Raw genomic sequence first — 57,671 nt, forward strand, 5'->3', positions numbered from 1 at the left:
GCCACCCACAAGCATCCGAAGGTACGCCAATGGCTGGCTCGGCATCCCGCTGGACGTTCCACTTCACCCGACCTCTGCATCCTGGCTCAATGCGGTCGAAGGCTTCTTCGCCAAGCTCACGCGCCGTCGCCTCAAGCGAGGCGTGTTCCGATCCGTCGTTGACCTGCAAGTCGCCATCAACCGCTTCGTCGCCGAGACAAACGCCGATCCCAAACCCTTCGTATGGACCGCCGATCCAAAGCGTGTCCTCGCCGCTGTCAAACGCGGGAAACAAGCGTTAGAGTCGCTCCACTAGGAGTTTCCCTGCCGCTGGCCAGTGAACGTGGCTACCACATCACCATGCCCGGGGCTTCCGGTACCATCAGCCGCCCAGTCACGGACGCGGCCTTGGCCTTCGTTGCCACGCCGCTCGACGACGAGCTGCGGGTCGTGGGCATTGCCGAATTTGACGCGCCCAATGCGCCGCGTGATGCGAAGCAAAAGAGAAAGCTGCAGGACTACGCCCGCACAATGCTGCCGGACTTATCCATCGGCCAAGTGATCGACTGGATGGGCGTAAGACCATCGACGCCAGACAGTCTCCCGATCATTGCCCGCCATCCGAGGCATGCCGCGATCTTGTTCGCTACTGGCCCTGGTCATCCAGGCATCAGTGGAGCGCCGATGACCGCCGGCATCATCTCCGATCTCGTCGCTGGCCGCACTCCCCGGATCTCGAGCGTGCCATATCGGCTGCGGTAGAGCTCAGACAAATTGTTCTTGCGCAATCCGCTACTGATGTTATGGTTCATTCAGAACTTGGTATAGGTCAATGGGGCGCGGAGGTAATCCGCGCCCAAATAATGCCACACAGCGGGAGACATGGGCGCAGCGCTCGGGAGACGTTTAAATCAATAAGGCAAATAGAGGAGGGACTGCGTTATGAAGTCATTTTTCGCGACACTGGCGGTATCGAGCTTGCTAGCTGTGGTGTCCTTGGGGCATGCGAGCGCGGACTCGACGCTCGACAGAGTCATTGCATCTAAGAAGCTTCGCTGTGGCGCGATGCTGGATAATCCGCCTTCCGGTTTCCGGAATCAGCAAGGCAAGCCTGATGGGTTTGACGTTGCCTACTGCAAGGATATGGCAAAGGTGTTGGGAGCCGAGGCTGAGATCGTGGAGACGCCTTCGCCCGACCGCATCCCAGCACTGGTTTCAAAGCGCATTGACGTTTTGATTGCTGGAACAACTGCTACTGCACAGCGCGGATTATCGGTTGCTTTCACCCAGCCTTATGTCAATTACACCACTATCGTCGTCACGCGCAAAGGCGCGAACATTAAATCCTATGCTGACCTGAAGAGAGCGAAGCTGGGTGGTGTCACTGGCACAACGACCGAGCAATTGCTCAATTCTGAGATCGACAAGGGATGGAAGAGCAGTGGCGCCGCATACTACAGCTTTGCCAACGACACTGACGCCTACATGGCGCTGCAGCAGGGCAAGGTAGACGCCATCCTTCAATCTGCAGTCGTATACAACGCCCTGCACCAAAGTGGGCAGTTTCCGGAATTCGAGTCGGCCGGCTTGGCGCCTCTTAACGACCTCGCCGCAATCGCGGTCCTGCGCGATGACCAATTATTCCTGAACTGGGCAAAGCTTTTTGTCTTCCAACAGGTTTCGAGCGGGCGCTTTGCCGAGCTTTACAAGCAGTACTTCGGAAATGGTGAGATCCCGCCGCTCACGGCCAGCGGTGTCAGCTACTAAAGCGTTTGTTTTAGGTGCCGTCCTGCGGCCTCGAGTGCGGGTGGCGACGCATCGAACTCGCCACCCATCCTCAAGATAAGCTCACATGCTAAACTATCAATTCTACTGGCCGCTCGTCTGGAGCGCACTTCCGGATCTCCTCGCGGGAGCGGGGGTGAGCCTTCAAATTGCGTTCCTCTCCCTTGTCTTGGGGACGTTGATCGCTTTGCCCATGGCCGTGGCACGACAGTTGGAGAATGGCTGGTGTTACATCGCGGCTACGACATGGGTCGAACTCTCGAGGAATACTCCGTGCGTCTTCCAAGTCTATCTGATGTACTTCGGACTTGGGGCACTTGGCATCAACATATCGAGCTACGTTTCGCTCCTTGCGGCGATTACATTCAACAACGCCGGATATTTGGCTGAAATATTTCGGGGTGGGCTTGGAGTGATACCTTTCCAGCAAATGTCAGGAGCGAGATCGCTCGGCTTAACAAGATTTCAAGGGTTTGCTCACGTCATTTTTCCGCAGGTCTTCAACGTCGTCTTCTTCGCTTATGTGACGCAGGGCATCTGGGGATTGTTAAATACATCCCTTGGAATGTTGATCGGGCTTCGCGAACTAGCCGGCGCCGCTAATTACGCCCAATCAGTCTCTTTTCGTACTTTCGAGTTCTTCATCGTGACCGCAGTAATCTACTACATAATGGCCAAGATCCTGCAGTTTTCAGCGCAACTGGTCTACCGCGCGATGTACAGGAGCTGAAAATGCAGTTTCAGCTGGCAAACCAGGGTCTGCAATGGTCAGACAGTTTCTTCCTGCTTAACGGTGCAATCAACACTGTGCAAATGGCGATCTGTGCGGCAACCATCGGAACTGTTCTCGGAACTGTCCTAGGTTGGATCCGCTCAGTCTCTTCCGCGGCAACGACTATCACATCGCCATTCGTTGACATGCTCCGCTCTGTGCCGATGGTGATCACGCTCATTCTCTCTAACAGCGTCCTGTCCATCTTGGGATTTCCGACATCGCCTTTCTGGTTCGGCATTGCGGCGCTCAGCGCCTGGATGGCAGCGGTGACAGCCGAGGTCGCGCGTTTTGCCTTTCGGTCCGTGCCGGCTAACTATCAGCGTGGCGCCAGATCGCTCGGTATGACCTACTTCCAGGAGCTACGGTACGTATCCATTCCCCTCGCATACAGGGCCGGATTGACATCTTGGATTGGCCTGCTCCTCGGTCTCATCAAGGATACTGCGCTTGCAAGCATCATTGGCTATGTCGAGTTCATGCGTAGTGCACAAATCCTGATAACAAGAACGCACGAGACATGGCTGTTGTTGCTCGGGACCGGTCTCTTCTATTTCGTGATATGCTATCCAATATCGCGATACGGCCGGTACCTTGAAAGAAAGGTTGCCGCATGATCGAAATCCGCGATGTACACAAGGCATTCGGGTCCTTGACTGTACTTAATGGCATAAGCCTCAATGTGAACCGGGGCGAGCTCTTATGTCTGATTGGAGCGAGTGGGTCTGGAAAATCGACTCTGCTACAGTGCATCAATGGGCTCGAGCCAATACAAGGCGGTGAAATCGTCGTCGACGGCGTGCGTGTCCATGACCCTAAGACAAACATAAACACATTGCGGCGAAAACTCGGGATTGTCTTCCAACAGTACAACGCATTTCCACATTTGACTGCATTGGAGAACGTGGCGCTAGCTCCTCGCGTTGTCGCGAAACGCAGTAGCCGAGAAGCTAAAGCGCTGGCGCAGAAGCATCTTGAACATGTGGGTCTTGGAGACAAAGCGGACAGTCTTCCATCCCGAATGTCAGGCGGCCAGCAGCAACGTCTTGCGATAGCTCGCGCTCTTGCCATGGAGCCCAGCTATATGCTGTTTGACGAAGTGACGAGCGCCTTGGATCCAGAGCTTGTCGGCGAAGTGCTTGAGACTATGCGTCTTCTCAAGAGTGAAGGGATGACGATGGTCGCCGTTACACACGACATTAGCTTTGTTCGCGACTCCGCCGACCGCGTCGCTTTCCTCCATAAGGGCGAAGTCTGTGAGATCGGGCCGCCTGCGGAGGTGATCGATAACCCTCAACTGGAACAAACCCAAAAATTTCTCCGCCGTGAGATGCGCAAGCCAGCCGAAAAGAGCGGAGCTCTGTCGCCGGATCCCAACCATTCATCGGCTGCGCATTAGGTCATGCATGATGGCGCTGGGCGGCCTAATGCGCCCCTGGTGATGAGGCCCTTGATGAAATTCAACAGCTCCCGCTCAATCGTTGATCTCAAGTCCGCGTTTTTATCGGACGCTGTCTCTCCGGCGCAGGCCGTCGAGGACGTTCTTGGAAGGATCGAGAAGTCTGACTTCAATGCCTTCATAGAAGTGGATCGTGCGGGTGCGACGCTTGCCGCAGCCTCGGCAACTTTGGTCGGCCAAAGTGGGGGGTCGCTCGGCGCCTTGCACGGCATTCCGATCGGCGTGAAGGATGTCATCGACGTCGCTGGAATGAAAACCACGGCAGGCTCAGGCTTTCTTGGAGCCGAAGCAGCGACTGCTGACGCTCTGGCGATCAGGCGACTTCGTGCGGAAGGCGCAATCATTGTTGGGAAAACCAATGTGCATCAATTTGCAACAGGAGCTACAGGAGACATCTCCCACTTCGGTCCAGTGCTGAATCCCTTAGATCGAACCCGCGTGCCAGGGGGGTCCAGCAGCGGCTCGGGTGCTGCCGTCGCAGCGCAACTTTGTCCGGCCGCGATCGGAACTGACACCGGCGGCTCCGTGCGCATGCCCGCGGCCCTTTGCGGGATTGTTGGCATGAAGCCGACCTATGGTCTTGTCCCGACTGAAGGCGTCTTTCCGCTGGCGAGGACGCTTGACCATGTCGGCCCTATGACCGCGACGGTTGAGGATAACGCCACGCTTCTTGAAGTCTTAGCAGATAGGGCGGGACATTACGTAAGTGAAATGCGGCGCTCGCCCGCGGGCATGCGAGTTGGGTTGCTTCGCGGATATTTCTCGAACTTCGTAGAGCCGGAAATAGAAGCGACCTTACAGCAGGCCTGTGAACTTCTCCGAAAGCTCGAAGTCGACGTTGTGGAGATCGCGGTCGACGAAGCCGAAGAGGCCTATCATTGGATGCAAACGGTGTTGAAGGCGGAATCAGCCGCTCTTCACCGGAAATGGCTCGATGGAGCAAAGCCCTACGCGGACGACGTAAGAAGCCGGTTGATCGGAAACCGTAATGTCAGCGCAGACGATTACTTGGAGGCGCTCTGGAGCCGTCCTCGCGCGCGGGCGATATACGATAAGGCGCTCGACGGACTTGATCTCCTACTGAGCCCAACCTGCGGAATCTTTGCGCCCCCACAAGGTGAGCGGAATACTGCACTGCAGGGAAACACTCATCCGACGTTCTGGCTTCTGGCGCGAATGACAGGGTCTTTCAATTTCTCAGGGCATCCTGCCTTGTCGTTGCCGGTGATGTCGACTTCCGGCCAGTCGGCCGGGCTGCAATTCATCGCCCGCCATTATGACGAGGCTTCGATCTACCGGGTTGCCGCGGCGCTTTCAGCTGAACTGCGCAATCCATCCTGAGATATTGACTGCAGATCGCATGATCGGGCGTGCAACCGCGGGCAGCAGGGTGGTGCTGCACCCAAGTGATCGGAGCCGACGGGAACGGGATCGCGCAGCGGGAAGGGCGTTGAGGGTAAGCGTCGCTCTGAGGCCCATTTGATTGGTGCTTGACGTCTATTTTGAACGCGTGGTGCGCCGGCGCGGCTTCCATATTTCCGACAATGCGTTGACGGCGGCCTCGAGCGCCTTCCGGTCGACGACGTTGGGATCAAACTGCTCAGGGCCCCAGAGGCGCATTTGTTCGTGCTCCGGATGGGTGGGGTCGCGGATGGCGTCGAGGTATTCGGTATAGCCTGACGCACCGCCGACATCTTCCGGAGGACAACGGCCGGCGGCCTCGAGCAAGAGGGGAAGTCCCTCCGTTGTCGTGTTGTCGAACCACTTTTCGAGCTTGATCACGTGATCCCAGCTGTCGCCGAAGTCGTAGAGATAATGGATCGTCTTCGCGCCGGTCTCGTGAACGATATTGGAGAGCCGCGTCTTGCGAGCATCGATGGGCTGAGGGCCAAAATCTCCATCGGGATCAGGGATACCCCAACGTCCTTCGCCAGCCAAAAACTCGAAGAGATGGCTATTCGTCCAGCCAAACGCCGCCTGAAGCGTCAGATGCAGCCGATCAAGGCGCAGCGTGAGCGGCACGACAAGGCATCGCATCACCTCCGGTTTCACGTCCTCGAGGGTCACCTTGATCCGGACCGCGGTCGTGCTGAGGCTCATGCCGCAAGCCTCGGATCTTGTGCATGCATCGTATAGGTGGATGCCCAGGGAAGCAGTTCGTCCAGCCGTGCCGCCGGCCAGCCATTGACGAGCTTTGCGAGAACGTCGGCAAGCCAATACTCGGCGCTGACGCCGTTGAGCTTACAGGTCTCAATGAGCGACGCCAGCAATGCCCAATTCTCAGCACCCTCGTCACACCCGGCGAACAGGGCGTTCTTGGCATTGAGCTTGATCGGCCGCATCGCACGCTCGACTGCGTTGGTGTCCATTTCGATGCGCCCGTCATCAAGGTAGAGCGTCAAGCCGTCCCAATGACGCAGTGCATAGCGTAAAGCTTTCGCCGTCTCACTCTTCTGCGCGAGGTGACCAAGCTTCGCCTCAAACCACTGCTTCAAGGCTGCAGCCAACGGCCGGGCATGCGCCTGCCGGCCCGCGCGGCGCTCGGCGTCAGATCGGCCACGGAGGACTTTCTCGACCGCGTAGAGCTGGGCGATGCGCTCGAGGGCCTCGCGGGCAACCGGCGCCGGCGCCGGCGAAGCCTCGCGCTCGATCTTCACAAACTGGCGCCGGAGATGCGACCAGCAGAATGCGAGCGTCCCGGACAAGGCGTCCGCACGCGTCTCTCGCATCATGGTCTTGTAAGCCTGATAGCCGTCGCAGTGGATGATGCCGCGATAGCCTTCGAGCAGTCGCAAGCCATGAACGGCGCCGCGGCCTGGTGCATAGGCATAGACCACGCCGGGCGGATCAGGCCCGGCCCAAGGCCTGTCATCGCGCGACAGCGCCCAGAAGTAGCCGGTTTTGGTCCTGCCGCGCCCGGGATCCAGCACCGGCGCCGGGGTCTCATCGACACAGAGCTTCGGAGAGGCGAGCAGAAGCTGGCGCAGACGATGCCACAAGGGCTTCAATTCCTGGGCCGCATAGCCGACCCAGAAGGCGAGCGTGGAACGGTCGATGGCAATACCGTGCGTCGCCAGCATCTGCGTCTGGCGGTAAAGCGGCAAATGCCAATGATACTTGGCATCGATCACATGCGCGACGAGCCGCTCGGTCGGCAGTCCTCCCCTGATCAATCGCTCGGGAGCAGCATGCTGGAGGACGACGCCGTGACAGGCGCGGCAGGCCAGTTTGGGGCGGCGGGTGACGATAACGCGATACTGCGCCGGTACGACGTCCAGCCTCTGGCTCTCATCGTGACCGATCTCAAAAAGGTCGCCTGCGCAGCATGGGCAGCAGGTTGCAGCGGGCATCAGGTCCTCGATGATGCGCGGCAAATGCTCCGGCAGCTTGCCACGATTGGCCCTGCGCTCGGCAGCTCTCTTCTCGCGTGTTTTGGGATTGGCGCGGTCCTCGGCTGCTTCGAGAGCCGCGACAGCCTGATCAATATCCTCCAGAATAAGCTGGAGCTGATCAGCGTCAAGCTTTTCCGACGATCGACCGAACTGCGCGTCTTTTGCAAGCTTGAGCAACCGCTCGAGCCTGGCGCAGCGATCCAGCAGAGCCGCGGCAAAGGCACGCAACTCGGCTGGATCGCTCGGCAGTTCATCAGGCAAATCACTCATTGGCCCGAGTCTGCCATGCTTCGCGCCCCGATGCAGCGAAGATTTTATGTCCTACGCAAGCGCTTTCGGCTGCGGGATTCGAGGCGCATGCATGCGTGTCCAATCCATGCCGGCCAGAAGCGCGGACAACTGCGCGGCGTTCATTCGCATGACGCCGTCAACGACCGGCGGCCACTTGAAGGCGCTGCCCTCAAGCCGCTTCCAATACAGCACGAGGCCACTACCATCCCAGACCACGATCTTCACCCGATCAGCGCGCTTCGCACGGAAGACCACCGCCACGCCCTTCATCGGATCGTGGCCCAGCGTCTCCTTCGCCAACAGCGCCAGACCATCCGCGCCCTTCCTGAAGTCTACAGGTCGGGTCGCAACGTAAATCATGAGGCCAGCGGGAGCCGTCAGCATGAACGTGCCCGGCGCAACGCAACAAACACATCACTCAGCACGGCAAGTCCAGGCGTCCCTCGCACCTCAACTCGTGCCCCCTGGAGCTCAACCGTCACAACGGCTGCTTCCGGCGATGAGGAGGGCGCGGCAGCCGCCGATGGCGACGATTCCGACACCAACGGCACAAACGACAGTGCACCCGCCGCAGCTGGCAGCACCAGTTGACCTAAACGCGCCCGGCGCCGCCAGTCATGCACCTGCTGTGGCCGGCAGCCATGCCGGCGTGCGATATCTGTTACAACCGCGCCCGGCTCAAGGCTTTCCGCGACAATCCGGGCCTTCAAATCATCCGGCCACTGCTTACGGCCTGCGCCGGCGTACACTTCGATACGCTGTGTCAATGGTCGTCTTATGTCGTCCGAATGGTCGTCCATTATGAGCACCCTTGCAGAAGATGACTCTTCTAACGGTGCTCCCAAGATCGCGCACAGACAATCTAAAGGGCCGCGGCGCTACGCTTACCGTTGAGGGAAGCACCTCACCGCTCAACAGGCGCGCGGGTCATCGCAGACATAGTTCTCCTCAAATCCCGATCTTCCGCGGGGCGCCCGTGGATGCGGACGGCACCTGGAAGTCACCATCGATCGCGCCCCTTACCGGGCGGGCGAGGGTGCAATTGACCAACGAAAGAGTAGCCCTGGTTCTGCCGTGCCTAGTCCTTTCGTGGAAGGGCCGCTCTGATGGGCACAGGGTCGCGATTGCCGACGCTCGTCGAGGCGATCGAACGCGCCAACCGCGAAGGCGACCAGACCATCCTGAGGAGCATCATCGAGCGCCCGGCCGATCCGCGCGACTTCTTGGACGACCCCGAGCGCCACCGGGCCGTCATCGACTATCTCAACGCGCGGCTCTCCTACGACGGGCTCGACCTGCAGCGGGTCGGGTCGGCCGTACGGCTCGGGGTGCCCGGCAGATCTTCGAGCGTGGTCGACGCATTGGCGAACGTCGTCGTCGTGATCGATTTCGACACCGTCACGCGGGATCTCGATCGCGCGCTGAAGAGCGTCGAAGACGATCCGAAGGACGCTGTAACGTGCGTGTTCGGTGGTCCGAACGGCCCGGTCCGTTTCTTGTTCGGTGGGATCGACTACGGAAGTCACAGATTCCAGTCTGGAGGCGTAGGGGCCATCTTCATCCACGCACCGGGGCGCGTATGGGTTGATCCCGAGATTCCGTGCGATCCGCGGCCGACCGTCCGGGCTTTCGCCGGCCCAACGGTGCACGCTCGCTGCTCAGTGCCAAATTCTCGTCTGAGACAAGTTCGGGCAACCAACGCCGCAAACCGAAGAAACGAGTATCAAACCGACGAAGCGGTGACGACATTCAGCCTGGGGCAAGTTAACCGCAAAACTGGCTGTCGCGCGCAAAAGATCAGGATCGCGCCGATCGACAACGCCGCGGACGCGGACGAGCAGGGTAGGATCGATGTTCCTAGTTATGGAATCTGTTATGCCCATCCCATTGAAAAAGCTGGCGTGTTTCAGTTCGCATAACATAGATTATGGAATACTTCGAACTTCTTGAAATATGAGCGAACATGACTTCGGATTACTTTGATATACTTTGGTTGGCATTTTGTCCAGATCGGCCGGCTCGCGGCGCGTTGCACGCCGGCTCCGCGCGCGAAAAGTGCCGCTGGACGTAACCACGACGGGTTTTGCGCCTGAGCCAGGACTCGAGGGCCTCGACGGCCTGCACCTGACCATCGAACAGATCGAGCCGCCGTCGGCCGCGCCCACCGAGACGGCCCCATTCGCGCACCAATGCGGTATCGCCAAACAGCGTCGGCTCGGTCGTGAGCACATAGAACCGCGCCATGTTGCGGGCCGGATCGCGCCGCTCGAGCACGAGATATTGCACGGTGAGTTCGGACATGCGCCAGAATCGCAATTCCCGAATCGACCGTCCAATTAAATAAATGATTCGATCAGGGCCAACGATTCAGAAATTTCATGCGGGCAGGCAACGAGACAGTCGCGCTCAGGCTCGCGATCTCCTGGGAAAGAAGTGGTGACGCCCGCCGGGAAGCGGAAAGCTGTCGCTCATCTGGTGGATGCCCATAGGATGAGCGAACGGCGGGCGTGTAAAGCCATCGGCTGCTGCCGCATGACCATGAGATATCGGACGACCCAGGCTGACGATGCCAGCCTTCGCCAGCGCATGCGGGCGATGGCCCAGGAACGCCGCCGCTTTGGCTACCGGCGACTGCATGTTCTGCTCAAGCGGGAGGGGTATCTGATCAACCACAAAAAGCTCTTCCGGCTCTATCGGGAAGAGAAGCTAACGGTGCGTCGCCGTGGTGGCCGCAAGCGGGCGATCGGGACGCGGGCGCCGATGCTGGTTCCGATGATGCCGAACGACCGGTGGTCGCTCGACTTTGTGTCGGACCAACTGACCTGCGGCCGCCGCTTCCGCATCCTGACCGTCGTCGATGATTGTACCCGCGAGTGCCTGGCGCTGGTGGCCGACACCTCGCTCTCCGGCACCCGCGTGGCGCGGGAACTGGACCGGCTGATGATCGAGCGTGGCAAGCCCAGCATGGTGGTCAGCGACAACGGCACCGAGCTCACCAGCAACGCCATTCTCGCATGGGCCGACCAGAGCCGTGTCGCGTGGCACTACATCGCGCCGGGCAAACCCATGCAGAACGCCTTCATCGAGAGCTTCAACGGTCGGCTGCGGGATGAGTTTTTGAACGAGACGCTGTTCACGTCATTGGCCCAAGCCCGCGTCGCGCTTGGATGCTGGCGGGCCGACTACAACGATACGCGACCCCACTCGCAGCTCGGATGGAGAACCCCGTCCGAGTTCGCCATGACCTGTCACCCGCGCCGGGATCTGGCGCTGCGCTATGCCGAAGGCTCCGCGCCAGCTCCCGTCGCTCCCACCGCCCAAGAGGGCAAGTCCAACTGCCGGAGCGAACTCAAAACTGGATAAAACTTGGGGGCAAGGTCACAGGAAGTTTGTCCAGATTCAGCGGACCGCAGGCAGCTTCTCCGCGCCGGGGGCACGGAGTTGGCGCTGAGGCTGGTGTCCTGCAGTTAAGCTTACGTCAGCGACGATTCCAGTTGCTATCGTCATCTTCATCATCTTCCTCCGAAGGCTCCACAGAAAGAAGAATGAGTGCGTAGCCTTGTTGTTGGCGACGGACTTGCTCGAACAAGGTTGGTGCGCGATGGCCGCGAGAAACATCCAGCCATTGCGCCGCATCGGTCTCCTCAATCTCGCTCGTCACCGATTGTTCGTGATTTTTGCGAATGAGAAGAGAAGCCTTAGGAACGGGATCGCCCCACCGGACTGAAATGAACGGGAAAGAGCCCTTACGGTAAAAGTAGCGCAAGACGCGCCCGTTGTGCGTAACGACGAAAGCGACAGGCTCTTCACGATAGCCGACATAAGCGCGCCCGAGAACCTCTTTGCTTACTTCGTACCGCTCAGCAAGTCGAACGACCTCCCCCAAATCGGGATCAGGGCTCGAGTTTGCCTCCTTGCGAAAATGATGCGGTGGCACAAGCAGCAAGGACGAGAACCGATTGGCCTCGGCCTCCCAACGCCGGCGCATGTCGGCGATTTTCGGATCGAGTTCCAAGAGATCGCTCATCGAACAAAGGAAGCGGTCTTCTTTCCCGGGCCGGTGCGCCGGAATTAAGAAATGCCCCAGCTCATGGCCGATGGTGAACCGTCGCCGCTCGACCTTCATTCGTCGTTGCACCAGAACGACGCCGCGCGACTTTGTCTCGTTGGTGATCAAACCGCCTATGAAACCGTCGCTCTCAAGCTCTTTGATTTCTTCGATGCCGAGCTGAATCGCTAGCGTTTCAACCGGGATCGGGATCGGAAGATCAGGCTCGGCTTTGAAGATCTCAATTACGAGTCTTTCCGGCGAGCCGACATCGGCGAGATCGATCCGTGATACGGCCATTACTCTTTCTTCGCTTCTTTTAGGCCACGCATGATGGTCTCGATGGTTTTTAGATCGGACTTACTTAGCGTCTTCAAGTCGCGGTAGAGCGCGACCAGCTCGGAAGGCTCGCTCGATGCGTTCGGATCTTCTTCCAAAAGCTCCGACACGCTAATCCTGAAATGCGTCGCCAGCCGTTCGATGAGTTCGCGCGAGGGGTTGGCACTGTTGCCCTGCTCGAGGTCCCAGATGTGGGTCTTCGACGTTTGGACCCCGTCGGCAACCTGCTGAAGAGATTGCCGTCTGGCAGCGCGCAATTCCTTGATCTTCGTCGCGAGCGACATTCCAGTTCCTTCACGGATTCAGTTACTTATACCCCTGCCCGTTCGATCTGTCGATACAAAATCGTAGGCTATTGACAGTCCGAACGTTAGATAATACACAACGATTATGTTCAACAATGGCGGGACACCTGAGCACGCCCCGATAAAGAGGATCTGTGGAATGTCTGAGGCTGAAGCTGAAAAGAATCGTCTGTTTCGCATCCATATCGATCGCCAGACCTTCGAGTCGCCGAACCCGACAACAGGAACTGCCCTCTACGCGCTGGGCGACGTGGGGCCGCATAAGAAGCTGTTCCGCGAAGTCGACGGCAATCACGACGACGAATTCATCCCGCGCGAAGATGAACATGTGCGACTCAAGGAGGATGACCATTTCTATTCGCAGAAGGCGACGACGATCTTCGTGAACGGAACGCCCGAAGCGTGGCCGCATCGGAAGATTTCGTACGACCAGGCTGTAAAGCTGGCCTTCCCTCACGGCCCGACCGGCGGCGATATCCGTTACAGCGTGTCCTGGACGAAGCCCGACGGACAGGAAGGATCTTTGCGCCACGGCCAGTCGGTCGTCGTTGTCGAGGAGATGATTTTCGATGTCCGTAACACCGATAAATCCTAAGCTCAGCGCCGATCTGACGAAGCTTGAGGCGGAAGGCTTCCGCCTCAAGCTCGTTCAAGGCTCGGCCTACCATCTTCTGATCGAGGGCATTCCGGCCGTCACATCAAACCGCGAGGTGGTGCTCGGCACACTTTATACCACGCTCGACATCGGTCCGAACGGTGTGACGGTCAATCCCGTCGCCGACCATCAGTGCTGGTGGATCGGAGAGGCCCCCTGCAATGCCGACGGCGAAGTTATGCAGGAAATGATCTCGAACAAGGACCCTGCAGATAAGGGTGACGGCATCAGGACGACTATAGGCTTTTCGCGGAAGCGCGGCGACAAAGCTTCCTATCCCGATTATTATGAGAAGATTTGGACCTATGTGCGTTTGATCTGGCACGAGGCCCAGGCTATCGACCCTGATTGCGACCCGCGCAGCGACAAGCCCGTGCCGGCGATCGTTGAAGCCTCGCGGCGAGTTTTCCATTATCCAGACATGGCGACAACGAGGGCCGGGATTGGCGCAGCGATTACGAAGCTGCTTGCTAGTCGGGTTGCGATCATCGGCCTCGGCGGCACGGGGTCCTACATTCTCGACCTTATGGCCAAGACGCCCGTCGCGGAGCTTCATCTGTTCGACGGCGATGTGTTCGCCGTCCACAATGCCTTTCGTTCCCCTGGCGCTCCCGCGAAGGAAGAACTAAAAGACCCACCGAAAGTCGATTGGTTCGCCGACATTTACGATCGGATGCGCACCGGCATTATCCGACACCCGTACTATGTAGGCGCCGAGCAGCTTGCAGAGTTGAAGGACTTTGACTTCGTTTTTGTCGCGATCGACAACGCTAAGGCGCGAAAGATCATCCTCGAAGGCCTGATCGCCTTCAACATCTCCTTCATCGATGTCGGAATCGATATCTCAATCGACAATCGAGGGTTCCTGCGAGGCCAAAGCCGTTTCACAGTCGGCACGCCAGAGCATTATAGTCATATCCCGGAGGTCGTATCGTTCGACGTTCCGGCCGAAAACGATATCTATCGAAATATCCAAGTAGCGGACCTCAACATGCTGAATGCCGCCATGGCCGTCAAGAAATGGAAGAAACTACGCGGCTTCTACGCTGACGATATGCGCGAGCATCACTCGCTCTACACCGTTGCGACTCACGGCCTGACCAAGGAAGACAAAGCGTGAGAATTAACGAGTTCAGGCCCGCATTCGCCGATTTCATCCCGAAGACATTGGACGACGGGGTCCTTTATATTTCGCGACGCTTTAGCACCGCAAGCCACCGCTGCGCATGCGGATGCGGCACCAAAATCGTGACGCCAATCCGCGAGACGGACTATCTGCTCACCGAACGCGTCGGGCTGGTTTCATTGACACCGTCGATCGGCAATTGGGATCATCCTTGCCAATCGCACTATTGGATCCGAGACAACAAGGTCGTATGGGCCAGCGCTATGTCGAAAGATGCGATCCGTGCGGGGCGCATTCGCGACGATGCCGATCGAGCGGCCTATTTTGCACAAGTAGCATGGCCTTGGTGGCGTCGCTTGGCACGCAGCTTGACGGATTGGTGGAACAGTATGTTTGGCTGATCGCGTAACAAATGGCCATATGCCCTCGGCGCCCCAAGGAGAGCCGCGCATAACCGATGAGCAAAGCATGAGCGATTCTTCGACCGGTGCAACGGTTTTTCGAGTTCTCAGCCTTGATGGCGGCGGAGCGAAAGGCTTTTGCACGCTCGGAGCGCTCAAAGAGATAGCCGGCAGCCCTCTGCGAGACGTTAGATCTCATCTACGGGACTTCGACCAGCGCTATCGTCGCGGCGTTCGCGCACGAGGAGTTCGTGCGGCAACGTCGCTCTTCCGACAATTGGCGCACGCGCCGCCCGATCAATTAACGTATGAAATGAAGCCGATGTCGATTGCGATAACCGCCCCCCAAAAGTTCGATTTCCAAGATCTCGTTTGCATCGAATTGATGCTTCGCTTCGGGGCAAGTCCCGGCCTCACCCTCCTTGTCGAGGGCGACGAGGATGCCGAAATGGCCCTGCCACGATCGGCACTCGCGCCTCTCGTGGTCGAGGTGCAAGTAAAGGGCGCGAGCGGGCCGGTAACAATGGCCAAAATCGTCGACTGCCTGGCGCACTGTCCGGACCGCCAGGCGAGCGGTTGTCTCTTCGAGCGGATTCTCGGCTTTCCCGACAGGATCGCCCTTCTTGTCATGTCGGGGCGATGCGACGACGCGGCTTCCGCCTTCGTTCTGCCCTTCAAGTGGGATGGAACGGCTCCGCCAGTCGGTCGGATCAAGACGGCGACCGCGGCAGCATTGCTACAAGAATTCGGAGCGCTACCCGCGAGCTCGGACTCAGACCTCATGACCAGGCGGAAGGCCCACCGGGACGCGTTCGTCGCGAAGCTCACTACAGATGTGGTTCGTCAGGTGCTCGACAGAGTCATCGTTTTCGAACGCATCGGCGACGGCGATCTTCAGATTGCCTGCGAACAGCATCTCAAAAAGCAGTTCCGCATTCCACAGGATCTCATCGTCGACATGGTCAACCGGCTACACAAGAGGATCAAGGACGCAAAGAGCGACGGAACCGATGCCGTTCCGGCGATGCGCGCGGTTCTAGCGGAGGCATCCCCGGCCTCGCTTCGCCCCCAAGGCTATGTGTCTCGTGGTGTTGAATCCGAACTGATCGCGACATTGACGGACAGGAACTGTCTTCTGCTGTCGGGCCCACCCCGTTGTGGCAAGTCGGCCATGGCGCGGTGGGTCGCCGCCGAGTTCGAGCAACTCGGATACGACGTTCAGCAAGGATCTGATCTGGAAACAGCAAGCCGCTTCCTGCTCGAGCCGGGAAACGCGCAACGTCTTTTCGTCCTGGACGACCCGCTCGGCGGCGCGCATCTCGATCCCGAAGCGGGTCGCGTATTTGAACGATTGGCGACACTGCTCTCGCGGCTATCTGTTCGGCGGAAAGTCATCGTCTCGCAGTCGCAGGATGCGATCTTTCACACCCTGGGGCGGACCGAGCTCCGAGCATGCACCGTCACCGGAATTGCCTGGACCGATCTCGGGCAATATTCTCCAGACTTCTTGCAGAGTCTGTGGATTCAAATGGCAACGCGCGCAAACGCGCCGCCACATTTGCGTGCTCGAATGGCCACTGCGCTTGCCAACGGGGAGAATGAACTTGAACCCGGCTGTCTGCAGCATTTGGCACTATCCAACGACTTGTCCGATGACATGCCGCTGGACCAGGCTGTTCGCCTCGCCCGCGAGCCTGCACGAAGCCTAGGCCATGCCCTTGCGGCCCAGCCCTCCATGGCCGATCTCCTCGCCGCACTTGCGATAGCGTCAACGCCCAGTGCGCCAATCGATGCGCGCGAACTGGCCTTCGCGCTGGACGACGCTACGACATCCCTGCCGGGGAAAGTTGCCTCCGCATTGCCGGCACTCCAGCTCGGCGGAACTCCTCCAACCGAGATCACGCCGACCTATGACAAGGAGCCCGTCCTAGAGCGGGAAGCGGAAATCGATCTGGAGAAACTCGAGCGCCGCGGAATCGTGGCCGTGACGTCCCCGCGGATCGCGTTCACGCATCCGTACTACCGTGCCTGCGCGGAAGCGATCCTCGATGGCCCGAGCGCCCGCATTGCGGCCGGTGTTGTGCGGATGTCGGAACGAGCGTTGTTTAGCCTTTCCCCGCTCACATCACGCGCGGCAGCACGAAATCTCGACTGGCTTTTCCGGGCGATGGCGGGCAGAAGAGATGCGCAGCACAAGCTGATCTCGATCTGTGTCGACGGTCTGCACTCGATCTATCCCGCAACGCGGGACCTGTGTTTCGCCTTTCTGGTTCGCCATTTGACCGACCTCTCGGACGAGCTGAAAAGCGAGCTCCCGGGCTGGGTCCGGACCATCGCGCACACGAGCCTGGATGGCATTCGTTGGCGGGATGGCGAAGCTGTCTTTCCGAGCGAAAGCATCGTCGACGGCCGTGAGCGGTTCATGCGTCACCTGCGGCAGGTGAAGCAGGCCAATGTTTCGGTCGAGCTGAAGACGCTCGAAAGTGACGACGCATCATACCTCTCTCCCGAAAGAGCGACCGAGGCGCTCGCCTATTTCAAGCGCAAGCCAGCAAAGCTTACGCTCCGGGCAATGGGCCGATTGCTCGGCTACGACGAAGCCGTATTGCGCGCCGAAGCAGCAAAACTCTGGTTGCTTCGAAACCGCTCCGACGATCGTGCCCTGCTCTCCCGTATCTTTGATGACGAGAATCCAGCTGTCATTTTGGGTGCGTTCAAGGGCGTCTGCCTGGGCTGGAGCGAATTCTCGGCAAGCCGCCAGGCGAGCATTTTGAATCGTCTGATGCGTGTCGCGGCCAATCCGTTCGTCGCGCTGCTTCTGCTCGATCGCCTCGTTATCTTCAACCGGGTGGAATACATGGGTGAAAACCCACCATGGGCGGTGTTTGGCGCGCTAATGCCAATTGTGCTTGCGGTCCTTCCCGCCGATGCCAATTTTTCGGAGACCCGTCTGTTCGCGGCCATGGGGGAGGCGTGTGAAAGGCTGCCGGTCGACGCGGTTATTCCGATCCTGACAAGTTGGACATCCTGGATCGAACGTGAAATTGCTCGCGGCATCATACCCGACGAGTACACCCTGGCCGTCTCGGAAATCCTGCTGGACGTGACGGAAACGCGGCCTAGTCTCCGCCAAGATTTGGTGAAGCGTCTCCTCGCCCTGCCAGGAACGACCGCCGCGGCGGGGACCATTCGCGACTTCATCGATGCTTGGCCGAACCTTGATCAGTCCGAACGGGACCGCCTTATTGACGTTCTCACCAGCGATCGCGTGGATCTGCGTTGGTTGCAAGCGGTCGTGCTGACAAGACACGTTGTGCCGCCCGAACTGCAAGACCTCATTCTTGGGAATCCTTCGGCCCTTTCGGCCGATGCGTCCGACATAGTCCGGAACACTCCCCTTTCTCTTCTCGACGCGGCCGTGTCGGTCTATTGCGGCCGTCCACAACCACTTTGGTGGCTTGGAACGCATCATACGCGGGGGACAATCTGGAAGGCTGTCACCCGCGAGATCGCTCTGCAGCCGGCACATTCCAAGTTCGACACCGTGCTGGCGGACATGATCTATCAGCAAGACGATAAGCGGATCGCCTCGATTGTAGAAAGCGTCGACCCCGAGCATCTCGAAAAACTCTTCGAGATGTTGCTTCATCACAGGCTTGAAACGAATGGAAATTATTTGCGCAAGGCATGGGGCGCATTATTTGGACGCGTCAAGGGCACGACCAGCGACGCCTGGCTTGATCGCATTAACCAGCTTGCCCCCGTCATGCTCGACGACCTCGACGAGATAAGCAGATGGTTGCCTGAATTGCAGGCGGAGCAGCTGTTCGAGCGGCTCAAAGCCGATCTGACGCCGCTTCTCCTTCTCGACAGGCTTGGGGACTTGCCCCAGGAGGCCTTGGCTTCGCTTAGGGGCGACACGATCACGGCATTGAAAGGTCTGCTGAAGGCTGCTCCGCCTCGGCTCTTCGGAACGTACGATCGCATCGGTCGCGAGTGCGAAAGTCTAGGACTGCAGGACGCTGAGCTTGCTTCCATGTTGGAGAATGAGCGCGCGAAAATCTTTGCCGTACGCAAAGAATGCGAAGATGCAAGACGCGGCGATAATGCGCTGCCAGACGGTTGGGTCTCTCCCTAGCTAAAAAGGCCGTATGGGCTTTCTCGGCGTTTGCGTGTCGGGGCGTCGTTGCCACTGGAAGAGCAGCCCCGCCTGGTCACGAGGCAGAGATTGTCGAGGCCTCGTCCCGAAAGTCGCCACGAGCTTGTGCCCAGCCGCCGCGCAACCTTTGTCACATTGGGACCGTCTTGGCCACGAGGCCGAGTTGCCATTTAAGCGGAGTGCAGGATTACGATTGCTGGATTGTTGAAAGCGGCAACAACCAGACCCCAGTGTACATGTTCTCTATTTGTTCTATATATGATAGGAACTTAGACCCCATACGTAAGGTGGAAGAAAAGTGGCTCGTCCGTACGCGCAAGAGATTGAAAAGCTCGCTGAAACGCTAGCTTGGGCGGGATCGGCCCCTGTCGACGATCTGGTTCGCGCAGCGCGAACGGCCTCGCTTGGCCCTCTGGTGGCAGTTGGTTCAGGTGGCTCGCTCAGCGCCGCGCACTTCCTCGCTCATACCCACCAGAGTTTATCCGGCCAGCTTGGACAGACAGCGACCCCTTCCGAGTTGCTTAACGAGCCTGCGCCACGTTCAGCCGCGATTTGGCTCTTGAGCGCTGGTGGAAGTAACGTCGATATCAATGGTGCTTTCGACGACGCGGTGGCGCGCGAACCTCGCCAGCTTGCTGTCCTATGCGGACGCGCGCAAAGTCGATTGTCAGATACGGCGCAGCAGCACTCCTACTGCGATCTGCTGCTCTACGAGCTGCCAGCGGGCAAGGATGGCTTTCTGGCGACCAATTCCCTCTTCGGCTTTTCCGCCCTGATCTTGCGGGCCTATCTGGCAGCGACCCAAGCAAGTGCCGAATGGGACGCCATTGAGCAGCAAATGTCTCGCCTGCTCTCGGCAGAAAATCAAACGATGTGGCGTAACTCCACCGAACAATTGTGGGGGCGGTCGACAACGGTCGTGCTGCACAGTCCGAATGCCCGAGTTGGTGCGATAGATCTGGAATCAAAATTCACCGAAGCAGCAATCGGGAACCTTCATTACGCTGATTGGCGAAACTTCGCGCACGGACGTCATCACTGGTTGGCTAAGCGTGGAAGAGAGAGCGCGATCATTGCACTCATCGGCGATGACGACGAACCGCTCGCGGAACGGACACTCGCCCTGATACCCGATGATATCCCGGTCTCTCGCCTCCGATTGCCTGGCCCACCGGAAGCAGCGCCCCTTGGCGCCCTCGCAGCGTCACTGCTGCTGACGGGATGGGCGGGCGAGGCCCGAGGCATAGATCCCGGACGGCCGGGCGTCCCGGAATTCGGACGAAAGCTTTACGGTCTCCCCCTCAAGAAGTCCGCCAAATCACGTCGTGGCGCCGACATCGCGGCGATAGAACGAAAGGCCTTCGCATCGCACGCACTGCTCGTTGAACGCGGGCAGTTTACATTCTGGCAGAGCGCATACAACGACTTTGAAGAACGACTGCGCGCGGCCTCGTTCTCCGGCGCAGTGCTCGACTATGACGGCACAATTGTGGACGCGCGCGCGCGCACCTTGCCGCCTGACAAAGATATTGTGCAAGTTCTTGTTCGCCTCATCGAAAATGGCTTGGTCCTGGCCATCGCGACGGGGCGCGGAAAATCGGTGCGCTTGTCTTTGCGCGAAGTCCTGCCGAAGGTGCTGTGGCCGAGTGTCACGATCGGCTATTACAATGGCCTCGAGATCGCGCCATTGAGTGACGATCGATCACCGAACGACACGACTAAGCCGACGGAGGCTCTGGCCGCGGTTGCCGCTCGTCTGCGGGCCCAACCGGAGGTCTCTTTTTGTGCGGAGCAGACGGATCGCGCGCACCAGATTACCCTGGAGCCCAAGCATTCCTTGCGAGAAGACCACCTTTGGCTCCTCGCGCAACAGGCTATTTTGTCGGAGGGGGCCAGCGGCGTTCGCGTCGTGAGATCCAGTCATTCGATCGACATTATCGACGCCAAGCGCGCCAAGGGGGCCGTCGTTGATGCAATGCGAAGCCGGGCAAGGAACAGCGCCATACTGTGCGTAGGCGACCGGGGACGCTGGCCCGGAAACGATCACGAATTGCTAGCCGAACCTCTTTCGCTGAGCGTTGACGAGGTCAACCTCGATCCTGCGACGTGTTGGCATCTGGGGTCCGAAGGATCGCGTGGGCCGGCCGTTCTGCTCGAATATTTGAGAAGACTGCGTCCGCACGACGGTCGTTTCCTGTGGGAATGATCAGGGAAATCGACAATGGGGTCGCCGTATTCACACATAAGTTGTAACTTGACTGTTCAATTCGCTCCTGAAGGAAGCAAAGTAAATGCCCGTCAGATCCCAGCGCGATGCCGAGCCAACGCCGGCCGTCAGGTCATCGAAGGCGCGCGGCACGAAACAGACCGGAACCAGACGCCCCACTGCGTTCGGCTCCGGTTTGATTGCGCTCGATCTCATCGTCAGCGCTGACTCGTCCTCATCATTTCAGGCGCATGCTGGCGGGACCTGCGGCAATGTACTCACCGTGCTTGCCTATCTCGGATGGGAGTCCTATCCGGTTGCGCGGCTGGGCGACGATGCCGCCTCCCAGGTCTTGCAGGCCGACATGAGCCGATGGGGGGTGCATCTTGATCATGCCCGCTGCACCCCCAGTGCCCACACACCGATTATCGTCCAGCAGATCCGCCGCAAGCGCGACGGCACGCCCACTCATTCCTTTTCCTGGGCCTGCCCCCGCTGCGGCAAGCGTTTGCCTAGCTTCCAGCCGATCACCCGAACCGTGGTGGATTCGATTGCGCCTCACCTTGCGTCAGCGAAGGTCTTCTTCATGGATCGCTTGTCGAGAGGCATTCTCGACCTGGCTGCCTCGGCTGCCAAGAACGGCGCTCTGATCATGTACGAGCCATCCGGCGTCGCCGAACCGCGGCTGCTCCGAGAAGCGATCGAACTTGCTCACATCTTGAAGTACGCAGATGCGCGTCTTTCGGAAATCGAGAGGGCATGGACCGAGCGCGCGGCAACTGCGATCGAGATCCAGACCATGGGCGATCGTGGACTTCGCTATCGCCACAAGCTTGGCAGCAAGCGAAGCAGCTGGCTGAGCATCCCCGCCATAAGTGCGCCTCGGCTGGTCGATACCTGCGGTTCCGGAGATTGGTTCAGCGCCGGCTTTCTTACCGAGATATTCAGGCTGCAACCTGAGGGCCTGCCAAAATTGAAAGCTGCCCAACTGACGCAGGCGATTCACTATGGCCAAGCACTCGCTGCCTGGAATTGTGGCTTTGAAGGAGCTCGAGGCGGCATGTACGCCTCGACCAAGAACGTGTTTCAGAAGCAGATTGCAAAGCTGCTGGAGGGCGGCACCCCAGCTCTCCCGGCATCCACTAAGGCGACCGTCGAAGGCGAGAGTCTCGCCTGCCCCGCTTGCGTCGCGTGAGAGCTCCATCCCGGAGGAGGAATGAAGGAAGAACTTGCGCAGCGCCTGCTCGCTCTGGTCATGGAGTGGGACGAGAATCGACTTGCCCAGGAACTTCCGCGATTGGATCGGATGGCCCGGTTCAAGTACGACGAATATCAGCAGTTCGGTCCCGGTCAAAAGTTTCTCGAAGCCCTTTGCCTCTGGTTGAAGCAGTTCTCCACCAAAGCCGAACGTGAGATTGCCTACGCCTTTGTGCGCGACCGCGTCGTCTTCGTTTCTGCAGCCGACATGCGCCATCTCGTCGAGTCTAGCTTCCCCGACGTTATCCGCCCCTCCTTGATTGCCGATGTCGCCAGTTCCATCGGTATTGCCCCCCATTGCATCACTGAAGTGATCCGTCATCCCGACTATCAACGTTCGCTGCGTCAGACGCTCTTCCTGGGGCTGAGCGACGGCTCGAGAATGGATATCTTTCGGCGAGCAGCTTCCCTCGACAATGAGCAAGTCTGGCAGGCGTACGAAATCGGTAAACCGAAATCGGCGGGGATGCTCAAAGACCTGCAATCAGCTCTCGGCGATACGAATGCGCAGTTTGCTAGAATTGTGCTGATCGACGATTTTTCGGCGAGCGGCATTTCCTATATCCGCAAAGAGGAAGATCGATGGAAGGGCAAGCTGGTCAAGGCATTGAAACAGTTTCAGCCTAACGAAGACGCGTCCTGCCTGATCAAGTACTCCACGATTAAGATGCACATCGTTCTGTATGTGGCGACCAAGGCGGCCGTCGATTACATGGGCGACAAGTTGGCCACCTACTGCAAAGAGCAATCGATCCCCGTCCCAAGCATAACCGCCGTCTACGAGCTTGCGCCCGACATGGCCCTCGCCTCGCCCCGCGACAAGGAGTTTCTCGCGCTGGTCGATTCCAATTCCTACTATCGAACTCGCCCGCTCGACGAGCACGAGGCAAAGGGAGGAACAGACACCATCAAGCGCGGCTTCGCGGCCTGTGGCTTGCCGTTGGTCCTGGCGCACAACTGTCCTAACAATAGCATCTATCTGCTCTGGGCCGATCCTCTCGAAGTCGGCAGCGCGCGTGGCCTCTTCCCGCGCATTGTGCGTCACCGCGAGGTCTCATAGTGGCTCGAAATGCCTTTGCCATCCGAACCTCGGAGACATCGTCCCCCGACGACGTATTCTCGCGGTATTTTGCGCCCGAGGTGCTGAGTATTCTCCCGCAGGATCTATTCGCCACAAGTGCGCTGGTGTTACGGAGCGCCCCTGGCGGGGGCAAAACATCGCTTCTGCGAATATTTACTCCAGGTCCTCTGATCCAGGTCATTCGTAATCGTCATCTCTCGCCGCACGACGAAATTCATCGAAGCCTGGCTCAGCTGGGTGTGGTCGACGAGGCGACGGCGCTCGCATTTGGAATTCTCGTTCCCTGCGCGAGTGGATACGCCGAAATCGGCCCTCAACTTGAAGAACGCACGTCTCGCGCGCTATTTCGTGCTCTGGTGAATGCTCGCATCATCCTCCGGTCGCTGCGAGCACTGTGCACGCTCCATGACCTTGATTATCCCAATGGCTTGGGCACGATCACGTGCGAGTACGCAGCATCGTTGTTCGACGAGGGGCCCATTCCGCGAAACGCCGAGCTCGGCGCCCTGCGCGCATGGGCCGAGGACGTCGAGACTCGCTGCTTCGCTCAACTCGACGCCGTCGGAAATACGTCCGTAGATCTGCCGCTTCACATGCAGTTTGATGCCGTGCTGTGGCTGTCGCAAGTGTCATTCGTCATTCATGGCAGAGCCGTCGCAGCAAAGCCAATCGTCATGTTCGACGATGTCCATCGGCTCCGCCCTTGGCAAAGAACTCTGCTGTACAGCGAACTGCTTGATCACAGACAGGGGGCATCCGTCTGGTTCGCTGAACGAACCTATGTGATCAATCCTTCTGAACTTTTGACAGGCGCGATCCCGCGGCGCGACTACGAAGAAGTGCGCATGGAGCAAGCCTGGAGCACGGCCAAATCCAAGCAGTATCTGAATTTCGTGACGTCCATTGCGAACCGACGCATGGCGCAGATGCGCACCGATCTGGAGAGCTTCGGCGACTATCTTTCGAACACTGTCACGGACTACGCGACCCAAGACAAAATCGCAAAGGCCTTGCCAGAGATGGAGCAGAAGGTTCGCGACCTTGCAAATGGTAGCGGCCTCTTCGACGAGTGGATCTCCAGCGCCGCTTCCTCCACGGCAGAGCCTTTCGACAAGGCGATCGAATGGACCCGAATTGGCATTCTCATCACGCGAGAGAAGCAGAAGGTTCAAGCATCCCTGGATCTAGCGCCTCTGTCGGACGACGATCTGGAAGCGCGGACAGGCTCTGGCGTGCCCGCCGCTGCAGAGCGGTTTGTTTGCCACAGGCACGACGTACCCTATTTCTACGGAATTGAACGCGTGGTGCGGCTCAGCTCCTACAATGTCGAGGAATTTCTCCAGATTTGCGCGGTCCTGTATGACCATATTTATGCGCAGAAGATCACACGCTCGCGCGGCAGCGGTCCGGTATCGGTCAGCGCAAAAATTCAGAACGACGCCCTGACCAAACTTGCCGAGAAAAGATTTAAAGAGCTGCCACGCCTGTTCGCGCTCGGCCCCCAGGCGCAACGCCTCATCGAAGCAATCGGCCTCATGTGCCGTGAGAAAACCTACGAGCCAAACGCTCCTTATGCACCTGGCGTGACTGGCATTGCCCTTTCCACGCAGGATCGCGAGGCGCTGGTGCAGGCTGGGCGGGATGGCCCCGGCAACCCGTATTTCGAACTCGCATCCACGATCAGCTCTTGCGTGGCGCAAAATCTGTTTGAGGTGCGCGACAATCACAAGCAGGACAACAAGACGTGGGTCGTTCTGTATCTAAACCGGCTATTTTGCGCGCAATTTGATCTTGTCTATCACGTTGGTGGTTGGCAACGCGTCTCTCTCCGTCGGCTTCAGGATTGGTCGCGTGGGCTGGTACCGCGCGCGAATGAAAAGATAACATTGGTCTGATAGCATGTGGTGGGACCCCTACAATCTATATCGATCCGACCAGTTCAGCGCCTTTTGGCGCAAACACCTGGAAGATCGAGAGCGACGTCTGCTGTTCATCGTCGGAGCGGGTTTCGATCCGCGCGTGATGGGCCCGGCGAAGGAGATCATTGCCTGCGGGCCTGACGCGACGCGCAAGTGCCTGGCAATCGAGATGTCGGAGGGATATGGCACGGACGCTGCGGCCTCCAAACTAGGCAAAAAAAACCTCACCGGGCTAAAGACGCTGTTTCCTGACGGTCGTCTTGAGGTCAGAGAACTGGTCACAACCGACACGGACGGAATTCGAGACGTTTCGCGGAGTGCCGCAGTTCTATTTGCGGATTTTGAGACCTGGATATCCGATTATACCGACATCATTGTAGACATCAGCGCGCTCCCCCGCCTGGTCTATCTCACTCTGCTCAACACGTTGCTTACCCATCTTGTGAAGCCCAGCTCCGAAACACCACTTGGTTCCGCGATCAACCTTCACGTCGTTTATGCGGAATCCGCGGTGATCGATAACGCCATCGCCAAATTTGAGATCGATACGGATCTTGCACCTATCCAGAGCTTGGGAATCCGGCTCGATGAAGAGGCTTCATTGGGCTGGCCGGTCGTTTGGTTTCCGGTGCTCGCGGAGGACGTGCTCGAACAACTCACCCGCATCGGAGAGCGCACCAATCCCGATGAGATCTGCCCGGTATTGCCCATTCAGTCCGCGGATGCTCGCCGCGGCGACAACATCATAAATGCGTTGGGCGAGTTTCTGTTTGACCGTTACGACGTCGATATCCGCGACATCTTGCGGGCGACCGAATGGAACCCGTTCCAGCTTTATCGCTCGCTGATGCAGACGATGGCGCGTTATGAAGACAGTCTCAAGCTCGCCGGCGGCGCAAAATTCGTCCTGTCGCCCTTGTCGAGCAAAGGCCTGTCGATTGGATGCCTACTGGCAGCCTTTGAGAAGCGGGCGACCGGCAATCGCGCAGCCGTCCGCGTCGGCATGGCGCATGTCGAATCCCGGCGATATGAAGCGGCCAAGATACAATCGAATCCGCAGTATCAGCTCATTTCCGCCTGGGTCGCGGGTGAATGCTATAGCGTGACCGCCCACAAAAAGCAGGCCGAAGAGGCGCAGAAAGCGCTTGTCGGCGCGGACGCCAAATGACGGTCCACCCCAACCGATCGAGGCGTTCTCGATTAGTCTCTGCACATTGTCCAAGCCGAAGCGGCATAGTTGCCACTCTCAGCCTTGGCCGGGGCCGCTTTTGCCGGATAGATGGCCGACTGTAGTCTCGTGGCAATGTCGAACATCACAGTATGAAGGCAAACAACCCAGATTGGACCGCGCCACGCGGTAACCAAGATTGGCGCGACGACGAATTGATGCTCGCGGTTGTCTGGTTGAAGTCGTTTGTTCATCGCAGGGAGATGGAGCAGAGGCTAGACGTCGCGAAGGCCAACCTTCTGACTGCCCAAGCCCGCATGCGCGCCGGCGTTATGGGCCATTGTTTGACCCTGCGGATACGGCGGCTTGGTACATACTGCAGGCCGAGACCTTTGCCACCGACCGGGCCCTGTGGACGCCCGAGGGCACAATGCGAGTTGTGCCCTTCCTTACGCGTATCGGAAAGGAACTGAAGCTTCTTCTCGGCGTGAAGGGGGTTGAAGACCGAGCCGCCCGCATGATGCTACAGGAGAGGCGCCAACCCGACAGCAGCATTTTCGAGATGCTCGTCGCCCTCGCCTACCGCCGCAGACGATGGAGCCGGGTCGAGTTCGTGCCGGAGACACCCGGGCGCGGACAAACTCCGGACATGTACGTCTTCCGGACAGGAAGCCGCTGGGCAGCAGAGTGCAAGCGAATGGTGCCCTCGACCTACGCCACGCGCGAGAAGTCGCGGGGCACGGTACTCGCCCAGCCCGTCCATCAAATGTGCCTGGAGCTTGGCGAAGCCGTCATTGTCGAAGTGAAGTACCAAGTCGAACTGCACGAGGTCGAGGACGACTATCTCGTGCGACATGTGAGATCGGCTATTGAACGGCGATCGCTGACGCCCTGGAAGGATGAGGTGGCAACCGGACGAGTGCGCCCCATCGACTGGACGCTGCTCCGGCGAATTCTCGCCAAAGACTACGTCTATTTCGATGGAAGTCGGATGATCGAACTCCTGGCCGGACGATATATCCATACGGCCGATCACAGCATGGCGGCCAAGTGGCGTCCGGCGCCTTTGAGGCCTACGTATGCCGACGCTGTCTACCAGGCCAGCGTGGTCAGCTGGGTCAGCGAATCCGAGGCCGCCGTGCGTCAAAAGGCGCGTCATTTCCGCAGCACGATCGCGAACGCAGAGCGGCAACTTCCAAGCGATCGTCCTGGGGTGATCCACGTCGGCATTGAAACCTCAGCGGGCTCCGAGGTTGATTTCACTCGCCATTTCTTCAACACGATGCAAGCCAGAACATTTGCACCGGCGACCTCACGTCTCAGGTGGGTCTACGCAAACTACTTTGTTCCCGAAGCAACTACGCGAGAGAACGAGACGTGGGCGATTACCGAGACGATGGTGCCCTACAAGATCGGTCACCATCGAACGCGCTGGCCACTGCCCGGCCACATGCTGGTCTCGCCGGAGGACGGAAGCGAAAGCGGGGTCCATTGGCATCCCAGGAATGGCGTGGTGGCGAGTTCGAACGAAGAATGATTGCTGCGCGAGGCCGGGATTTTGGCGAGAAGGAACCTGGAAATAATACTAACCAGTCAGACGGTACCGCGCATCATCGGGTCACCAATCCGCGGGTCCACACTCAGTTGACTTCGCCGCGCCGTGGCGCAGTTCACCACCGAACTTGCGCGGACCTTTCCGTCTCTTGACGCGGCAAACGATTTGTCGGCCGCTTCGACGGGGATGTTATTCACGTGCTTGTTCATTTGAGCCTCCCCGCGGCCTTGAGCGGACTAGCCCACCGGTCCCATCGGCGTTCCGCTCGCCGCGAATTCTGTTGACACGCACGGAATGGGCGCTCGGCGCAAAGCTGCCGCTTCCGGCCGTCTTCCTGCTGCACGTCAGGTCGGACAGGGACGAGGAGGATGCGCGCGCTTCGGATCGACGACGGCGCGTTCTTCCGCGGTCCGTCCGTATTCCCGGCATCGACGGGATGGTCCGCACTCGCCGCAGCCATGGAGACCACGTCGCGCTGGCTTCGCGCGCGCCATATCGCGGATCCGGTTCGGCGCATTGTACCGATTGGCACGTTCGCCTGCGAGTTTCAGGACGGCGTCCTTGGCCTGAGCGACGGCGTTCTGCGCGGGCTGCGCTTTCAGGATGTGCGTCTTCAGAATATCCGCCAAGCCGGCATCGACACCCTCCCTCTGCGTCAAGCCTTCTCCCAATCTCGCAAGAAATGCCTCGGGCGACTCTATAGGCTCTACTTCACTTTCCACGCGCTTATCCCCTATTGTCTGCTCCTCCTGAGGCACCGAGACTGCCGCAGAAAAATGGCACTTCCTTCAAATTTACCAGCTTAGGAAATTCTTTTGCGGAGACTATCCTGTACCAGGAGCCCAAAATCGCGACACGCTTCCGCTGCTGCGCGATTCGGCTGATTCGTCTTTCTCGGAGGACGGCCAATGGTCACTCGGATCCACACTAAAGCGACCATCGCAAGCAGGAGAGCGATGAGTCTGCAACCCGTGCGAGGGATCGCAGAATCTCATGATGTAGCTCCTGGCTGCCCGACATTGGCCGATGAAGAAGAGAATCAGCGACTCCGTTGGAGAATAGGCGGTGTGCTGATTCGGTGCACGTCGCGCACTCACGTAATGATGCACGATAACTGCGCCACAGCAGGCGTGCGGGTACCGGAACCATAGCTCCCTCTTTTTGATCCGAGGCGCGCCGCCTCGGGAATGAGATCGGAGAAGGCTTGCCCCCGACAAAGGCGCTCTAAAGCGCGCGATCTCCCGTGGCGCAGCCGCCTTCGGCGGAGCGGCGCTAACGTTATATCGATGTCGGGCCGCAATCCTTGCTTGGGTGGCACGATGTCGGGCGCATCTCGGCGGGCCGGTCGATCTAACCTGCGGTGATTTCCCTTGCCTGGGTGCTGGCCAAAACGCCAATGTCCGCGTCATTCCCAACGCAACGAGCTTGGAGCAACTGAAAGCCAATGCTCGTGCTGCGGATCTCATCCTTTCCAAAACAGAAACCACCGACCCGATCTGATCGGCGAGTTCGTCGACATGTCACGGCAGTACGCAACTCGAATGCACATTCTGGACGCGCCGCCTCCGTTGAACGCGATCTACGCCTTTCGCCGAGCGTGATTGCTGCAGACGGCTGGGTGGGCGTGTCGATCGCCGCGTCCGAACTGCGGGCAAGCGTTCGGCTTCGACCAGCTCAGCGCCGCTCAGAATATGCAGCAGCACGATGGGCCCAAGTAATCCGCAGGCACAATCTATGATACGTTTTCGGAACTATCACATTCGCGATGGGGTGAAATGCCGAAGAACATTGTGATCTTCTCAGATGGCACCGGCCAGGCCGGCGGCATCAATTTCGACGAGGCTAGAACGAACGTCTACAAGCTCTACCGAGCTTGTCGCGTTGGTCCTGATACCAAGGTTGACCCATCAGCACAGGTTGCCTTCTACGATCCTGGTCTGGGGTCGGCTTCCGACGGCGGCCACTTCAAGATTGGCTGGATGCGGTGGCTCTATAACCTGGCCAGCATGGCAACGGGCCTCGGGATCACCCGCAACATCGTCGATTGCTACGCGGCGATCATCGCTCTCTACGAAGAGGGCGATCGAATCTATCTGATCGGCTTCAGTCGCGGCGCCTATACGGTTCGGTCTGTCGCCGGCGTGATGACCCAATGCGGCATCCCGCAATACCTGCCCGATGGTTCTCCCCTCAACCGCGACTCCAAAAGTATCAAGAAATTGGCCGAGCACGCGGTCAAGAATGTTTACCAATTCTGCCCCTCCTACACCCGGGCCGGAAGGACACCATAGGTTACCGAAAATTCCTGCTCGAAGCGCGGGATGCCATCGCAGCGCAACTCCGGCGCGAGCATGGCAGTTCACAGACCGTTGGCGAGGTCGAGCAGGCCAATGTATTTCCGTATTTCATCGGCGTCTTCGATACCGTCGCGGCTCTCGGGCACAGATATCTTGGCTCTGCGCTCGTAGCACTTGGCATCGCCATCCTGGTCGGACTGCATGCGGGCGGCAGCGTGCTCGAGCCTTACTTTCCGTGGGCTGGATGGGCAGCGCGCATCTTGAGCTATTTCGGCATCACAGCCGCTTTGATTGCGTTTCTGAGGAAAATCTCAAGGTCGCGCCGCCAATGCCGGGCTACAGTCTGGCCAAGCGGCTCATGACCCTGCACCTGGCGCCCCCCAAGCACAAATTCTATGACACCACATTGAACCGCAATGTCGGCTACGCCAAACATGCGATTTCGATCGACGAGAACCGCGCCGATTTCAAACGGGTTCTCTGGTCGCCGACAGCCGAGAAGCAGGACCAACGCGATGCTCACGGCAATCTCTATTTCGAGCAAGTCTGGTTTCCGGGCGTACACGCCGACATTGGTGGTGGCTATCTGGAGAATGAAGCGCGCCTGTCGGACGTGGCGCTAAAATGGATGGTCGCTGGGGCGTCGCTCGTCCCGGATGGTCTCAAACATCATGGCAGCGTCTTGCGGCTATCTCCAGACCCCGCCGGACCGCAACACAATGAGCAAGCGGGCAGCATCCTCACGGCTGGTGTGCGCCACCTTCCTGTCGATCCGGAGACCGGCGAGTCCGCGTCACCAATGCACAAATCCGTCTACAAGCGGTTCGAAACAGACCACGTCCTGCTTTATGATCGGATGGCACCTTATCGTCCGGACAACATGCGCGTTCACGTCGATTTCCGGAGCTATTTCGACCACGGGACGCCTCCATTGCCTAAGTGCGTTGCAGACGATCTCGAGTCGAAATGGGAAAAAGCCGACCATGTGGGCCGGCTATAGAGCTTGAGCCTTCACGTCCCTATCGTCGGATAGGCGACATCGATGCACCCGTGCCGCGGTCCTCCTTGATCACCGCTCCTTCACCGGCTGCCCACCGAAGATTGGCTGCGACCGCGCCGGGAGCAATCGATCTCCCACGAAACTCCGCGAATGGGACTTGCGTATAGCCTCGATTGCTCTCAAGTGAAGCAGCAGATCAGCCGACAGCTTTTTGCTTGATCCAGTATGCGATAATGTAGGCTTGGTCCGTAAAAGTCGATGCGATAGGGTCCAAGTCGAGTTCTTTGCAAATCTTGCGCTTTTGCTTTTCGAATTCCATATATTCCTTGGCTATCACAGTCCCGCCAGGAAGAACTTTCTGATTTGACTCCGCTCGAAGAAAGTCGCGGACCTGAGCTATGACAGAATTGGTATTTCCGTCATGCGACTGTATGTCTTGCCCGGCGATGTCGGAGATAAATTTCTGATATCGATACTTTTCTTTATCCAACACCAAACAACTTTTCCGACGCTGTTGCGCTGCTCCAAATCGCTTCGCTCCCAAGAAAATTCCTAGTTCAAGGGGCATGTTGAACCGCGGTAGTCGACTTGTACTATCCAGCTCAGTTCGACAAAGATCGTGAATGCCATACCGGCATTGTTCGACCAGCTTCATGATCTTTTCGATCCGGGTCCCCCCGCTATCGATACTTTCGAGCGCGCAACGAGGCTGGAAGCCGCAGCGAGCGACAGTGAAAACTATCGCGTCGAAAAAAGGTCTATATTTCTTATCGAAGGGACAATTTATGAAGACAGCCAGGTCCGCAGATGGGCGAGACATTAAGATCTTCCGCGAACACCTGTAATGGCCTTCTCTAGGCGCTGCACACTGAATGCGCGTGGCTTACCTGGCGGCTTCACGATGACGACTCCGTCTGGCGTCGCCCCGATCGGATCGTAACCAGCCGTCTTGTACAGGTTTTTTATCCGCTTCACGCCGGGATTCTTGCTTTCGCCTACTGTGACCCAGCGCCCGCCTGCGGCCTTCTTCACCTCCGCGGGAGGTAACATTCGGAAGGTTGCTCCAACCAAGTTCCCCGAATGCCCGGTACCGGCGGTGGACTTTTTAGCCGCCGCTCTACTGGATTTCTTCACTGCCATTTGATGCCATGTCTCTCGAAATTCGCGACTCTCATCTACAGCAAGATGTAAGGCCACTCCATCCATACGAAAAGAGGAATCATGAAGTTCTTAGAGAACCACCACCGTATGGAGACGCAAAGAGACGAAAGAAGTCTCCTCGGATCGGCACCTTAAGTAGTAGCAAAATTCTTTAGCAATTACAACAGGCAACTTCGGGATAGCGTCGTCAGATATGCGCCCAGTATCATTTGGATTCGATCGATCTGCTGCAGGCACATGAAGTACGTGCGACTACTCTCCCCGCGGTCGAGCAGGTCATGAGCGTGGTCCACCAACCATTCGGTGAGCCGCCGCCCAGGAAGCTAACGCGGCCCGTTCTGATTTTCGTTCGGTTCGAGAAACCTTTTTAAGTTACTCAGCGCGAGAAAAGGTTTCCGCCTGCCATTAGATGCGCTTTGAGCGCGAGCATGAAAGCGTCCATGCGTTCGTCGGATCCCTCACCGCCAACGGCCATCTTTTGTCGCAATGGCGCGGCTACAATCGCGGACAGGGTTTTTCGATCGGCTTCGACGCCGACTGGCTGCTGCAGAACGCCGCCGCGCAAGGCTTCGACATCACGCCCATTATCTACGACACCGAACAGCAGCACGCGGCCGCCGATGCGGCTGTCGCCCTGCTCGTCGCACTTCTGTTGGAAGGCACCGATGAGCCGGAAGGCCCCCACGCTGAGCTCAAGAGATGGTGGCCGCATGCGCTGAAAACAGCGCTCGTGCTCAAGAACGAGCATTTCCGTGAAGAGTGCGAATCCCGTCTGGTCTGGGCCGATGTATCCTGGCCGGCCGGGCTGAAAAGGCGCGTCGCGCCTGCCGGGCTTGTCCCCTACCGGTATGCCAGTTTAACGAAGTCATCATCCACAATTCGACCACGCATCCCAACAACTGCGGGATCGAGGAAATCATCGTCGGTCCGGCTCTCGCGCCCCAGCAGGCCTGGGCGGTGGAGGCACTCCTCGCCACCCATCAGATGCGCCTTGCAATCAAACGATCGGCGATACCGTATGTCGCGGTCTGAAGGCCGTTGCGCCTGATAAGTTGCTTATCGAGTGACCGCCATTTTTAAGAACTTGCCGCCATGCCAAAACACCGGGTCTACACACGAGCTTCGCCAGCGTTTACCCGCTCCAGGTTGCCAAGGCCGAGAAAAAGGAGCCGAAAAAAGCCGAGGTCGATCAGATCATCGTTTGGCTGACGGGCTATGGTCAAAAGAATTTGAGGCCCAGCTCGAACGGAAAACCGATTTCGAGACGTTCTTTGCAGAGGCGCCTCGGCCGAATCCGTCGCGCGCGCAGATCAAGGGGTGATTTGCAGCGTGCGCGTCGAGACATCAAAGAGCCGACGATGCAGGTGATCCGCTACCTGGACAAGTTGATCGACGAACTCGCCGTAAAGGCCATGGAGAAACTTCTCAGACATTGACGTTGCCTGGACGGAGCATTGTCGTCACTAGCCTGTTACTTTAGCCATCATTCGTTGGATAACTCGATCTTATCCTCCCGCACGCGCTATAGCACACAATCATCCTATGCGGTATGGAGCGTGCTCGGATGTAGCTTGGCGCGTGCTAGGATTGCTGCTCCTTCCACCGACGATGCCTCTCACGAAGCGCGGCCTCTGTTGCGGCAAGCTGGCGATCGTAGTCCAGTCCGTCGAGGCTTTTGGCAGCCACTTGTGCAGAAAGGATAAGGATCCGCCACGCCGCGTACTCGTGAAATGGGTTTAGGCCAATAACGTTACCGACCGTGAGATCAGTCGGCGCCGGGGCCAACAACAGCCTGGAGAAGGCTGCGATGGCAGCATTCATATCCCAATCCGAGACGAACAGCACCAATGCGCACAGGGCGAGCAACGCGACCGGAGGTCCCTTCATCCTACAGTACTCCGGGCGGACCTTACCAAAATCGATCCCGCCATTCGCAGCGACGAAGGCGGCAAGCGAGACCGCCGCATCGTAGTAGCGCTGGAGTACGGTAGGATCGAACACCTGGCGCTCATAGTGCTTCCGAAGGAGCTCTCCCGCTTGTCGACAAATCCCGTCGTCGATTGGGATACCCTTTATCAGATCGAACAGATGCTGATGGTCTTCGGTGAATTGATACTTGGCGGCGGCTTTCCAGTTGAATGCGGGCATTTCCGCTTGAGCTGGGTGGAATGTCCAACGCTGGTAGCTAGGATGACGATGGAGCGCTCGCGTCCAGGAAATCGCCTCCGGCGACGTCGTTAGTGTGAAGCGGCTGGCAGACTTGAGGTCGAAAAACCATTGGCGCAATTCCTGAATACGCCGCTGGTCGAATAATTTTTGCTCGATACCTTTGCACACGAGGAGCCTCACGGCTCTGGTTTCTGTGCTTTTCTCCGAACCGAAATCGAGGAGGCTTGCCTGCGCGGATCGATTCTCGTCATCGCCGTGGAACTCGCAAAGTGGGTGGTGGGCGTCGCCGCCATTGGGATCGACGAACCTGAAATGCGCTTGCCCGAGAACGGCCTTTGATGCGCGCGACTTCGCGGTGCGAACCACGCGAGCACCGAACTTGCCGCACGATGAGCATCGGATATCGGCGCGGATCAATTCGCCAGACGCGCTGAGAAGCTCAGCTCCATCTCGTCCCGACGTCGGATTTTCGCCCGTCATCAATATCGCGAGCTGGTCGACATCGAGTTCGCGGGCGAATCTGACTGAATAAGCAGTTGCGGGCATTTACCCCACCCCAAAGCAAATCTGAAAACCTGAAGCGCGGGACAATGGATCGAGCGACGCGACGGTACGCTAGATATCAGGATTAGCGCGAGTCAGAACTCCCATGGACCTCTTATCAACTATAGGCTTAGGCCAGCTCCTCACCGCTCACTCTTGTAGTTTTCGATCTGTGCGCGATAACATGACGAGATACTACTTTCAACGTTTGCCGTTCGGTGTTGCCGATGAGCTTTAGATTTCGCCGCAGCTTCAAGATCGTCCCCGGCGTCCGCCTGAATCTGAGCGGGAGCGGTGCCAGTGTCACGCTGGGCGCGCGCGGCCCGCACTACACCATCGGCCCGCGTGGCACGCGAACGACGATCGGTCTGCCGGGATCCGGGGTTTCGTGGAGCGCCTACCAACCATACGCCGCGGCTGGAGCCTCGCCGCCTCCCTTGCCGGTCGAGCCCCATCCGCCGGTTAGCTGGCCGATCAAGGTCAGCCAGGGCACGGTGATCTACAGTGCTCCGATTGATGAGCTGGTGTCGCCGTCGCCGCATGGCTTTGAGATTGAGCGCGCCGAGGTGGCGCGGTCACGCCGATGTGGATGTCGCCCGCCAAATCATCCCGCGCGCTACGGATCTCGCTGAGCCGCTTGTGAATGCCGGCACGTCATCCTGATCACGGGAAATGCCGTCTAAGGCCTCAGCGACGGCGACTTCGAACTTTCCGGCTTTGTCGCGACGAGTAGTTGCCAGCCGAGCCTAATTCATTGTGCTTGCGCCGGAATAGCACGGTGACGTAGAATGGGGACCACGACCAATTCGCGTTTCGCAAATGGCGCGACCGAGTGAGACCTTGTCTTCAAAGGGACCGGTGAGTTTGCAGGTTTGAGCTAAATTGTGCGTAGATCGCCGCTTTCATCGCGTGGAATGTGTCATATCGCCGCTCACAACCCGCGACCGCCGCAGCGCGAGCAAGAGAACGACCCATCATCGCCTCGGTCTTTTTTCATCGTGCGGATCTCGAGCATGAGGACTCGTGGCTTGATGCGAGTGATCAAGCGACGCAGGCCGCTGCATGCGTGCGTCACTTCTGCGCGTTTCGCGTAAAATCCGGCATTTCGAGAGGCGCGACCGAGCTATCTGTAGCTCGTTCGACTGAGGGCGACGAGCCGGGGGCGGCCGTCGCTGCCGACGCGGTTCTGGCAGGGGCTGGCGATCCTCAAACACACCTACGACCTGTCCGACGAGGTGCTGTGCGAGCGTTGGGTCGAGAAGCCCTATTATGGGCGAGGAGCGACTGGCTGCGCTGATTCAGGAGAGCCTGTCGGTTGCCGCCAGCACCAAGGCGATCAAGCCGTCTGACTTGTCTCGGGTGATCGTCGACACCACGGTTCAGCCCAAGAACGTGACGCTCCCCACCGATGCGAAGCTTCTGAACCGGACGCGCGAGAAGCCGGTGCGGCTGGCGCAGCGCCATGGGGTGAGCTTGCGTCAATCCTATGCGCCGGTGGGCAAGTTCGCCCTGATCCAGCATCAGCGGTATGCCTACGCCAAGCAGTTCAAGCGCGCCAACCGGGCGCTCAAGACACTGCGGACCTATCTCGGCCGCGTGATCCGCGACATCGGCCGCAAGATCGATGGCAACAGCGGGCTCGAAGCCGCGTTTGCAAAGCTGCTGCCGCTGGCGCGGCGCGTGCGCGAGCAGCAACAGCGTCAACGCGGGCCGAAGGTTTATTCCCTGTACGCGCCGGCGGTCGAAATGCATGGGCAAGGGCAAGGCCCACCACACCCTGGCCACCGTGATCCCGGACGTGGAGCCGCTGGTCGGCAGCACCATCGAACGCATCCTTCGACAACAAGGGATACCGCGGCCACAATGCGCCGCCCGATCACAAGTTCAGGGTCTTCATCTCCGGCCAGAAGCGAGGGGTGACGCCCAAGATCAAGCGTGAACTGCGCCGCAGGGCCGCCGTCGAACCCGCCATCGGCCATCTCAAGGCCGAGCACCGCATGGGCCGCAATTATCTCTGGCTCCGCCAGGGGACGCTGCCAACGCCGTCCTCGCCGCCGCCGGCTACAACTTCCGCCGCGTCATCCGCTGGCTCAGCCTGTTGCTGCGCCAAATCCTCACCGCTCTCACCGCCGCGTTTCAGACTGCTCCCACTTGAAGCCAGAGTTCTTCACGGACGACCAGATATTCTGGACCAGCGTTGTTCCGAGCGCTCCCATCTACTTTGTCTTCACGTCGCATCATCCTACTGACTACCCCAGAGACGCTCAAGCATCGGACTGCATCGGGGTTGCGGTTAGGCGCGCAGGATCAGGCACAAATGCTACTGGGCGAGTTCCTGCGGGTGTGATATCTCAAACTTCATTTTCTTGAAGCGGCTCCGACGCCACAAGGATCGACTTCGGAAGGTGTTGAAGCCGCATTCCAAACGACTAGGTTGGAAGGCCTCCCCCGAAAGCGTCTTTCCATTGAGAGGCGAACGCGATCGCCGCGCTTCTCTTCAAGCTCGCGATTGTGCATAGATCTCAGCCTCCCACCTTCGGCAAATCAATCCATATATCTGCAGGACCATCCAAAAGTGTATCTTGATCCGGCACATAGATATTATCAGACACTCTGAGGCCGTGACCAACGGCGACTCCACCAATTATAAAGGGAAGCTCGATCTGCTTCTGATCTTCAAAGGTGTCCGCGCTAACAATTCGAATGGATTCCAATTCAAACCGTCGGAATTCGATCAGCGATTTTGCGGACTCTATCAGATCTTGGGCGCAAGACACTCCACGCGCGGCCTCTTTTCTCAAGTGGTTCAGCGCCATGAAGAGGGACGAAAGCTCGTCCAGCTCGGAACGATTGAAGTGTCGCAAACGCGACGAAATCGGCACTCCGTTCTTGTATCGTACTGTCGGCACAAATCGTATCTCGCAATCAAGAAGCAGGTCTGCGACCGCTCGCTTTACTAGTAGGGCCTGTCCAATATCCTTTAAACCGAAATAGCTGCGAGACGGTCTCGCGAAACAGATCCAGCGGATGCACCCGGTGACACCTTCCTTTAGGAGCCCATGAGGCCCGTTTGCACGCAGCGGATAATTCCCTTGAGACACAAAGGTTAGGTATCCCGGCGGGAACATCTCCGCGTCGGTCGTTGAAATCACGGCAGAAGCGCCCGCTCCTAGCGCAAGCGCGATGTCATCATCCAAGTTGAATTCGTAGTTAGGACCTGGGCTAAGCTGAATCTTGTTCGGATAGACTGTGACAATGGCCACATCGTTCTCGAGTGCAGCCCTTCTGATTAGCTCCGCGTGCCCGGGATGCAACGCGCCTAAAGTGTGTACCGTACCGATAGTTTGACCTCTTCTTGCTACGTCCGTAATGAAGGTTTTGCCAGCTACAAGAGACGCCAGATGCATATAACCTGCTCCGTCTTGTTGATTGCCCAGCAGCCCTGCTGCTGGATCAGACATGACGCGTGGTGAGAGCTACCTGCACATCAATCGCGCGAATGAGAAGAGCGCCCCAGTTTCTCGACCGCGGTGAAGCGTCGCGCTACTCCATCTTCCCTTCTATGATCACAGCTGCTCCAGATCGTCATGCGTCTTCCGCCCAATCAGCTCGATCCTTCTCGACCGCGCCTCATTAGCGATGAGAAATCAGCCAGATACTCTGAAGGTTCGCATCTCTGATCTTCCACGCCCTTCAAAGCGGCCTGGAGCCCAGAACATCTGTCTGCAAAAAACGGCGGTTCAAACGTCGTTATTATTGCGTCCGAAAAGTCGGTTTTTACAAAGCTTGCCTGGAAAGGCGTAATTCCACTCAAGTTAGCCTTGCAGAGCGACGATTGATTCATTCGGACGTATGCGGTACGGGCGGCTGCCAGGTTGCTGCCAGTCATTCCTGCGGCAATATATGATTGAACAAGGTTGGCTCCCTCAAAATTGGCGCGATTCAAAGCCATGGACTGCGGAGGATCACCGGTAATCATCGCGCGATATAGGTACGCGTTTGTAAAATCTGAATCATCGATGTTGCAATCGCGTATAAACGCACAGCGCGCACGAAAGCCGCGCAATTGGGCGGATCGCATCGTGCTCTCGGTGATCGAAATGGCTTCCCCTGATGCGCGAGATAGATCAGCTCCATCGAGCTGGCAAGAGCAAATGGATACGCCGTTCAACACCGCGCCCACGAGGTTGGCGTTGGCGAGGTTTACGGACAGAAGTCGCGCCTCCGATAGGTCTGCCTCCTCGAGCTCCGCCTTCGCAAGATTTGAGAGGCTGAAATCTGAAAATGGAGCGCTCAGCGCTTTGGCCAAGATGCGACCGCTCGCCTTTGAAAGCCTGAAATAAGGAAGATGAGCGTTTTCTAGCACAAGATCATCCATCGACGTGGGGCGTACAATTGATAGACACTCCCCCCTTGACTGCAAGAGTGAGCTGCCGGACAGATGCGCCTTCGTCATCGTAACTTGGCTCAACTTGGCAAAGTGGAAGGATGAGCAAGGCAAATAGCATTCGTTGATGGTCGATCCTTGCAGTTCGGCACCATCAAAGACAGCCTGTGTCGCGTCACATTGATAAAAGAGAACGCCACTTAGGACTGCGTTGTCGAAACGCGCCCTTTTCATGCTGCACCCGTGGAATAGGCTACCGGTTGCATCGATGAGATTGCGCAAACTTGCATCATCGAAATTGCAGACCTGCGCGGCGATAGCATGCATATACGCAAAATCGAGTTTGGCTCCGCGGAAACTTGCTCGCTCTAAGCCGGGGCAAATAAGATTGGCCTCGGACAGATCGGCTCCATCCAGCTTCGCTCCGTGAAGTTGCGCACGATTGAGGATGCATCGCCGCAACGGAAATCCGGATAGATCGTGACCGTTGAAGTTCTCTGAAGATAGCCGCAGGCCGATGCCGGTCTTCTTGATCGCTTCGTCGGTTCGCTTACCCACCGCAACCAACGCGGACGCCCGATCACTGTTTCGGCTCCAGAAGCGGACAAAATCACCATCTGCCGAGAATTGGCTTATCGTCCTTGCAGGGATTCCCAACTCCTCATGCACGCTGAAATGGCTGGGTGCGTCCATAGCTTCTGTCATTGTGGGCGTTTTTCCATTTTTGGTCACGAGCGCGCTTTCTCAGCCTCGTTTGCCGGGCGTTTTTGGATTGCCTGCTGTGTTTCGGGTAACCAAGGTTTGCATCCGCAGGCCCTTTTTGATTTCTTACGACAAAAGCATCATCACACATCGGGGATGTTAATCAGCTGAAGGCCCTTCTGGAATTGTGCCATCACAAACCGAAGCACGACAAGTCCAAGCAAGTTATAGAAGACGGAGTTGATCTCCCCAGGGCCTCGCCGTTTGAGTACGTGATCAGTGTGTCCATAGCTGAGCGAAAGAAGCTGCAACTTGAGCGCCCCGTTGTTTCCTGCAGCATTGATACAAGTAGTTGGCCTTCACGATGCAGTTCAATAGCAACGTCTGTGCCACCCTCATCTATCCTGTATTGGCGTTGAATACTTGTCGAGAAACGGCGCTCGGCAGAACCGCCGACGTTTTGTATCTGACAGGAAGCGCGTCTCTGTCACAAACCGGACAATGGCTTGCAACGCTCGTCTCGCTTATTCCTTATGGCTTGCACAGCACATGGATATTCCTGCATGACGCTCGAGTAATGGCTGCATTCAACTGCACTGCGCACGTGGGCACGTTCTCCAGATGTCGTACTATTGAGCCACAAATCGCCGCTGGTGGTGGTCAAGTAGCTCGGCATTTGGCTTTGCCCTCACAGATCTGGGCAGGCGGCTTTCCCGCACCCGGCTCTTCCCGAGGGTAGCCCGCGTCATATCCGCGCCTGTGCCCAAGTGCGAGTGATGCGTGGAACGGGCAGACAGAAGCGCGCCGTCAAGGTCTCGAATTCCGACCACCCCATGCGCCGGCTTTTCTGGCTGCGCCGTCTCAGACAGCGCATCCAAGTCCGACGCACTTCGCGACAAGCCGTTGAGCGCTGGATAATTGTGCGGCCTGCCGTAGAGCCGTAGTGTCCACGCAGCACAGCGGCGAACCACTCGCGCTGCTTGGCCATTGGCGCGTGCATGAGCCGCCAAGCCTCGTGGCGCAACGCCGTCAGCTTACGCGTCAGGCGTTTCCCTTCCGTCTTATGCTTCACGATGAACCGGCCATCTCGGGTCCACCCGCAGTAGTGGGTGAAGCCGAGGAAGGCGAAGGTCTCGGGTCGCCGCTCGCCGCGCCGCTGGCGCGAGAGGGCCGCGAACCGGCCAAACTCGATCAGCCGCGTCTTGTCCTCATGGAGCATCAGGCCAAAGCTCGCCAGCCGCGCCTTGAGGGCCAAGAGCATCTCCTGCGCATCCGCCCTGCTCTCGAAGCCCCTGACGAAGTCGTCCGCATAGCGCACGGCCACAACGCGACCGCGTGCGCGGCGACGACCCCATTGATGGATCCAGAGGTCGAGGATGTAGTGCAGAAAGATGTTGGCGAGGAGCGGACTGACGCCCGCCCCTTGCGGGGTATCCCTGTCCTTCTCGCCGCTCTCAAGAACGCCGGCCCGCAGCCACAGCTCTATGAGCCGCAAGATGCGAGGATCGGCAATCCTGTGCGCCACCATCCGCAGCAGCCACTCGTGGTCGACCGCGTCGAAGAAGTTGCGTATGTCGGCATCGAGCACCCAGTTGACGCGCTGGCTCATGATCGCCGTGTGCAAGGCGTCAAGCGCCATATGAGGATTCCGCCCCGGCCGGAAGCCGTAGGAGAACCCGAGGAAGTCGACCTCGTAGACGGCGCTCAGCACCTCGGCTACCGCGCTTTGGACAATCTTGTCCTCTAACGCCGGCACACCGAGAGGCCGCTTACCGCCATCGGCTTTGGGGATGTAGACTCGCCGTACCGGCTGTGGCCGATAACGACCCGTGTGGACCCGCCCGCAGAGCTCGCGGAGGTTATCCGTGAGCCTCTGTTCGTACTTCGCCACCGTTACCCCATCGACCCCCGCGCTGGCCTGCCGCTTCTGTCGTCGAAACGCCCGAAGCAGGGCGTCCTCGTCGACGTGGTGCAGCAAGGCTGTGAACCGGGTTTGGGCAGCCTGCTTGGCCGCCGCGTTCACCCGTTCGAGGTTCGGCGGCAAGGCAACCCGGCTCTGTGTCCGGACCCTGGCCTTCTCGCGCGGGCTCCCCTCGGGCTGGCCCTTCCCTCCATGCGTCTCGTTTCCTTCGACGACTTCACAGGTACTATGGACCAGTCCGACTCCCGACCTCAGCTCGAACCGCGGCTCTGGCAGTGCCTTGCCGCTGCCCCCCGTTGGAGACCAATCCGACGGACCCGGTCGGGCCTCTCATGTTCCGATGATTACCTTCCATGCGTGATCCGGCCATCAAGCCCGACGGAGCGGCATCGTCTCGCATAAGGCGGTAATCATGCTGCCTTCGTGTTTAGGGAACACACTCGGCCTCCGCGAACTTCCACCTTTGGAGGCTCATTCCCGCACCCCGCATGGCTCCTGTCTACACTTCGAACCCCGCGTTGCCGCGACGCCCGCAAGACTCGGTCCCGACCTGCCTGCTTCGGCTTTGGCCGGATGGGGCTTGCACCCACAAGCACTCATCAGCTTGTCATGACGTACTCCCCGGTGGTGGTGTATGCGGATTCCGACGAAGTCGCCCAGGCGTACCGATATGAAGTCGCCCGTGGATTCCGAGACGATGTCGCCCACCTTTCCGATTTGATCTCGCCCAGCGGCGAGGCGTTCTGGCCGGCTGGTTCTCTGGCATCGGTCAAGCCGCGTGGTCAATCTGGAATCGCGACTTCAACCTGTTTTTCTTCTTCTTCTGCAGTTGCTGTGGGCATGTGGGCAACGCGATTGCGTTGTCCAAGCACAGCGGCATGTCCACAGCGCCACGGGCTCAGGTCTTTCGGGCGGATTGCCGGGTTCGCCGCAGGCTCTCACCGGTGAGGTCGAGCCGATGGGCATTGTGGACGAGACGATCGAGCACGGCGTCGGCATAGGTGGGATCTCCAATGAGCAGATGCCACTGGTCCACGGGGAGCTGGCTGGTGACGATGGTGGAGCGATGACCGTAGCGATCTTCGAGGATTTCCAGGAGGTCGTGACGTGCACCGGCGTCGAGCGGCTCGAGTCCCCAATCATCGAGGATCAGCAGATCGACACGGCCAAGGCCGCGCAACAGGCGTGGATGGCGGCCGTCGCCGCGGGCGAGCGCCAGATCGTCGAACAGTCGCGGGACGCGCTGATAGAGCACAGAGCGATTGTCGCGACAGGCCTTGTGGCCGAGCGCCGAGGCGAGCCAACTCTTGCCGACGCCGGCCGGGCCGCAGATCAGGAGATTGACGTGGTCGTCGATCCAACGGCCCTCGACAAGCTTAGCGAACAGCGGGCGGTCGAGACCGCGCGGGGTGCGGTAGTCGATGTCCTCGACGCACGCCTGCTGGCGCAGCTTGGCGTAGCGCAGGCGAGTGGCGAGCCGTTTGTCGTGCCGCAGCGAGGCTTCACGTTCGAGCAGCAGCGCAAGCCATTCGGTGTGACCGAGGCTTGCGGCCTCACCGGTGGCTTCGATGTCGGCGAAGGCCTTGGCCATGCCATGGAGGCCGAGGGCGTTGAGGCGGTCGAGGGTCGGATGGGTGAGCAAGGGATGATCTCCTAATTGTAGTAGCGCGGTCCGCGGATGTTGGCATGCAGGATCGGCGCATCGTCCGCGGAACGCTGGTGAGCAGAACGCCGATCGAGATTGTTGGCGAGGATCGACTTGACCGAGCCATAGGTGCGCGCGCCGATGTCGATTGCCCGCGCAGCCGCGGCGTCCAGCCGTTCGCGCCCATAGGAGGCGGCGAGCCTGAGGATGCCGAGGCAGGCGCGGAAGCCTTGCTCGGGGTGCGAGCGCTCGTCGAGAATGAGGTCGCACAACGCGCTGGTCGCCGGCCCGATCGCGGCGGCGTCCTGGCGGATACGCGCGATGGTCCAGCCGGCGTAGCGCCGATGGCTGGAGGCCATGTGCTCCGGCACGGTGGTGTGTTTGTGATTGCCGCTCATGCGCTGATGCGCGGCGATCCGCTCGCCCTTGTGGAAGATCTCGACGGTACGGGCCGTGAACCGCACCTCGACCTCGGCGCGGGCGAAGCGATGCGGAACGCTGTAGTAATGCTTCTCCACCTCGACGTGGTAATCGAGACTGACGCGGCGGATCCGCCACTCGGCGAGGACATAGGGGGACGCCGGCAATGGCTTGAGCGCCGGCCGGTCGACCTCCTCGAGCAACCGGCGGCGTGTCACGCCGAGCCGCCGGATCGGCCGTTCCTCATTCAGCCTCGTGAGCAGTTCGCCGATCGCCGCATTGACCTCGGCCAGGCTGTAGAAGGTGCGATGGCGCAGGCGGCCGAGCAGCCAGCGCTCGACGATGAGGACGGCCTGCTCGACCTTGGCCTTGTCGCGCGGCTTGCGCGGCCGCGCCGGCAAGATGGCGGTGCCGTAATGCGCCGCCATCTCCGCGTAGGTACGATTGATCTGCGGGTCGTACAGGCTCGCCTTAATGACCGCGACCTTGGTGTTGTCGGGCACCACCAGCGCCGGTATGCCGCCGATCGCCGCGAAGGCGCCAACATGGGCGCTGATCCAGTCGGCGAGCCCCTGCGTCCACGTCGCCTGCGCGTAGGTGAAGCTCGATGCGCCGAGCACGGCGACGAAGATCTGCGCCGTTCTGCGCTCACCGGTCAGGCGGTCGACCACCACCGGCACGCCATCGCCGGCATAGTCGACGAACAACTTGTCGCCGGCCGCATGGGCCTGGCGCATCGTCACCGACAGGCGGCCCTCCCAGGCGCGGTAGAGCTCACAGAAGCGCGAGTACCGGTATCCGCCGGGCTCGGTGGCGATATATTCCTCCCACAGGATCGACAGCGTCACGTGCTTGCGTTTGAGCTCGCGGTGCACGGTCGCCCAGTCGGGCTCGGCGATGCGGCGGTGACCCTGACGGTTGCCATTGCCGGTCTTCGCGAACAGGCGAAGTTCCAGAACCGTGTCGGTGACGTCGTCTGGCAACGGCTAGCTCAAGCCCGCGGCCTCGAACCGCCGGAGCGCCAGGCGCACCGTCGAGGGCGCCGCGCCCACTCGTCCCGCAATCTCGCGGCTCGGCAGCCCGGCCGCCTTCATTCTGATCACATCGCGCACACGGCGCATCGCAAGCCTCTCTGTCGGCATCCAGGGTCCCCTTCGCAAAGCCGAAAGAGTTGACCCTATGGGAGCCAGAAGAGGCCTCGTCACCCGGGCGACATCATCCCGGAATGGTGGGCGACATCATTTCGGAACGGGTGGGCGACTTCAAATCGGAATGGTGGGCGAGATCATCTCGGAATCCTGGGCGACATCGATCGGAATCCGCAGGTGTAGCTCGGTAGAGCAAAGCCGCCCGGACGCGCGCCCCCAAATAGCGCCGTAGCGGGCGGGCGGCTTTGCGGTGGTCACCGGCGATTCTCCGGTAGGATCGGGTTGCGACACGCCAACGCAACCAGAGGAACCACCGATGACCGACGACATGATGAACCTGCGCACGCTCGTAGAGAAGACCCCTGATGCCGATCTATTGCGCGAGATGATCGGCTTTGCCGCCCAGCGCCTGATGGAGTGGAAGTCGAAGGCCAGACCGGGGCAGCCTATGGCGAGAAGGACCCGGAGCGCCTAGCCCAGCGCAACGGTTACCGCGACCGGATCTGGGAGACCCGTGCCGGCACCGTCGAGCTGCGGATTCCAAAGCTGCGCAAGGGCCACAGCTTGACCTTGGCGAACGTTCCCACCAGCACGATCATCCAGTTGACGACCATGAGGGCTGCACCACGCCCGAAGGCGAGATTCTGGAATGCGATAATGTAGGCGCGCACGGAAAGAACGGAGGTGCTATCTCCAGGCCCGCCTTGCGTAGTGCCAAAAATGATGTCGAACTGATTGAGCGATTCGATCAGCCGAAACACAGCGGCGATCAGAATGTAGGGAGCGATCAGCGGCAACTCGATATGCACAAAGGTTGCCCACCCCTTTGCGCCATTGACACGCGCGGCCTCCCTCACTTCTTCATTGATACCCTGAAGGCCTGCGAAAATGATCAGCGCAAAAAATGGCGTGTAGGTCCAGACGTCAATCAGGACGAGCGAGCACATTGCGGTGTTGGGATCTGAAATCCATGCAAAACGGGCGATTCCTGCAAGCGAGAGCAGATAGTTAAGGATCCCGCTTTGCGGGTCCATCATCGTCGTCCACATGAGCGCTACGCTCATCGGAGGCAGCACGAGGGGCAAGAGGATGACCGGCCGCATCAGCCGTGCAACGATGACTTCGGTCGCGAACAATTTTGCAAGTGCAAGACCGAAGGCAGCCTCCGCAACCACCGCCGATCCGGCGTAGACAAGAGTGGCCCGAATGCTGTTCCAGAAATCATTCGACTTGATCAGCGCTGCATAGTTGTTGAGGCCGACGAAGTGGACCAGCGGCCGACCGAACTTGAGATCCGTCAGCGACTGAAAGACGCCATAGAAGAACAGAAAAAGAAAGCCGAGCAATATGGTGATCGCTGGCGCTATGGCTGCGATGCTCCACCAGTCAAGATGCGTTTCCTCGGCGCGCGCGGCCGCCTTATCGTTTGACGCAACAAGTGGGCTGGCTGAAGACTGCAGCGTCACGAGTCCGTCGGATCCTCGAAGGTCCATCTCAGTCTATCTCTAAAATGCATGGGGCCGCGATGAGCTCGCCGCCCCATTTGTTTCACATTGACGAACGGATTTCCGAGGCAAGGGCGGCCAGCGTCGCCTTCACGTCGGCTCCGTTGACCATTTTCTGCATGGCTACGGCCCATGCGTTCATTGCTTCGGCAAAGCCGACGCGGGCTGTGAAGGCGAGTTGCGCCCGTTCCTGCACGGTTTTAAACGTGTCTACGAAATTGTTGAACTCTGGCTTTGCCGCATAGTCGAGCCAGGCCTTGTCGCTCCAGGTCGAGGCGCGCGGAGAGTTGACGAGCTTGCCGGCGATGGCGCCGTTCAGCTCGACTTGCTTCGATGTCGCCCATTGGATGAACAGCCAGGCGGCTCCTTTCTTCTGGGACGCAGCGTTCATCGCAAGCGACCAGATCCAGATATTCGACTCGAAGTTCTTGCTGGTCGGTGCGTGCAATGGGGGTGCGAACGCGATTTTGCCGGACGCGGGCTTGCCAGCCACGTCGTTCCAAAACCCGAACATATTAGAATCAATCGCCATCGCGGTGCGCCCTGAATTGATGCCATCAACGACCTGGTACCAGTTGTCATTGGCAAAGGACGGCGCCGCGCATTTCTTGATCATGTCCACATAGTCTTTGTGGAAGGCGATCGACTCGGCCGAATCCAGCCCTGTCTCCAACTTGCCGTCCTGGACGACGAAATCATGCACGCCATAGGACCTGGCAATCGAGATGGCAGCTGTGTGGATGCTGCTCCAAAAGCGCACGCCGCGCACGCCCAAAGGGGTGATGGCGGGATCCGCAGCCTTCAGCTTTTCGCAGGCGGCGGACATCTCTGGCGGAGTCGTTGGGACGCCGATGCCGTATTTTTCAAGTATGTCCTTACGGTAGAACAGCTGGATGTTCTCAAAGCCATGCGGGATCGCCCACACCTGCCCGCTTCCCGGCTCGATTTGGCCTTCCTTGACTTTCCAGGTCAGCGCATCCCGCAATGCAGGGAAGAAATCCTTGTAGTCGTAGCCCGCGGCCGTGAGCTTAGCGTCGTTCAGATACTGATCGAGCGGCTCGAGCAACTGGCCCGGTGCGAGATCCCACGCCGGTTGAATGCCCGTGCCCACCACGTCCCAGCTGCGGGATTTTGTACTGAGCTGGATGGTCAGCTTATTCCAATAGGCATCGTCGGGATACAGTTCGGGCGTCACCTTGATGCCGGTGAGCTTCTCGAATTCCGGCAACTGGGCCGCGACCGCGTCGGCATACGGATGAATGTCGTAGGCCCAGACGATCGACGTGCCTTCGAACCGGCGCCAGTTGATGTCGTCCGCCTTAGCTTGGGAAAACGCCATGGCCGTTCCGGCCAAAAGCGTGGAGCAGATGAGAGCGTTTTTTGCATAACTAGCCGTATGGCCGCGCAAAGCGGCGAGCGTCCTTGGCATGATTCCCTCCGATGGGCTCTTTGGCCCGCAAACCACGCGCCCCCTCCTCTTCAAGCGGCCGCGGCGTTACCGAGGCTAATCTTCGCGCATCCAACGAAAGCGGCCTTTGAGGCTCGGATTGGGTAAGGTTGGGTAAGTCAAAAAGTCGGGCGATTGGGAAAGTATCAATTGGAAGAAGCGGAGTTTGGAATGGGCCCCGGTTGACGACAACAGCCTGGCGAGCGCTGTGATGGCTGCGTTTATACCCCAGTTCGAGACGAACAGCACTAAGGCGTACAGGGCGAGCATCGCGATCGGTGCTCCGTCGCCGTATACGATATACGGCTTCTGGAGCGCGATCCAAGCGGCGATGTGATGGGCGTTAGTGCAGCCAAGAGATATGGGCGCAGCAATATTCGAGTTGAGGCGGTCGCCGCCTTCCACGGTAATCGCGACAGGAGAAAGCACTCAAATCAATCTGCACCTACTCCATCCCGTCACAGGTGGAGAAGTCGTGAGATTCCCGGACAGATCGTCGTGCATGGCGCTAATCAGCAAGCAACATAGACTCTAGAGAAGCTTGTGCGGCTTGGACCGCGCGCATACTCGCCTTCAATGAGCCGGCTCAACCATATCAAGAGCGGTCTCGTCTATTGGTTGAGACGGATCCTCCGATCCGTTTGCGGGCGAGAGGTATCGGCAGCCCCGATGGGATTGGCGGGACATCGGTCTCGGCGGGCAGTATATTGGTCCTCGATCCACGCTAAACCTAACCGAAAGTACTGGCGCATTCATGCGACCTCTCCGCTGACGAGGCTCGACGAGCGATCGCTTGCGACAGGTCGGACGAGGCGAGGTACCGCAGCAATCAGACGCTTGGTATAGTCCGCCCGTGGATTGAGGAAAACCTCATCCGTATCGCCACTCTCGACGACGCGTCCATGGCGCATGACCATGACCCGGTCGCTGAGATGGCGAATCACGCCGAGATCGTGCGAAATGAAGAGATAGCTCATACCGAGCTGCGCCTTGAGATCCCCGAGCAGATCGAGCACCTGCGCCTGGATCGAGACATCCAGAGCGGAAACCGGTTCATCGCAGACGATCACGGCTGGCTTTGGCGCGATCGCACGCGCGATCGCGACGCGTTGGCGCTGGCCGCCCGAGAGCTCCAGCGGGCGGCGATCCAGGAATGCTGGCGAGAGGCCCACCGACTCGAGCAGCTCAATGCTGCGCAGGCGACGCTCCGACCCGGTGTCCACATCAAGGAGGCTGTCGGATATGATGCGGCCGACGGTCCAGCGTGGATCAAAGGAGCTGAGCGGATCTTGATAGATCACGGAGATCGAGCGGCGTCGTGCCCTACGCTTGCGTTCGGCGATTTCGCTCCACGCCTCTCCCTGGAACAGAACGGCTCCCTCGTCGGGAGTATCCAGAGCCATCGCCAGGCGGGCTGTGGTGGATTTACCTGATCCTGATTCCCCCACAAGGCCCAGCGTTTCGCCTGACCGAAGCTCGAAGGACACACCGTCAACCACCGTCCGCGGGACGCCATCAGGGCCGTTGAATCGCTTCACAAGATTGGTCGCACTGAGGATGATTGCAGTGGTTTTGGGCGAGGGTTGTTGTTGCAGCGGACTCAGAGACTTGGGTAGCCGTGCAATCGCCGTGGACGACAAACGGGAGCCGCGGGGACGTCCCGAGGGTACCGCGTTCAGGAGCTGCGAGGTGTAATCGTGTTGCGGGTCGCCGAAGATCTGCGCAGCTGGTCCACGCTCGACGACCTCGCCTTCGCGCATGACCAGAACATCATCCGCCATGCGCGAGACCACCGCCAGGTCATGGCTGATCAGGATCAGAGCCTTGCCCCGTACCTTGGTTTCCTCGAGCAGCGCCAGCACCTGTGCCTGCACGGTCACGTCGAGCGCGGTGGTTGGCTCATCGGCGATCAAGAGGTCTGGATCGAGTGCGAGCGCCGACGCAATGAGGGCTCGCTGGCGTTGGCCACCGGACAATTGATGCGGCAGCTGCCGGGCTTTGATCTCAGGCTCAGGAACCCCAACGAGTTCGAGCAGCTCAACCACGCGGCGTTTGAGTTCCTCACGGGATTGGACAGCACGATGGAGAAGGAGGCCCTCGCCGATTTCCCTGCCGACCTGACGGAGTGGATCGAGCGAGAGAAGGGCGTCCTGCAGCACGAAGCCGATCTTCTTGCCCCGGATGAGCCGCCATGAACGTTCATTGAGGTCAGTCAGGTCTGTGCCTGTGAAGTTCATTTCGTGCGCATGAACATGTGCCCCATGGCCCGCAAGCCCGACGAGAGCGCGCGCGGTTACGCTCTTGCCCGAGCCGGATTCGCCGACGATCGCGAGGCAACGCCCCGGTCGAAGCGAGAACGACACGCCACGCACGGCCGTGCCGTTTGGATTGTCGCGTCCGAATGACACGCGCAGCGAATCTACGTTGAGAAGACTTGGCTGAGGAGGCTGGGGAGGAAGAACATGCAACATGTCAGCCCTTTCCTTCGAGGCGGTTCTGCAGATAACGTCCGATCACCGTCACGCTGAGAGCAAAGATCACCACTGCCAGACCCGGCATGATCTCGAGCCACCACGCATAGATTACGTAGTTGCGGCCAGCATTCAGGAGCGCCCCCCATTCAGGGGCTGGAGGGGGAACACCGAGTCCCAGAAACGCAACGCCCGATGCCCAGATGATGGCCTGGCCGACGCCAAGCGTGATCATCGCGGTCAACGGGTTCATGGCATTCGGGAGGATGTGTCTTCGCACGATACGCCAATAAGGGTGTCCAAGCGCCTTGGCTGCTTCCACATATCCTGCGCCCTTAACAGACAGGACCTGCCCCCTGATCATCCGGGCATAACCCGGGGCCGTTCCGATCCCGACCGCGATGACCAACGTCAGCACAGTCGTGCCGAAAACGGCCACGAACAGAAGCGCAAGGAAAAGCACCGGTAGCGCGAAAAGTGCGTCGAGCAAACGGCTGAGAACATTATCGATGGCTCCGCCGCAAAGACCGGCGGCGAACCCCAGAACGAGTGCAATTGACACGCTCAACGCGGTCGCGCCAAGACCGATGGTCAGGGACTGCCCTGCCCCTTCAACAATGCGGGAGTATAAATCGCGACCGGACTGATCAGTCCCCAGCCAGTGGCTGGGCGACGGGGCCTGTAGTGAGGACGTCAGGTCAATCGCCAGCGGATCATGGGTCTGTAGCAGCCAGGGCGCGGCCGCCGCTGTTAAGAAGAACGTAACGATGGTTATGGCCAAGCAAACCCGCAAAGGAATTGCCTGTGCCGCTGAAAGTGCTTCCTTCCAGTAGTGAGATTTGGGGACGTCTGGTAGTGCGGCAGAGCAAGTCATGCCAATTTGATCCTTGGGTCAACGATACTGTAGGCGAAATCGACGGTCACGCTGACAATGACAAACAGGCCAGCGGAGACCAGAATGACGCCGGAGACGACGGGAACGTCGCGCGTGGATGTAGCGGCGGCCAGGACGCCGCCAAGACCCTGTCGGGCAAAGACGGCCTCAATTAAAACGGCACCGGACAGAAGCTTACCGAACGCCCAGCCTGACAAGGTGATTGCTGGCAAAGCTGCATGGCGCAGGACATGACGAAACCGCACGCCGAGATCGCCCATGCCTCGCGTTCGCGCCGAAGTTACAAAGGGCAACTCGAGCAAACGCGTGAACTCACTCGTAACGACTTGCCCGAAGAGCCCAGACAGTTCCAACGCCAGCGCCAGGGTTGGAAGAATGAGGCCGATCGCCGAATTGCCTCCCACCACAGGAAAGATGCGAAGCTGTACGGCAAAGACGACGAGCAGGATGGTAGCTAGCCAGTAAGGCGGCACGGTCGCCAACAGAACCTGCATCCCGCTCAGCAGCTTCGCCCAGATATTATCTCTCCCGGCTGCAAAAACTGTGGTCAGAATAGTGATCACCCACGCGGTTACGAGCGCGGCGACCGCAAGGAGGACGGTTGGCCCAATCTGTTCGGCAATGATGGCTGCCACTGGGCGATGCTGGTGGTAGGATTGGCCAAGGTCCCCCTGCAAAATCCCGGAGATGTATTTCGCGTATTGCAAGAAAATCGGCTCGTCGAAGCCATATTGTGCGTTGATTGCCGCAAGCTCTTGTCGAGGGGCCGCCCCTACATTGCCGCTGACGACGTTGAGGATGATCTGGGCGCGGTCACCTGGCAGCAGACACTGGACAAGGAAGGTGAATGTTGCCGCAGCCCATACGGTCGCTGCGGCGGACAGGATGCGATGTGCGAACCACACGGCCTGTCTGCGGGTTGCGACTTTCACGGGGCGGATTTCTTGTCGAAATAGCTATCAAAGAAGACTGGCTCGCCGACGGAGCCGCGGTCGAGCCAAATGTCCTTTAGATGTGCTTGCACAGCTAGAGTGACGTCAAGGACTGCGAAGCCCACGACAGGAGCGTCAGCGGCGATCTTGCGCTCTGCTTCCTGATAGAGTGCGGTTCGCTCAGCATTGTCGAAGTGTTTTTCGGCGTTCTGAATAATGTCCCACAGTGCCCGGTCCTGGTAGCGTGAGGGATTGAAGCGATTGAGCTCACCATTAAGGTCAGGCTTCCAGGAGATGCGGAAGATTTCAGCCCCGGGAGCAACCCAGTAGAGAAGGACGACCTCGTAATCGTTCGGACCGAGATTTTTCCCGGCGAAGAAATCGGCCTGGTTCGTTGGCTGAAGCCGCACGTCGAAGCCGGCAGCCTTTGCCTGCTGTTGGATCACCTGCACGGCCTGCTCACCGTCGGGCTTCAAGAACGAACTCGAATAGGAGATGCGTACGACGAGCGGCTTGCCATGCTTGAGGCGAACGCCCCTGCTGTCACGCTCGATCCAACCTGCCTGATCCAGGAGCTGATTGGCTTTGCCGACGTCATATCTGTATGACGGGGCAAGCTCGCTGATATATTCGGGCGAGCTTTGGCTTAGCGCGCCATTGCCTTCAAACGGCAGGGAGCCCAGGAACGAGGACTCGACCGCGGCTTTTCGGTCGGCGGCATAGGCAAACGCCTGGCGAACGAGAAGATCGTCAAAAGGTGAGCGAGCCGTATACAACGCCAAGCGCAGGGGCGTGCCACCCGTAATGTGCCGCAAGACGGTGAAGCGCGAGTTGGCATCTTTCCAAGCGACGGCTGGAACGTCGTAAGCTGCATCAGATTCCCCGGTTAGCAGAGAGCCATACCGAACGGTCTGATCGGGGAAGAACTTCCACTGGATCCCGTCAACGTAAGCCGGTCCCTGGTGCTTGGCTGTTGCCGGCGCCGAGTTGTAGTTGGGATTGCGGCGGAATATAACCTCTTTTCCCCGATTCCACTTCTGGACGATGAATGGACCCGATCCGACCGGGTTCTCGCAGTTCACCGCAAGTCCACGCTTGAGCGCCGTTGGCGACAGAATGCCCTGGGACGACTGGGCCAGAACATTGAGCAACGGCTGGAACGGCGCCTTTAGCGTTAGTCGAAGTGTCGCGGGGGCGATTGCCGCTGCCGATTCAAAGTTGTCGCTGAGGTAAGGAGCGGCCGTCGGATTGCGGAGGTCCGGATTGGTGCTGAGCCAGCCATTGATGTTGTCGGCGACTGCCTGTGCATCGAGCGGTGTCCCGTCGGTGAATTTCACGTTCGGCTTGATCTCAAACGTGTACACTTTCTTGTCGTCGGAGATGGTCCATGATGTGGCCAGCCATGGCACAATCTCCCCGTCCTTGGTCCGGGCGACTAGATTGTCGCTATATTGCCGCTGTAGATACCATTGCTGGACCCATCCTCCGAACAAGCAAGGCGGCTCCTGAAAGTGGCCATATCGAATAATGCCACCGCGCCTCGTACTATCGCTCGAACCGTCCTGAGCAAAAATGCTGGGCGCATAGGCGATCTGCGACATCGTGGAGAGCGCGATTGCAATGGCTGCTGCCTTTTGCTTTCTGTAAGCGTGTGGCTGGCCCGCGAGAAACGCAGATGATTGTGTGTCGGACAGAGACATATCGAACTCCAAGCTATTGATAGTAAACCGCGAGGCAGACGGGCGATCAGGCCGTCGCCCGCTCTTGCGACGGAACGCCCCCTGGGAGCGCAAGGCCAAAACGGTCACGCAAGGTTTCTTCCCGATACTCGGTGCGAAACAGTCCGCGGCGCTGCAGTATTGGAACGACATGATCGATGAAGGCGGGCGCACCATCCTCCAACACATCTGGGATGATGTTGAAGCCATCAACTGCGCCGGCGCGGTACCATGCCTCGATCGAATCGGCGATCTGTTCCGGTGCGCCCGCGATCACGCGATGGCCGAAACCTTGAACGCTGCTTATGATCTCCCTAACTGTCCGGCCCTGGCGTGCCAAGCTTTCGATGGTGCGGTGATGACCGACCGAAAATGGGACATCATTCGGATCGGGCAGCAGTTCCTCGGGAATGGGTTTGTCAAGGCTGAGCTTTTCGGGCGCCACATTGATGCCTCGCGCCAAAGCGACAAGGGCGCCGGGCAGATCGAGTAATTCGTCGATCGCTCTCTTGCGGCGATACGCCTCCTCTTCCGTGCCGCCAACGAAGGTGACCAGGCCCGGCAGTATGATCGGCGCCGTCCGCCGGCCGAGTTGATGCGACAGCGCACGCAGGCGTCCCGCCTCGCGCAGCGCTGTCTCCAGGTCGCCCGCAGCAGCGAACACCAGATCGGCGCTGCGCGCAGCGAGCCGCAATCCGTCGTCTGAGCCTCCCGCTTGAACGATGATCGGGTGCACTTGTGGCGAACCGGGGTGCGTGAGCGGACCGCGGGCGCTAAAGATATTGGTGTTGGGGTCGAGCAGTCGAAACTGGGGATTGGCGTAGATTCCAGATGTCTGATCCCCGACGATTGTTCCATCTCCCCAGCTCAGCCATAGCCCACGGACCGTTTCGACGAAGTCTTCGGCGCGCTTGTAGCGCTCCTCGCGACCGAGCTCGCGCCCACCGAAATTGCCGACCGTCGCGGGGCTGGAGGTCGTGACAGCATTCCAGGCGACGCGGCCGCCGCTAATGACATCAAGTGATTGGAAACGACGCGCCAGGTTGTACGGCTCATTGTACGTCGTCGATGCGGTTGCAATCAGTCCGATGTGCTTCGTCTCACGTGCGATTACGGTGAGAACAAGCGTAGGTTCAAGCCCGTTGAGTGGCGGTCGGCGGGTAATATCCCAAGATATTGCCGGGGTATCTGCAAGAAACACCGCGTCGAACAAGCCGCGCTCGGCCACCTTCGCTGCGCGAAGATAATGCTCGATGTCAAAGAAAGCGCTCGGATTGGTGCTCGGCCAACGCCATGCTGCGGCGTGTCCGCCCGCGCCGTGAAGATTAAGCCCAAGATGAAGCGTTCCGGTTGCAGAAGACATGAATTCTCCAGGCGCGGGATGGCACGCGCAGTTCAAGGGGTGGGTTGGCTCGGCTACGCTATCTGGCTGCTTCTTCCGCTCTCGAGCAGAGAACGAGCGGCATCCGAGGACGCAGCGAGGCCGCCGGTCGAGATTAGCGGATCAGGTGAAGCAACTCGCGCGGTCAAAGAGCCCGAACACTCGCCCAAGCGCGAACCAGCTGGACCTCTGACGAATTGACTCGAGCGACGGTTGGCCGGCGACCATTGTGTATTGTACTTGCCCGAAACTCTGCTGGTGAGCCTTACAATCCGCGCAACTCGCGCGATGACCAAAGCCGCTGTCATGACCACTCCACGGCCGACACCCGCGGCCTTCGATCGCGAGAGAATCAAGCGACGGGACATCAAACGCAATAGTTGCGTATTTCATTCTGCTACCGCGCGCTGGCATACTCTTCCACGACAGCCTCGTTGTCTTCGAGCTTGCAGGATTTGCGCGCGTGCAGCCTGCTTGTCGCAGTTTCGGAGCGCGATCCCAAAGTCACGCTAAGGCGAGTGATTGCAAATCTGGTATGTTTCTTGGAGCACCGTCGTTCTGACGCGCGCACGCTGTCAGCGACGGGGATTCTCGATGCCACCATCGAGCCGGCGCGCGCAGGCAATCTGGCCGAGACTTTTCAGCGGCTGCATCGAGGCTAAGAGCATTGCCAACGGGACCAAACAGGCGACGACGGAAAGCGGCGCCGAGGTCGGCTGGCCCTGCGGCACCTCGGCTCGATCAGGACGGTCGTGAGCAACGTCCGCGCTGAGGAAGTCGCCGGCGAGCGCCCAGCCATTCTGCCATGCTGTAATCTCCCCGCCCGCGGCAAAGAAGTGCTCCGTGATACGGGTGCGTCGCGCCGCCCAATCAGGAGCGTCAGGACAACAAATGCGAAGAAGAAGCCGATCGAGAGCGAGTTGATGGCCACCGCGAGGTCCTAGGTGTTTGGTCCCAAGCTTTGATGGTGCATTCTTATCGCATGATTCGAAGGATGCGCTGCCGGGAAAATGGCATCGAACATCGGCTGACCAAGATCAAGCATCCTTGGACCAATGGCCAGGTCGAGCGCATGAACCGAACGATCAAGGAAGCGACTGTCCAACGCTATCATTACGACCGACACGATCAGCTCAAGGCACACCTTGCCGACTTCATCACCGCCTACAACTACGCTCGGCGGCTGAAAACCCTGAAGGGCCTCACGCCTTACGAATACATCTGCAAATGCTGGACCTCCCAGCCACAACGATTCAATCTCAATCCGCTCCAGCAAATGCCGGGACTAAACACCTAACGTTCGAGGTCGCGAAAGCTGGGATCAAATACCGGGTTGGCCCACAGCAGATAGATCACCAGAGGAGGAACGATGAAATGATGACGAGAGGGCCGATCATGATTCAAAGCGAGAGCCCGGGCGCAAGCACAAACAGCGGCTTGTCGACGCGAATAATGGCATGAAGCCGAAATAGATCGTGATCATCGTCGCACAAAGCAGCAGCGCGATCCTGAGACGCCTCGGCGCGAGCGTGACAGCACGACACGCGACGCCGGAATTGACCGAAGTCTGCGTATCCATCCACCCCCAAAGGTCTTATATCCACTAGCGGCCAGCTTCCGCCGAGCCGCAAGCGAGGGAGCCATGAAATTTTGCAATGTACTGTGCGGATTTGCTGCCTCGCCGAAGGCAAGGCTGTCTCGTCGGGGTCGTCGCGGGACAACAACCATGTCGGCGAATGACGGCATGCCTACGACGGCATCGATCCTTGCGCGCAAGGACTACGGTGACGGGGTGGCTCGGACACGCGTGAGCCCTCGATGATGCGCAACATGCAAAGCGAAAGCACATTGGCGCTAATTGCCAAGATACCGGGCAACTCGAACAGGGAATGTAGGCTTTGCCGCAACACCATGCCTCGCCCCAGGAGGAACGCACGGGTCTATTTTTTAGCGGAAGACTGGATGAGCGGGTCGAGGGACTATCGAGCGAGATCGAAACGCCGGCCGGTCAAGACCGGCCCTCACAGGGATC

46 protein-coding genes and 9 pseudogenes (1 of these 55 running past the window's edge) are annotated in these 57,671 nt (G+C 59.1%); 29 read left to right on the forward strand and 26 right to left on the reverse strand.

The window, feature by feature from the left end:
- The 7 genes and pseudogenes from IVB19_RS39080 to IVB19_RS39110 form a co-directional block, all read left to right on the forward strand.
- A pseudogene (locus IVB19_RS39080) lies at positions 1-295 on the forward strand (IS630 family transposase) (it extends 773 nt beyond the left edge of the window).
- A gap of 44 nt (positions 296-339) precedes the next feature.
- A complete protein-coding gene (locus tag IVB19_RS39085) occupies positions 340-741 on the forward strand; it encodes an NAD(P)/FAD-dependent oxidoreductase (protein WP_247821873.1) in 402 nt (133 codons plus the stop codon).
- Positions 742-921: 180 nt separating this feature from the next.
- Positions 922-1,746: a transporter substrate-binding domain-containing protein gene (locus tag IVB19_RS39090; RefSeq protein WP_247821875.1), complete on the forward strand. Its 825-nt coding sequence runs from the start codon at positions 922-924 to the stop codon at positions 1,744-1,746.
- An 85-nt stretch (positions 1,747-1,831) separates the two neighbouring features.
- The gene (locus tag IVB19_RS39095) at positions 1,832-2,494 is read left to right on the forward strand and encodes an amino acid ABC transporter permease (RefSeq protein ID WP_247821876.1); all 663 of its coding nucleotides are present in this window, start codon (positions 1,832-1,834) and stop codon (positions 2,492-2,494) included.
- A 2-nt stretch (positions 2,495-2,496) separates the two neighbouring features.
- Entirely contained in the window at positions 2,497-3,153 is a 657-nt protein-coding gene (locus IVB19_RS39100) for an amino acid ABC transporter permease (protein ID WP_247821878.1), read from the forward strand.
- Positions 3,150-3,935, forward strand: a complete 786-nt coding sequence (locus IVB19_RS39105) for an amino acid ABC transporter ATP-binding protein (protein ID WP_247821879.1) — start codon at positions 3,150-3,152, stop codon at positions 3,933-3,935. Before IVB19_RS39100 ends, IVB19_RS39105 begins: the two co-directional genes overlap by 4 nt.
- A gap of 54 nt (positions 3,936-3,989) precedes the next feature.
- Positions 3,990-5,336, forward strand: a complete 1,347-nt coding sequence (locus IVB19_RS39110; protein WP_247821881.1) for an amidase — start codon at positions 3,990-3,992, stop codon at positions 5,334-5,336.
- 156 nt (positions 5,337-5,492) lie between these two features.
- On the opposite strand, the gene IVB19_RS39115 is transcribed toward IVB19_RS39110, so the two are convergent.
- From IVB19_RS39115 to tnpA, 4 genes are read right to left on the reverse strand one after another with little or no spacing between them, the layout of a single operon-like run.
- Positions 5,493-6,095 carry a plasmid pRiA4b ORF-3 family protein gene (locus IVB19_RS39115; RefSeq protein ID WP_247384563.1) on the reverse strand — a complete coding sequence of 201 codons (603 nt, stop codon included), beginning with the start codon at positions 6,093-6,095 and terminating at the stop codon, positions 5,493-5,495.
- Positions 6,092-7,657: an IS66 family transposase gene (tnpC, locus tag IVB19_RS39120; RefSeq protein ID WP_247476114.1), complete on the reverse strand. Its 1,566-nt coding sequence runs from the start codon at positions 7,655-7,657 to the stop codon at positions 6,092-6,094. Before tnpC ends, IVB19_RS39115 begins: the two co-directional genes overlap by 4 nt.
- A 51-nt stretch (positions 7,658-7,708) precedes the next feature.
- Positions 7,709-8,062, reverse strand: coding sequence for an IS66 family insertion sequence element accessory protein TnpB (gene tnpB / locus IVB19_RS39125; protein ID WP_091898177.1), 354 nt, complete (start codon positions 8,060-8,062; stop codon positions 7,709-7,711).
- Positions 8,056-8,478: an IS66-like element accessory protein TnpA gene (tnpA, locus tag IVB19_RS39130; RefSeq protein ID WP_247365184.1), complete on the reverse strand. Its 423-nt coding sequence runs from the start codon at positions 8,476-8,478 to the stop codon at positions 8,056-8,058. The genes tnpB and tnpA overlap by 7 nt, the downstream gene beginning before the upstream one ends.
- 324 nt (positions 8,479-8,802) lie before the next feature.
- On the opposite strand from tnpA, the gene IVB19_RS39135 reads away from it, so the two are divergent.
- Entirely contained in the window at positions 8,803-9,597 is a 795-nt protein-coding gene (locus IVB19_RS39135; protein ID WP_247821885.1) for a hypothetical protein, read from the forward strand.
- Between the two features lie 55 nt (positions 9,598-9,652).
- Here IVB19_RS39135 and IVB19_RS39140 read toward each other — a convergent pair whose 3' ends face one another.
- The gene (locus tag IVB19_RS39140) at positions 9,653-9,979 is read right to left on the reverse strand and encodes a WGR domain-containing protein (protein WP_346283670.1); all 327 of its coding nucleotides are present in this window, start codon (positions 9,977-9,979) and stop codon (positions 9,653-9,655) included.
- 123 nt (positions 9,980-10,102) lie between these two features.
- On the opposite strand from IVB19_RS39140, the pseudogene IVB19_RS39145 reads away from it, so the two are divergent.
- Positions 10,103-11,041, forward strand: a pseudogene (locus IVB19_RS39145) (IS3 family transposase); the annotation flags it as partial.
- Between the two features lie 115 nt (positions 11,042-11,156).
- Here IVB19_RS39145 and IVB19_RS39150 read toward each other — a convergent pair.
- Positions 11,157-12,026, reverse strand: a complete 870-nt coding sequence (locus tag IVB19_RS39150; RefSeq protein WP_247821887.1) for an ImmA/IrrE family metallo-endopeptidase — start codon at positions 12,024-12,026, stop codon at positions 11,157-11,159.
- Positions 12,026-12,349 carry a helix-turn-helix domain-containing protein gene (locus tag IVB19_RS39155; protein WP_247821888.1) on the reverse strand — a complete coding sequence of 108 codons (324 nt, stop codon included), beginning with the start codon at positions 12,347-12,349 and terminating at the stop codon, positions 12,026-12,028. The genes IVB19_RS39150 and IVB19_RS39155 overlap by 1 nt, the downstream gene beginning before the upstream one ends.
- Before the next feature lie 160 nt (positions 12,350-12,509).
- On the opposite strand from IVB19_RS39155, the gene IVB19_RS39160 reads away from it, so the two are divergent.
- The 10 genes from IVB19_RS39160 to IVB19_RS39205 all read left to right on the forward strand — a co-directional run bounded on the left by IVB19_RS39160 (position 12,510) and on the right by IVB19_RS39205 (position 27,879).
- The gene (locus tag IVB19_RS39160; protein WP_247821889.1) at positions 12,510-12,965 is read left to right on the forward strand and encodes a multiubiquitin domain-containing protein; all 456 of its coding nucleotides are present in this window, start codon (positions 12,510-12,512) and stop codon (positions 12,963-12,965) included.
- Positions 12,940-14,145 carry a ThiF family adenylyltransferase gene (locus IVB19_RS39165; RefSeq protein ID WP_247821891.1) on the forward strand — a complete coding sequence of 402 codons (1,206 nt, stop codon included), beginning with the start codon at positions 12,940-12,942 and terminating at the stop codon, positions 14,143-14,145. The genes IVB19_RS39160 and IVB19_RS39165 overlap by 26 nt, the downstream gene beginning before the upstream one ends.
- On the forward strand, positions 14,142-14,552 hold the full coding sequence (locus tag IVB19_RS39170) for a ubiquitination-like system serine protease family protein (RefSeq protein ID WP_247821893.1): 411 nt from the start codon (positions 14,142-14,144) through the stop codon (positions 14,550-14,552). The genes IVB19_RS39165 and IVB19_RS39170 overlap by 4 nt, the downstream gene beginning before the upstream one ends.
- A 67-nt stretch (positions 14,553-14,619) precedes the next feature.
- Positions 14,620-18,690 carry an nSTAND3 domain-containing NTPase gene (locus IVB19_RS39175; protein ID WP_247821894.1) on the forward strand — a complete coding sequence of 1,357 codons (4,071 nt, stop codon included), beginning with the start codon at positions 14,620-14,622 and terminating at the stop codon, positions 18,688-18,690.
- Positions 18,691-19,009: 319 nt separating this feature from the next.
- Entirely contained in the window at positions 19,010-20,917 is a 1,908-nt protein-coding gene (locus IVB19_RS39180; RefSeq protein ID WP_247821896.1) for a sucrose-6-phosphate hydrolase, read from the forward strand.
- A gap of 85 nt (positions 20,918-21,002) precedes the next feature.
- Positions 21,003-22,112, forward strand: coding sequence for a PfkB family carbohydrate kinase (locus IVB19_RS39185; RefSeq protein WP_247821897.1), 1,110 nt, complete (start codon positions 21,003-21,005; stop codon positions 22,110-22,112).
- Between the two features lie 21 nt (positions 22,113-22,133).
- Positions 22,134-23,234 carry a phosphoribosyltransferase-like protein gene (locus IVB19_RS39190; RefSeq protein ID WP_247821899.1) on the forward strand — a complete coding sequence of 367 codons (1,101 nt, stop codon included), beginning with the start codon at positions 22,134-22,136 and terminating at the stop codon, positions 23,232-23,234.
- Positions 23,234-25,150, forward strand: coding sequence for an ORC-CDC6 family AAA ATPase (locus IVB19_RS39195; protein WP_247821901.1), 1,917 nt, complete (start codon positions 23,234-23,236; stop codon positions 25,148-25,150). The genes IVB19_RS39190 and IVB19_RS39195 overlap by 1 nt, the downstream gene beginning before the upstream one ends.
- Before the next feature lie 4 nt (positions 25,151-25,154).
- Positions 25,155-26,342: a hypothetical protein gene (locus IVB19_RS39200; protein ID WP_247821902.1), complete on the forward strand. Its 1,188-nt coding sequence runs from the start codon at positions 25,155-25,157 to the stop codon at positions 26,340-26,342.
- 430 nt (positions 26,343-26,772) lie between these two features.
- Positions 26,773-27,879, forward strand: a complete 1,107-nt coding sequence (locus IVB19_RS39205) for a hypothetical protein (RefSeq protein WP_247821903.1) — start codon at positions 26,773-26,775, stop codon at positions 27,877-27,879.
- A 56-nt stretch (positions 27,880-27,935) separates the two neighbouring features.
- Here the strand turns inward: IVB19_RS39205 and IVB19_RS39210 are convergent, their stop codons facing one another.
- Positions 27,936-28,106 carry a hypothetical protein gene (locus IVB19_RS39210; protein WP_247821904.1) on the reverse strand — a complete coding sequence of 57 codons (171 nt, stop codon included), beginning with the start codon at positions 28,104-28,106 and terminating at the stop codon, positions 27,936-27,938.
- A gap of 159 nt (positions 28,107-28,265) precedes the next feature.
- On the opposite strand from IVB19_RS39210, the gene IVB19_RS39215 reads away from it, so the two are divergent.
- A complete protein-coding gene (locus IVB19_RS39215) occupies positions 28,266-28,703 on the forward strand; it encodes a hypothetical protein (RefSeq protein ID WP_247821907.1) in 438 nt (145 codons plus the stop codon).
- 969 nt (positions 28,704-29,672) lie between these two features.
- Complete coding sequence (locus tag IVB19_RS39220) at positions 29,673-30,188, forward strand: phospholipase effector Tle1 domain-containing protein (RefSeq protein WP_247821908.1); 516 nt, start codon at positions 29,673-29,675, stop codon at positions 30,186-30,188.
- A 68-nt stretch (positions 30,189-30,256) separates the two neighbouring features.
- On the opposite strand, the gene IVB19_RS39225 is transcribed toward IVB19_RS39220, so the two are convergent.
- Positions 30,257-30,397 carry a hypothetical protein gene (locus IVB19_RS39225; RefSeq protein ID WP_247821910.1) on the reverse strand — a complete coding sequence of 47 codons (141 nt, stop codon included), beginning with the start codon at positions 30,395-30,397 and terminating at the stop codon, positions 30,257-30,259.
- A 41-nt stretch (positions 30,398-30,438) separates the two neighbouring features.
- Here IVB19_RS39225 and IVB19_RS39230 point away from each other — a divergent pair, with 41 nt between their 5' ends.
- Positions 30,439-31,194 carry a phospholipase effector Tle1 domain-containing protein gene (locus IVB19_RS39230; RefSeq protein ID WP_247821911.1) on the forward strand — a complete coding sequence of 252 codons (756 nt, stop codon included), beginning with the start codon at positions 30,439-30,441 and terminating at the stop codon, positions 31,192-31,194.
- 196 nt (positions 31,195-31,390) lie between these two features.
- Here the strand turns inward: IVB19_RS39230 and IVB19_RS39235 are convergent, their stop codons facing one another.
- Entirely contained in the window at positions 31,391-31,849 is a 459-nt protein-coding gene (locus IVB19_RS39235; protein ID WP_247821912.1) for a hypothetical protein, read from the reverse strand.
- A gap of 915 nt (positions 31,850-32,764) precedes the next feature.
- Here IVB19_RS39235 and IVB19_RS40990 point away from each other — a divergent pair.
- The 3 genes and pseudogenes from IVB19_RS40990 to IVB19_RS39245 all read left to right on the forward strand — a co-directional run.
- Positions 32,765-33,403 carry a DUF2971 domain-containing protein gene (locus IVB19_RS40990; protein ID WP_524536778.1) on the forward strand — a complete coding sequence of 213 codons (639 nt, stop codon included), beginning with the start codon at positions 32,765-32,767 and terminating at the stop codon, positions 33,401-33,403.
- Between the two features lie 15 nt (positions 33,404-33,418).
- Positions 33,419-33,628, forward strand: a pseudogene (locus IVB19_RS40995) (hypothetical protein); the annotation flags it as partial.
- Positions 33,528-33,791 (forward strand): annotated as a pseudogene (locus IVB19_RS39245) (DUF2200 family protein); the annotation flags it as partial. The pseudogenes IVB19_RS40995 and IVB19_RS39245, both read left to right, overlap by 101 nt.
- 145 nt (positions 33,792-33,936) lie before the next feature.
- Here the strand turns inward: IVB19_RS39245 and IVB19_RS39250 are convergent.
- Positions 33,937-35,070: a hypothetical protein gene (locus IVB19_RS39250; protein WP_247821914.1), complete on the reverse strand. Its 1,134-nt coding sequence runs from the start codon at positions 35,068-35,070 to the stop codon at positions 33,937-33,939.
- Positions 35,071-35,294: 224 nt separating this feature from the next.
- Between IVB19_RS39250 and IVB19_RS39255 the strand changes: the two genes are divergently transcribed.
- Positions 35,295-35,699, forward strand: a complete 405-nt coding sequence (locus IVB19_RS39255) for a DUF4236 domain-containing protein (RefSeq protein WP_247821915.1) — start codon at positions 35,295-35,297, stop codon at positions 35,697-35,699.
- Between the two features lie 528 nt (positions 35,700-36,227).
- A pseudogene (locus IVB19_RS39260) lies at positions 36,228-37,222 on the forward strand (transposase family protein); the annotation flags it as partial.
- Between the two features lie 367 nt (positions 37,223-37,589).
- On the opposite strand, the gene IVB19_RS39265 reads toward IVB19_RS39260, so the two are convergent.
- The 6 genes and pseudogenes from IVB19_RS39265 to IVB19_RS39290 all read right to left on the reverse strand — a co-directional run bounded on the left by IVB19_RS39265 (position 37,590) and on the right by IVB19_RS39290 (position 45,548).
- The gene (locus IVB19_RS39265) at positions 37,590-38,528 is read right to left on the reverse strand and encodes a pantoate--beta-alanine ligase (protein WP_247821916.1); all 939 of its coding nucleotides are present in this window, start codon (positions 38,526-38,528) and stop codon (positions 37,590-37,592) included.
- A gap of 143 nt (positions 38,529-38,671) precedes the next feature.
- Positions 38,672-40,159 (reverse strand): pentapeptide repeat-containing protein, encoded by a 1,488-nt coding sequence (locus IVB19_RS39270; protein WP_247821918.1) that lies wholly within the window; start codon positions 40,157-40,159, stop codon positions 38,672-38,674.
- A gap of 742 nt (positions 40,160-40,901) precedes the next feature.
- The gene (ltrA, locus tag IVB19_RS39275; RefSeq protein WP_247821919.1) at positions 40,902-42,200 is read right to left on the reverse strand and encodes a group II intron reverse transcriptase/maturase; all 1,299 of its coding nucleotides are present in this window, start codon (positions 42,198-42,200) and stop codon (positions 40,902-40,904) included.
- Between the two features lie 775 nt (positions 42,201-42,975).
- Positions 42,976-43,719, reverse strand: coding sequence for an IS21-like element helper ATPase IstB (gene istB, locus IVB19_RS39280; RefSeq protein ID WP_007605871.1), 744 nt, complete (start codon positions 43,717-43,719; stop codon positions 42,976-42,978).
- An 11-nt stretch (positions 43,720-43,730) separates the two neighbouring features.
- Positions 43,731-45,263: pseudogene (istA, locus tag IVB19_RS39285) on the reverse strand (IS21 family transposase).
- Between the two features lie 141 nt (positions 45,264-45,404).
- Positions 45,405-45,548 carry a hypothetical protein gene (locus tag IVB19_RS39290; protein ID WP_247821920.1) on the reverse strand — a complete coding sequence of 48 codons (144 nt, stop codon included), beginning with the start codon at positions 45,546-45,548 and terminating at the stop codon, positions 45,405-45,407.
- Between the two features lie 58 nt (positions 45,549-45,606).
- On the opposite strand from IVB19_RS39290, the pseudogene IVB19_RS39295 reads away from it, so the two are divergent.
- Positions 45,607-45,848: pseudogene (locus IVB19_RS39295) on the forward strand (transposase); the annotation flags it as partial.
- On the opposite strand, the gene IVB19_RS39300 reads toward IVB19_RS39295, so the two are convergent.
- The 9 genes and pseudogenes from IVB19_RS39300 to IVB19_RS39340 all read right to left on the reverse strand — a co-directional run.
- The gene (locus tag IVB19_RS39300; protein WP_247821921.1) at positions 45,779-46,756 is read right to left on the reverse strand and encodes a carbohydrate ABC transporter permease; all 978 of its coding nucleotides are present in this window, start codon (positions 46,754-46,756) and stop codon (positions 45,779-45,781) included. The pseudogene IVB19_RS39295 and the gene IVB19_RS39300 overlap by 70 nt on opposite strands.
- 82 nt (positions 46,757-46,838) lie before the next feature.
- Positions 46,839-48,224, reverse strand: coding sequence for an ABC transporter substrate-binding protein (locus IVB19_RS39305; protein WP_247821923.1), 1,386 nt, complete (start codon positions 48,222-48,224; stop codon positions 46,839-46,841).
- 75 nt (positions 48,225-48,299) lie between these two features.
- Complete coding sequence (locus tag IVB19_RS39310; protein ID WP_247821925.1) at positions 48,300-48,671, reverse strand: hypothetical protein; 372 nt, start codon at positions 48,669-48,671, stop codon at positions 48,300-48,302.
- Positions 48,672-48,994: 323 nt separating this feature from the next.
- Entirely contained in the window at positions 48,995-50,713 is a 1,719-nt protein-coding gene (locus IVB19_RS39315; RefSeq protein WP_247821926.1) for a dipeptide ABC transporter ATP-binding protein, read from the reverse strand.
- Position 50,714: 1 nt separating this feature from the next.
- Positions 50,715-51,494: an ABC transporter permease gene (locus tag IVB19_RS39320; RefSeq protein WP_247774396.1), complete on the reverse strand. Its 780-nt coding sequence runs from the start codon at positions 51,492-51,494 to the stop codon at positions 50,715-50,717.
- An 89-nt stretch (positions 51,495-51,583) separates the two neighbouring features.
- Positions 51,584-52,540, reverse strand: a complete 957-nt coding sequence (locus tag IVB19_RS39325) for an ABC transporter permease (protein ID WP_247821928.1) — start codon at positions 52,538-52,540, stop codon at positions 51,584-51,586.
- Positions 52,537-54,240 carry an ABC transporter substrate-binding protein gene (locus IVB19_RS39330; protein WP_247821929.1) on the reverse strand — a complete coding sequence of 568 codons (1,704 nt, stop codon included), beginning with the start codon at positions 54,238-54,240 and terminating at the stop codon, positions 52,537-52,539. Before IVB19_RS39330 ends, IVB19_RS39325 begins: the two co-directional genes overlap by 4 nt.
- A 46-nt stretch (positions 54,241-54,286) precedes the next feature.
- The gene (locus IVB19_RS39335; protein ID WP_247821931.1) at positions 54,287-55,621 is read right to left on the reverse strand and encodes an NtaA/DmoA family FMN-dependent monooxygenase; all 1,335 of its coding nucleotides are present in this window, start codon (positions 55,619-55,621) and stop codon (positions 54,287-54,289) included.
- A gap of 782 nt (positions 55,622-56,403) precedes the next feature.
- A pseudogene (locus tag IVB19_RS39340) lies at positions 56,404-56,570 on the reverse strand (cation acetate symporter); the annotation flags it as partial.
- 69 nt (positions 56,571-56,639) lie between these two features.
- Between IVB19_RS39340 and IVB19_RS39345 the strand changes: the two are divergent.
- A pseudogene (locus IVB19_RS39345) lies at positions 56,640-56,936 on the forward strand (integrase core domain-containing protein); the annotation flags it as partial.
- Between the last annotated feature and the right edge of the window lie 735 nt (positions 56,937-57,671).

Source organism: Bradyrhizobium sp. 187 (assembly GCF_023101005.1).
GTDB classification, from domain to species: domain Bacteria; phylum Pseudomonadota; class Alphaproteobacteria; order Rhizobiales; family Xanthobacteraceae; genus Bradyrhizobium; species Bradyrhizobium canariense_D.

Coding starts and splice junctions, on each gene's coding strand:
- IVB19_RS39085 (WP_247821873.1), top strand. CDS start 340: ATGCCCGGGGCTTCCGGTACCATCAGCCGCCCAGTCACGGACGCGGCC.
- IVB19_RS39090 (WP_247821875.1), top strand. CDS start 922: ATGAAGTCATTTTTCGCGACACTGGCGGTATCGAGCTTGCTAGCTGTG.
- IVB19_RS39095 (WP_247821876.1), top strand. CDS start 1,832: ATGCTAAACTATCAATTCTACTGGCCGCTCGTCTGGAGCGCACTTCCG.
- IVB19_RS39100 (WP_247821878.1), top strand. CDS start 2,497: ATGCAGTTTCAGCTGGCAAACCAGGGTCTGCAATGGTCAGACAGTTTC.
- IVB19_RS39105 (WP_247821879.1), top strand. CDS start 3,150: ATGATCGAAATCCGCGATGTACACAAGGCATTCGGGTCCTTGACTGTA.
- IVB19_RS39110 (WP_247821881.1), top strand. CDS start 3,990: ATGAAATTCAACAGCTCCCGCTCAATCGTTGATCTCAAGTCCGCGTTT.
- IVB19_RS39115 (WP_247384563.1), bottom strand. CDS start 6,095: ATGAGCCTCAGCACGACCGCGGTCCGGATCAAGGTGACCCTCGAGGAC.
- tnpC (WP_247476114.1), bottom strand. CDS start 7,657: ATGAGTGATTTGCCTGATGAACTGCCGAGCGATCCAGCCGAGTTGCGT.
- tnpB (WP_091898177.1), bottom strand. CDS start 8,062: ATGCTGACGGCTCCCGCTGGCCTCATGATTTACGTTGCGACCCGACCT.
- tnpA (WP_247365184.1), bottom strand. CDS start 8,478: ATGGACGACCATTCGGACGACATAAGACGACCATTGACACAGCGTATC.
- IVB19_RS39140 (WP_346283670.1), bottom strand. CDS start 9,979: ATGTCCGAACTCACCGTGCAATATCTCGTGCTCGAGCGGCGCGATCCG.
- IVB19_RS39150 (WP_247821887.1), bottom strand. CDS start 12,026: ATGGCCGTATCACGGATCGATCTCGCCGATGTCGGCTCGCCGGAAAGA.
- IVB19_RS39155 (WP_247821888.1), bottom strand. CDS start 12,349: ATGTCGCTCGCGACGAAGATCAAGGAATTGCGCGCTGCCAGACGGCAA.
- IVB19_RS39160 (WP_247821889.1), top strand. CDS start 12,510: ATGTCTGAGGCTGAAGCTGAAAAGAATCGTCTGTTTCGCATCCATATC.
- IVB19_RS39165 (WP_247821891.1), top strand. CDS start 12,940: ATGTCCGTAACACCGATAAATCCTAAGCTCAGCGCCGATCTGACGAAG.
- IVB19_RS39175 (WP_247821894.1), top strand. CDS start 14,620: ATGAGCGATTCTTCGACCGGTGCAACGGTTTTTCGAGTTCTCAGCCTT.
- IVB19_RS39185 (WP_247821897.1), top strand. CDS start 21,003: ATGCCCGTCAGATCCCAGCGCGATGCCGAGCCAACGCCGGCCGTCAGG.
- IVB19_RS39190 (WP_247821899.1), top strand. CDS start 22,134: ATGAAGGAAGAACTTGCGCAGCGCCTGCTCGCTCTGGTCATGGAGTGG.
- IVB19_RS39200 (WP_247821902.1), top strand. CDS start 25,155: ATGTGGTGGGACCCCTACAATCTATATCGATCCGACCAGTTCAGCGCC.
- IVB19_RS39205 (WP_247821903.1), top strand. CDS start 26,773: ATGCGAGTTGTGCCCTTCCTTACGCGTATCGGAAAGGAACTGAAGCTT.
- IVB19_RS39210 (WP_247821904.1), bottom strand. CDS start 28,106: ATGAACAAGCACGTGAATAACATCCCCGTCGAAGCGGCCGACAAATCG.
- IVB19_RS39215 (WP_247821907.1), top strand. CDS start 28,266: ATGCGCGCGCTTCGGATCGACGACGGCGCGTTCTTCCGCGGTCCGTCC.
- IVB19_RS39220 (WP_247821908.1), top strand. CDS start 29,673: ATGCCGAAGAACATTGTGATCTTCTCAGATGGCACCGGCCAGGCCGGC.
- IVB19_RS39225 (WP_247821910.1), bottom strand. CDS start 30,397: ATGCAGTCCGACCAGGATGGCGATGCCAAGTGCTACGAGCGCAGAGCC.
- IVB19_RS39230 (WP_247821911.1), top strand. CDS start 30,439: ATGGGCAGCGCGCATCTTGAGCTATTTCGGCATCACAGCCGCTTTGAT.
- IVB19_RS39235 (WP_247821912.1), bottom strand. CDS start 31,849: ATGAAGCTGGTCGAACAATGCCGGTATGGCATTCACGATCTTTGTCGA.
- IVB19_RS40990 (WP_524536778.1), top strand. CDS start 32,765: ATGCGCTTTGAGCGCGAGCATGAAAGCGTCCATGCGTTCGTCGGATCC.
- IVB19_RS39250 (WP_247821914.1), bottom strand. CDS start 35,070: ATGCCCGCAACTGCTTATTCAGTCAGATTCGCCCGCGAACTCGATGTC.
- IVB19_RS39255 (WP_247821915.1), top strand. CDS start 35,295: ATGAGCTTTAGATTTCGCCGCAGCTTCAAGATCGTCCCCGGCGTCCGC.
- IVB19_RS39265 (WP_247821916.1), bottom strand. CDS start 38,528: ATGTCTGATCCAGCAGCAGGGCTGCTGGGCAATCAACAAGACGGAGCA.
- IVB19_RS39270 (WP_247821918.1), bottom strand. CDS start 40,159: ATGACAGAAGCTATGGACGCACCCAGCCATTTCAGCGTGCATGAGGAG.
- IVB19_RS39305 (WP_247821923.1), bottom strand. CDS start 48,224: ATGCCAAGGACGCTCGCCGCTTTGCGCGGCCATACGGCTAGTTATGCA.
- IVB19_RS39315 (WP_247821926.1), bottom strand. CDS start 50,713: ATGTTGCATGTTCTTCCTCCCCAGCCTCCTCAGCCAAGTCTTCTCAAC.
- IVB19_RS39330 (WP_247821929.1), bottom strand. CDS start 54,240: ATGTCTCTGTCCGACACACAATCATCTGCGTTTCTCGCGGGCCAGCCA.
- IVB19_RS39335 (WP_247821931.1), bottom strand. CDS start 55,621: ATGTCTTCTGCAACCGGAACGCTTCATCTTGGGCTTAATCTTCACGGC.